This is a genomic window from Streptomyces sp. NPDC050418 (genome assembly GCF_044458745.1).
Classification (GTDB): domain Bacteria; phylum Actinomycetota; class Actinomycetes; order Streptomycetales; family Streptomycetaceae; genus Streptomyces.
Window position 1 is genome coordinate 1 of sequence record NZ_JBITIG010000007.1, and the last position, 55982, is coordinate 55982.

Sequence of the window (55982 nt, forward strand, 5' to 3'; positions counted from 1 at the left end):
CGGTGCTTTCCGGTTCCCGCTTTCGCGTTTCCCTTCCGGCGGTGTCGACTCTATCAGATCCTTTCGGGCCTGATTCCCGGTCAACTCGGGTTGTCTGCCCGGCCGTTGCGGGCCGTTTCGACGAAGTGAGACTTTAGCGGAATCCTCGCTCCCGACCTAATCGGGGGTGATTCCTCATTTCGTAAGAGCGCACGAAAGCGATACCGCGTTCGAAAGCGCGGAATGCTTGAAGTGGTTCTTGCGGAATGGCCGCCCGGGGCCGACAGAAGTCGGTGCTCACGTCGGGCAACTCGGAGAACACTACGGATCTCCGAGGGGCGTGTCAACCTGCGGCCAGCTCGCGGCTGCGGTCGCGGGCTGCTTCCAGCGCGGACAGCAGCGCGGCTCGTACGCCGTGGTTCTCCAGCTCGCGGATGGCGTTGATGGTGGTGCCGGCCGGGGACGTCACGTTCTCGCGGAGCTTCACCGGGTGCTCGCCGCTGTCGCGGAGCATCACGGCGGCGCCGATGGCGGCCTGGACGATGAGGTCGTGGGCCTTGTCGCGGGGCAGGCCGAGGAGGATGCCCGCGTCCGTCATGGCTTCGACGAGATAGAAGAAGTACGCCGGGCCCGAGCCCGAGAGAGCGGTGCAGGCGTCCTGCTGGGACTCCGGGACGTGGAGGGTCTTGCCGACCGCGCCGAAGATTTCCTCCGCGTGGGTGAGGTCGTCGGGTGCGGCGTGGGTGCCGGCGGAGATGACGGACATGCCCTCGTCCACCAGGACCGGGGTGTTCGGCATGACGCGGATGACCGGGGTGCCTTCGGCGAGGCGGTCCTCGATGAAGGACGTGGTGATGCCCGCGGCGGCGCTGATGACGAGGCGGTCCTTGGTGACGTGCGGCGTGAGCTCGTCGAGGAGCTTGCCCATGTCCTGGGGCTTGCAGGCCAGGATCAGGGTGTCCGCGCGCTTGGCCGCGTCGGCGTTGGTGACCGTGTCGACGCCGTACCGCGCGCGCAGTTCCTCCGCGCGCTCCGGGCGGCGGGTGGTGACCAGGAGGTTCTCCGGGGCCCAGCCCGCCCGGAGCATGCCGCTGAGGAGGGCCTCGCCGATCTTTCCGGTGCCGAGGACGGCGACTTTCTGGGTCATGCGGGGCCTCCTGGATGTGTCGTGCGTGACGTCATCCTCGCACCGGGGGCGGGCAGCGGGCCGGTGTGTCTCACTGCGCGAGCAGCCGGGCGGGGTCAGGCGGTGCGGCGGCGGAGGGTGGCGGCACCGAGGCCGAGGACCAGGAGGGCGCAGAGGGCGACGACCAGGGCGTCGCGGAGGAAGTTGGCGGTGACGTCGGTGTGTTTGAGGACTTCGTTCATTCCGTCGACCGCGTACGACATGGGCAGGACGTTGGAGATCTTCTCCAGGACCGGCTGCATGTTCTCGCGGGCCGTGAACAGGCCGCAGAGGAGGAGCTGGGGGAAGATCACCGCCGGCATGAACTGGACGGCCTGGAATTCGGAGGCCGCGAAGGCCGAGACGAAGAGGCCGAGGGCCGTGCCGAGCAGGGCGTCCAGAAGGGCGACGAGCAGGAGCAGCCAGGGGGAGCCGATGACGTCCAGGCCGAGGACCCACAGGGCGAGGCCCGTGGCGAGGACGGACTGGAGGATCGCGAGGGTGCCGAAGGCGAGGGCGTAGCCGAGGATCAGGTCGGCCTTGCCGAGGGGCATCGCGAGGAGGCGTTCCAGGGTGCCCGAGGTGCGTTCGCGCAGGGTCGCGATGGACGTCACCAGGAACATCGTGATCAGCGGGAAGATGCCGAGCAGCGAGGCGCCGATGGTGTCGAAGACGCGAGGGCTGGCGTCGAACACGTACCGCAGGAGCAGCAGCATCACGCACGGGACCAGGATCATCAGCGCGATGGAGCGCGGGTCGTGGCGGAGCTGGCGCAGGACCCGGGCGGCCGTGGCGAGGGTGCGGGAGGCGTTCATCGCTGGGTCTCCTTGGTGCTGCTCGCGCCGGCGTCGGGGGTGGTCGGGGCATCTCCGGTTCCCATGGCGTTCGCCGCGTCGACCAGACGGAGGAAGGCCGCTTCGACGGTGTCCGTGTCCATCCTGTGGCGCAGGGCGTCGGGGGTGTCGTCGGCGAGGATCTCGCCCTCGCGCATGAGGAGCAGACGGTGGCAGCGTTCGGCCTCGTCCATGACGTGGGACGAGACGAGGATCGTGGTGCCGCGGGCGGCGATGGTGTGGAAGAGGTTCCACAGGTCGCGGCGGAGGACGGGGTCGAGGCCGACGGTCGGTTCGTCCAGGACCAGGAGCTCCGGGGTGCCGAGCAGGGCGACCGCGAGCGAGACGCGGCTGAGCTGGCCGCCGGAGAGCGTGCCGGCCAGGGCGTCGTGGTGGCTTTCCAGGTCGACGTCGGCGATGGCGCGGGTGACGTGGTCGCGGCGCAGGTCCGCGGCGGCGCGGCCGGGGAGGAGGACCGCGGCGAAGTAGTCGAGGTTCTGGCGGACGGTGAGGTCCAGGTAGACCGACGGCGCCTGGGTCACGTATCCGATGCGGGAGCGCAGGGGTGCGGAGCCCGCCGGTGCGCCGAGGACGTCGAGGGTGCCGGTGACCTTGGCCTGGGTGCCGACGACGGCGCGCATCAGGGTCGACTTGCCGCAGCCGGACGGGCCGAGCAGGCCGGTGATCTGGCCTCGGGGGACCTCGAAGTGCAGGCCTTTGAGGACGGTGCGGGGGCCGCGGACCACGGTGAGGTCCGCGGCCTTGATCGCGGGGGTTCCGGGGGCGGCTCCGGATCCGTAATTCATCATGTGATGAATATGGGCCGTGGGAAGGCGCCACGTCAAGCACCGGAAGGGAGGAGGGGGTGGGCCGCCAGGTCAGGACCGGTCGGGGCCAGGTCAGGCTTCGGGCTTGGTGGCGACGGTCAGCTCCACCGTGTAGTGCTCCGTCACCTGCCCGTCCGGGAACTGGCGGAGGAGTTCCGCGCGCTCCTCGGCGAGCAGCGGGCCGGCGCGCTCGGGGCCGAGTGCGGCGAAGTACGAGCGGCTGCCCAGGTGGGCGAGGTGGGCGTCGACCGAGAGGTCGCGGGTCCAGTGGAGGCGCTGATGGGTGCGGGCGGCGGCCGGGGCGATGTCCTCGATGAGCTGCTCGGTGTCGACCGCGACGCCGAAGCCGTGGTGGCCGGGGACCCGGGCCGCGAGGCGCTTCTCCTGCGCGGCGGACCAGGGGCTGTCGGGCACGTTCCACCACAGCGCGAGCGCTCCGCCCGGGCGCAGCACGCGCAGCGCCTCCGGGATGGAGCGGGCCGGGTCGGTCCAGTGCCAGGACTGGGCGTACGTGACGAGGTCCGCGCACCCGTCCGCGAACGGCAGCGCCTCGCCGGCCGCCCGGACCAGCGGCACCTCCGGGAGCGCGGCGCGCAGCTGGGCGCCCATGCCCGGACCGGGCTCGACGGCGACGACCCGGGCGCCGCGCTCGTACAGGAGACGGGTGGCGATGCCGGTGCCCGCGCCGGTGTCGAGGACGCGGCTGCCGTGCAGGGGGCGGCCGGTCAGGTCCTCGATCGTGGCGAAGAGCGCGGGCGGGTAGCCCGGGCGCGCGGTGGCGTACTGAGCGGCGACGGCGTCGAAGGAGAGCGCGAAGTCGGTCATGGGTTCATCGTGGCCGACGGAAGCGCCCCGGGTCAGGGGCGGCGCTTCTTCTTGGGGCGGTTGGACGGGTTGCCCGTGCGGCGGGACGCGCGGCGTTCGTACTGGGTGCGGGCCGTCTCGTACTCCTCGCGGCGGATCTTCTCGCCCGGGGCCTCCATGAAGTTCCGCAGGAAGTACGCGAGCAGCACACCGATGAAGCCGATGGCCGTCAGACCGCGCGCGGCGGCGGCCGCCTCCGGGTCCACGCGCTTCTTGTACGACTCCCAGGTGCGGCGGAACGCGATGGCGCTGCACGCCGAGAGCGCGATGACGACCAGCAGGTTGACGAAGCTGCCGACCTTCGCGATGGAGAGCCCCTCGTACGCGAAGCGCAGCACGAAGGCGCCGGCGACGGCGAGCGTGATCGAGCCGATCCCGACCCCGATCCGGCGCCACAGATAGCCGTTGTCGTGCTCCAGCCATGTGGTGCCGAAGAAGGGGATGGACTCGGGCTGGGGGCCGCCCGGGGTCGCGCCGGGTGTCTCGTTCGTGCCGGTTTCGTCGCTCACGAGGTCGATTATCCCGGACGGATCGGCTCCGGGTGCGCCCTGCCGTGCGGCGCCGGTCCCGTCGCGGGCCCGCCCCCTGGGGCGTGAGGGACCACAGTTGTGGGGCGAGCTCGTAGGGTGTACGCGTCAACGTGGGTACGGGGAGGGCCGGTTGTGGCACTACGGGAGGACGATCCCGGGTCCATCGGGGCATATCGGCTGACGGACCGGCTCGGTTCGGGCGGTATGGGCACGGTTTTCCTCGGCCGTACGCCCTCCGGACGCGACGTCGCGATCAAGGTCGTGCACGAGCAGTACGCGGGCGATCCCGTCTTCCGTACGCGCTTCCGGCAGGAGGTGGCCGCGGCACGGCGGGTCAGCGGGGCGTTCACGGCGGCCGTCGTGGACGCCGATCCCGAGGCGCGGCGGCCTTGGATGGCCACGCAGTTCGTGCCCGGGCCGACCCTCGCCGACCGGCTGCGGGACGGCGGGCCGGTGCGCGGAGGCGAGCTGCGGCGGCTGGCGCTGGGGCTCGCGGAGGCGCTCGGCGACATCCACCGCGCCGGTGTCGTCCACCGCGATCTGAAGCCCGCGAACGTGCTGATGGCCGCGGACGGTCCGCGTGTCATCGACTTCGGGATCTCGCGCGCGGCCGAGAACCAGGCGCTCACCGCGACCGGGCATGTGATGGGCACGCCGCCGTTCATGTCGCCGGAGCAGCTGAGCGATCCGCGGTCGGCCGGGCCCCCGTCGGATGTGTTCTCGCTGGGCGCGCTGCTCGTGTACGCGGTGACGGGCAAGGGGCCGTTCGACGCGGACAGCCCGTATCTGACCGCGTACCGCGTGGTGAACGAGCTGCCGGAACTGGCCGGCGTGCCGCAGCCACTGCGTGACGTGGTGGCCGGCTGCCTCACGAAGGAGCCGGAGCGACGGCCGGAACTCTCGGTGGTGGCACGGGAGTTGAGCAGGCTTCCGGAGTCCTCCCCCGAGACCGTCGAGTGGCCGGTCGCCGGGGATCAGCAGACGCTGGCGATACGGGGCGGGGCCTCGCCGATCGCCTCGGGGCCCGGATCCTCCGGCCCAGGTGTCCCGGCCGCCGCGAGCGCACCCGATGCCGCCGTCAGGGGTGAGTCCCTGCCTCCGGTCAGCCGGGTCGGGCAGGCGGAGGGCGCGGAGGCGGAGGCTGCGGCTGGGAGCGGGTCACGACGGCGGCGGATCCGGGCGCTGGTCGCCGCCGGTGTGCTGGTGGTCGCGGCGGCCGTCGGGTTCGCCGTGTTCCTGCCGGACTCGGGTGCTGGGACGCGAGGCGGCGGCGGTCCGTCCTCCGGGGCGTCCACTCCCCCGCGTACCGCAGTGCCCGACGGCTGGAAGCCCTGGCAGGCCTCGCTGGTCGGCGCCACAGGGGACGGCGCCAAACCGCCCGCGGGCTGGCGGGAGTTCAACGACGCGCAGGGATGTCTGGCCGACGGGGTCGCCCTGTACTGCGGGGGCAACAGCATCTTGACCGTGCGGATCGACGTCGCGACCGGTGCGGTGGTGTGGCGTGCGCCCGTGCCGCCCGGGCTCGGGCAGGCCGTCGGGATGCACAACTCGGAGCCGTACGGAGTGCAGGGCGGGAAGGTCGTCGTCCTGGAGGCGCTGTCCGATGACCGTGCGCAGGTCAGCGCGCTCGACGCCGAGACCGGCAAGCGCCTGTGGAGCGGCCCGGCGAGCACCTCGTACTCGGATGTGGCGGTGGCCGACGGGCTGGTGGCCGCCGTGGATCCGGACGATCTGTCGATCACCGCACGCGATCTGAGGACCGGCCGCACGGTCTGGTCGACGCCCGTCCTGTCCGACCAGAACTGCCGTCCGATGGAACTCGCCGACGCGCTGTACGCGGCTTGCGACCTCGAGACCGAGGACGGCCAGGAGACCCAGCTGGTCCTGCGGCGTCTCGCGCCCGAGGACGGGAACGTGCACGAGCTGCCGACTGTCGCGGACGCCGAGGGGAGCGCGGCGGAGCTCGACGACGGGCGGATCGCCGTCCCGGTGGCGGGCGGGAAGCAGCCGGACAACGAGGGCGCGTTCGACTGGACGGTCCGCTACACCTCGGTCGTCCTCTTCGACCCGACGGGCGAGCGCGAGCGCGAGACGGTGAAGCTCGCCAAGCCCTTGGAGGGGACGGGCGCCGACTTCATCGCGCGGACCATGTACGTACGGCGGCCCGACGGCACCGTGACCGCCGTGGACCTCCGCAGCGGACGGCAGCTGTGGAGCGCGGCGACCTCACTGGAGCGGCCGGGCCGGCCGGCGGTACTCGACGGGATCCTCTATCTGACGTCCGCCAGCGGCCGGGTGCTCGCGCTCGACGCCCGTACGGGCAAGGAGCTCTGGCAGACCGCGCCGCGCAACGCGCCCGTCGGCGACTCGGCCTGGGGCGGGCCCTCGGTGCTGCGGGCCGAGGGCGCGCTCCTCGTCAGCTCGTCGGGCGGAACGGTCTTCTCGTTCGACCCGGCGAAGCCGCCGAAGAGCTGAGCCCCCCACGCGGGCCCGCTCAGCCCAGCTTGCTCACGTCGCGCACCGCGCCCTTGTCCGCGCTCGTGGCCATCGCCGCGTAGGCCTTGAGGGCCTGGGAGACCTTGCGGTTGCGGGACTTGGGGGCGTACGTGCCGTTCAGGGCCGCCTCGCGGGCCGCCAACTCCTCGGCGGGGACCAGGAGTTCGATCGTGCGGTTCGGGATGTCGATGCGGATACGGTCGCCGTCCTCGACCAGGGCGATCGTGCCGCCCGAGGCCGCCTCCGGGGAGGCGTGGCCGATGGAGAGGCCCGAGGTGCCGCCCGAGAAGCGGCCGTCGGTGATGAGGGCGCAGGACTTTCCGAGGCCGCGGCCCTTCAGGTACGAGGTGGGGTAGAGCATCTCCTGCATGCCGGGGCCGCCCTTGGGGCCCTCGTAGCGGATGACCACCACGTCGCCCTCCTTGACCTGCTTGAGGAGGATCTTCTCGACCGCCTCCTCCTGCGATTCGCAGACGACGGCCGGGCCCTCGAAGGTCCAGATGGACTCGTCGACGCCCGCGGTCTTCACGACGCAGCCGTCCACGGCGAGGTTGCCCTTGAGGACCGCGAGGCCGCCGTCCTTGGAGTAGGCGTGCTCGGCGGAGCGGATGCAGCCCTCGGCCGCGTCCTCGTCGAGGGAGTCCCAGCGCTCGGAGGTCGAGAAGGCCTCGGCCGAGCGGACGCAGCCGGGGGCCGCGTGCCACAGCTCGACGGCCTCGGGGGACGGGGAGCCGCCGCGCACGTCCCAGGTCTTGAGCCAGTCGGCGAGCGACGGGCTGTGGACGGAGTGGACGCCCTCGTTGAGCAGGCCCGCGCGGTGGAGTTCGCCGAGCAGGGCCGGGATGCCGCCCGCGCGGTGCACGTCCTCCATGTAGTACGTGCGGTTCTTGCCGACGTTCGGGGCGACCTTGGCGAGACACGGGACGCGGCGCGAGACGGCGTCGATCTCGTTGAGACCGAAGGGGACCTCCGCTTCCTGGGCAGCGGCCAGGAGGTGGAGGATCGTGTTGGTCGAGCCGCCCATCGCGATGTCCAGGGCCATCGCGTTCTCGAAGGCCGCGAAGGTCGCGATGTTGCGGGGCAGGACGGAGGCGTCGTCCTGCTCGTAGTAGCGGCGGGTCAGGTCGACGACCGTGCGGGCCGCGTCCTCGTACAGCGCCTTGCGGGCGGTGTGCGTGGCGAGGGTCGAGCCGTTGCCGGGCAGGCTCAGGCCGATGGCCTCGGTGAGGCAGTTCATCGAGTTGGCCGTGAACATGCCGGAACAGCTGCCGCAGGTCGGGCAGGCGTTCTCCTCGATACGGAGGATGTCCTCGTCCGAGACGTTCTCGTTCACGGCCTCCGACATCGCGTCGACCAGGTCGAGCGTGCGGACGGTGCCGTCGACGAGCGTGGCGCGGCCGGACTCCATCGGGCCGCCGGAAACGAAGACCGTGGGGATGTTCAGGCGCAGCGCCGCGTTGAGCATGCCCGGGGTGATCTTGTCGCAGTTGGAGATGCAGATCAGGGCGTCGGCGCAGTGGGCCTCGACCATGTACTCCACGCTGTCCGCGATCAGGTCACGGCTCGGCAGGGAGTAGAGCATGCCGCCGTGGCCCATCGCGATGCCGTCGTCGACGGCGATCGTGTTGAACTCGCGCGGGATGCCGCCCGCTTCCTTGATCGCTTCGCTGACGATGCGGCCCACCGGTGCGAGGTGGGTGTGGCCCGGGACGAACTCGGTGAAGGAGTTGGCGACGGCGATGATCGGCTTGCGGCCGATGTCCGCGCCCGGTACGCCCGACGCCCGCATGAGGGCTCGGGCGCCCGCCATGTTGCGGCCGTGGGTGACTGTGCGGGACCTCAGCTCGGGCATCGTCCGCTCCTTGCTCGACAGTGCTGGTCCGGTCGAGCGTACGCTTCCGGCTCAAGATCCGGACGGGGTGTCCGATATGCGGGACGGGGTCTCGCGGGGTGGACGGGCTACTCGGAGGGCTGCTCCGTGAGGTACCGCTGCAACGTGGGCGCCACCAGTTCGATGATCTCCTCCGGGTCCGCCGATGCCAGGGGCTCGACCTTGACCACGTAGCGGACCATCGCGATGCCGACCATGTGGGACGCGGCGAGTTCGGCGCGGAAGCGGGGGTTGGGGACGTCGAGGTCCGCCTCCACGCGTTCGATCAGGCGGCGCATCACGAACGCGCGCAGGATCTTCGCCGCCGCCTCGTGCGTCACCGCCGAGCGGATGATCGCCAGGAGCGGGGTGCGGGTCGCGGGGTTCTCCCAGACCGAGAAGAAGAAGCGGGCCAGGCGCTCGCCCGCGCCGTCCATCCCCTCGCCGACCGTGTCGACGACGCCCTGGGCCGGTTCGAAGGTGACCTCGATGGCCGCCGCGAAGACCTCGTCCTTCGTGCCGAAGTAGTGGTGGACCAGCGCCGAGTCCACCCCCGCGGCCTTGGCGATGCCACGGATCGAGGCCTTGTCGTAGCCGCGCTCGGAGAACTGTTCGCGGGCCGCGGCGAGGATGCGGTCCCTGGCGCCCGGGCCGGACTCCGCCTCCGTACGGGAGGGCCGGCCGCGCCCTCGGCGGGCCGGCCCCTGTGCGGCCGTCACTGCTTCGACGTGGCGTTCAGGGCCGAGGCCAGGTGCAGACGGGTGTAGGCCAGGGCCTCGGCGAGATCGGCCTCACGTTCGGCGCTGGACATCGCGCGCCGCGTGTTGACCTCGATGACGACATGGCCGTCGAAGCCGCTGAGCGCAAGCCGTTCGAGCAGCTCGGCGCAGGGCTGGCTGCCGCGGCCGGGGACGAGGTGCTCGTCCTTCGCCGAGCCGTTGCCGTCCGCGAGGTGGACGTGCGCGAGACGGTCGCCCATGCGGTCGATCATGTCCATGGTGTCCGTGCGGGCTGTCGCGGTGTGCGAGAGGTCGACCGTGAAGTGCCGGTAGTCGTCCTTGGTGACGTCCCATTCGGGGGCGTACGCGAGCATCTCGCGGTCGCGGTAGCGCCACGGGTACATGTTCTCGACCGCGAAGCGGACGTCCGTCTCGTCGGCCATCCGCCACAGCCCGGTGACGAAGTCACGCGCGTACTGCCGCTGCCAGCGGAAGGGCGGATGCACCACGACGGTGGACGCGCCGAGCTTCTCGGCGGCGGCCTGGGCGCGCTGCAGCTTGACCCACGGGTCGGTGGACCAGACGCGCTGGGTGATCAGGAGGCAGGGCGCGTGCACCGCGAGGATCGGCATGGAGTGGTAGTCGGAGAGGCGGCGCAGCGCCTCGATGTCCTGGCTGACCGGATCGGTCCACACCATGACCTCGACACCGTCGTAACCGAGGCGCGCGGCGATCTCGAACGCCGTCGCCGTCGACTCCGGGTAGACGGAGGCCGTCGACAGGGCGACCTTCGCATCGGGGATGCGCACCACTGGTTCTGCCACGTCTGCCACGGAGGACAGCGTACGGGCCGGTTCCGTGCCCGCGGCAGGTGACCAGGTGTGGTCTTGGCCGCTCCGTGCCCCGTGCCGTGACCCGCGCCGGGCGCCTAAGGCGCCGCCGTTCCCGCCGTTCCCGCCGGTCAACCCAGTTCCCCCTGCTCCGGTGTGGACATGTGGTCGAGGCGGCGCAGGATGACGCCCTCGCGCAGCGCCCACGGGCAGATCTCCAGGGTCTCCACGCCGAACAGGTCCATCGCGCCCTCGGCCACCAGGGCCCCGGCGAGCAGCTGTCCGGCGCGGCCGTCCGAGACGCCCGGCAGCTCGGCCCGCTCGGCCTCGGTCATCGCGGCGAGCTGCGGCACCCAGTCCTCCAGGGACTTCCGCTTCAGCTCCCGCTGCACGTACAGGCCCTCCGCGGAGCGCGCCGCGCCCGCGAGGCGGGCCAGCTGCTTGAAGGTCTTGGAGGTGGCGACCACGTGGTCGGGGTTGCCGAAGCGGCTGAACTCCCCGACCGTACGGGCGATCTGGGCCCTGGCGTGGCGGCGCAGCGCCTTGACGTCCTGCGGGTCGGGCGGGTCGCCGGGCAGCCAGCCCGCGGTGAGGCGGCCGGCGCCGAGCGGGAGACTGACGGCGGCGTCGGGGTCCTCGTCGATGCCGTACGCGATCTCGAGCGAGCCGCCGCCGATGTCGAGCACGAGCAGCTTGCCCGCGGACCAGCCGAACCAGCGGCGTACGGCGAGGAAGGTGAGCCGCGCCTCGTCCTCGCCGGAGAGGACCTGCAGGTCGACGCCGGTCTCGGCGCGGACGCGGGACAGGACCTCGTCGGCGTTGACCGCCTCGCGTACCGCGGACGTGGCGAACGGCAGCACGTCCTCGCAGCCCTTGTCCTCGGCGGCTTCGAGGGCGTCCTTGACCGTGGTGATCAGCAGGTCGACACCTTCGGGGCTGATCGCCCCGGTGCGGTCGAGGAGTTGGGCCAGCCGCAGATCCGCCTTGTGCGAGTGGGCGGGCAGCGGGCGCGCGCCGGGGTGGGCATCCACCACCAGCAGATGCACCGTGTTCGAACCCACATCGAGGACACCGAGTCTCATACGTAAGACGCTACTGCGCGTTCGGGGATCGACGGTCCACGTGAGGTGTTCCGCGCGCATACCCTGGGGGTGTGCCCAAGACGAAGAACGCGAAGCCGGAGAAGTCGGGTAAAACCGGTAAGCCGGGTAAGCCGGAGAAGACCGGCAAGGTGAAGAAGACGGGTAAGGCCGGTGACGCGGTGAAGGCTGCACAGAAGGACTCCCAGGCCGCCAAGGGCGGCAAGAAGGTCAAGGACGTGGCGGCGCCCGACGAGCAGGGGCTCGACTTCCCGCGCGCCTGGGTGGAGTTCGCGGACCCGGCCGACGACGAGCAGCTCTTCCGCTGCGACCTGACCTGGCTCACCTCCCGCTGGCACTGCGTCTTCGGCAGCGGCTGCCAGGGCATCCGGGCCGGCCGCGCCGACGACGGCTGCTGCACGCTCGGTGCGCACTTCTCGGACGAGGAGGACGAGCAGCGCGTCGCGGGCTTCGTGGCCAAGCTCACGCCCGACATCTGGCAGCACCATGCCGTCGGTACGGACTCGGGCTGGACGCAGGAGGACGAGGACGGCGAGCGGCAGACACGGCGCTGGGAGGGCTCGTGCATCTTCCAGAACCGGCCGGGCTTCTCCGGTGGCGCCGGCTGCTCGCTGCACATCCTGGCGCTGCGCGAAGGGCGTGAGCCGCTGGAGACCAAGCCGGACGTGTGCTGGCAGCTGCCGGTGCGGCGGACCTACGAGTGGATCGAGCGGCCCGACGACACGAAGGTGCTGCAGGTGTCGATCGGGGAGTACGACCGGCGCGGGTGGGGGCCCGGTGGGCATGATCTGCACTGGTGGTGCACCTCGGCGACGTCGGCGCATGGGGCGGGGAAGCCGGTCTATCTCTCGTACGAGCCCGAGCTCCGGGAGTTGATGGGGGCGGCGGCGTACGAGGTTCTGGTGGGGATGTGCGAGCAGCGGCTGGCTTCGTCGTTGCCGTTGGTGGCTCCGCATCCGGCGGATCCGTTGGGTTAGCGAGTGGCCGGCTTGAGCAGGGGGACGGCCGGATTGGGCAGGGGAGAGTCCGGCTTGGGCTAGGGACTGGCCGGCGGGTCCGAGGGTGCCGGGTCCGAGGAGGACGGTGGCGGGTCCGAGGACGGCGGCGGGTCGGTGCTCGGTGGCGGGTCCGAGGGGCCGGGGTCGGAAGGACCCGGGTCCGAAGGGCCGGGATCCGAAGGGCCGGGGTCGGACGGGCCAGGATCCGAAGGGCCGGGGTCGGAAGGACCGGGATCTGAGGGGCCAGGATCCGAGGGGCCCGGATCCGAAGGGTCGGGGCTGCCTGGGCCCGGGCCAGGGGCGCCCGCTCCGTAGCCGTCGATGATCACGACCGCGTTGCCCGGGTCGACCGCGATGCGGGCCGTCCAGGCGCCCACGGGCTGGCGGGCGTGGTCGACCCAGACCTGGATCGTGACGGATTCGCCGGGCTGCAGCGTGCCCGAGGTCTGGCTGAAGTAGAGCCAGGACGCGTCGGCGTACGCGGACCAGTTCACCGCGCGGCCGCCCGACGCGGTGAGGGTGATCAGGGTCGTGTCGCCGTTCGGCTGGGCGTCGACCGTGAGCCGGCCGGGCCCCACGCCGGGCTTGGTGGGCGCGGCGCCGGGGCTGATCACCTCGACGGAGACGTCGGGCGAGCGGCTGCCCGCGGTGAAGCGGGGGTCGGGCTCGGAGCGTGCGTTGCCCGCGTTCTCGTACGTGTCCTGCGCGTCCTCGCCGTCCAGACCGCCGGGCCCGCCCGCCTCGCTCGCCGAGACCGAGCGCCCGTCGCTCTCGCCGGTGAGCGGCGCGCCGCGGTAGGCGGCCCACAGCGCGAGCACCGGGGCAGCCACCACGGTGGCCACGACCGTGGTCGTGACGGCCCGCGCGCGCAGCCGGTCGCGGCGGGCCGCGCGGTCCTTCGGGTCCATCGGGAAGCCGCGCCGGTCGAAGCGGGGCGCGCCGCCGCGTGCCCGTCCGGCCGTCAGCATCGCCGCGTGCAGGGCCGCGCGGGGCGCTTCGAGGACGGGCAGCGCGGCAGGAGAAACGTTGGTGCCGGGCCAGGAGCGCGCGCCCGCGCGCTCGGCCGTACGACGGCAGCGCGGGCAGTCGTCGACATGCCGCACCAGCTCGCCGCGCAGGGCGGAGCCGAGGAGCAGCTGCTGGTCGCCCGTGAGGCGGGCCACGATCGGGCAGCTGCCGGTCTCGACGACGGCGAGCGCGGCGCGGGTGCGCTCCACCTCGCACGCGGCGGCGGAGAGCAGCTCCTTGGCGGCGGCGGGGTCCATGCCCAGGACGTCGGCGACCTCGGCGGCACCGAGGCGGTGGCGCACCGCGAGCTCCAGGGCCTCGCGCTGCTCCGGCGTCGTACCGGCGGCCTCCGGCCAGGCGAGCTGCGCGAGCCGGCGGGTGCGCTCGCGCGCCGCCTCGTCCGCGACGGGCACCTCGGCGGACCGCCCGCCCGCATGCGCGCCCTGCCGCTTGTGCTTGGCCTCGGCGAGCCGGCGCAGACAGGACCACCGCGCCAGCGCGTACAGCCAGGCCCGGCGGTCGCGGTGGCCGACCGGGCCGCGGGTGGAGCGGCGCTCGGCGAGCGCGAGGACGTCGCCGACGGCGGCGGTCGCCGCGTCGTGGTCGCAGAGCACGGACAGGCAGTACGTGAACAGCCCGTCCAGATACGGCTCATAGCGGCTCGGCGGATGGTGCAGCGCGGTGCGGGGCGCACGGCGCTGCGCCCGGTGTGCGCCGGTGGTCTGTGTGGGATGCTCCGGGCTGCTCGTCGTCACCCGTGCGACCGTAGGTGCCGGGATACGAGCCCGTCCGGGCCCTCCGGGAGCTTTAGCTCGTACGGGTGAACACATCCCTCAAAAGGGGACAGGAACCGTCTATTCCGGCCCAGCGCTCGGGCAGCTATGGCCCCAACTGCACGCGCTGTGCGGCCACTTCGATGACCTCGTCGAGCACTTCGCGGGAGCGCACGAGGTCCGCGATCATCCCGTCGATCCGTGCACGCTCCGCGGTGAGGTCGTCGACGAGCCGCGGGGTGGCGATCTCGCTCGGACCGCCGTCCGTGTCCCGCATGCAGGGCAGGAGCTGGGCGATCTTGCGGCTGTGCAGACCGGCCGCGTACAGGGCCTGGATGAGGACGACCCGGTCGACCGCGCGCTCCGGATAGTCCCGGTGCCCGCCCGGGGTGCGCTCCGAGACGAGCAGCCCCTGCTTCTCGTAATAGCGCAGCGACCGCTCGCTCACGCCGGTCCGTGCCGCCAGCCGACCGATCCGCATGTCCCACCCCGCCCATCGCTCAACGGACTTGAATCTGACACCAGTGTCAACTTCTACGGTACGGCCATGACGAACTCACTCCTCGCCCCGGCCCGTATCGGCACCTTCGACCTCCCCAACCGCCTGGTCATGGCCCCGCTCACGCGCAACCGCGCGAACGCCGACGGTGTCCCGTCGGACCTGATGGTGCGGCACTACGCGGACCGCGCCTCCGCGGGCCTGATCATCGCCGAGGGCACCACGCCCAACGCCGTCGGCCAGACCTACCCGAACATCCCCGGCATCCACACCGACGCCCAGGAGGCGGGCTGGCGCCGGGTGACCGACGCGGTGCGGGCCCGCGGCGGACGCATGGTCCTGCAGCTGCAGCACGGCGGGCGCAACGGGCATCCCGACACCAGCGGCCACGTCCCGCTCGCCCCGTCGGCCCTCGCGCTCCCCGAGGACGTGGAGACGCCGAGCGGCCCTCAACCCGCCCCCGTACCGCGGGAGATGACCGCCGAGGACATCCGCACCACCGTCGCCGACTTCGCCGCGGCCGCGCGCCGCGCGGTGGCCGCCGGCTTCGAGGGCGTCGAGGTGCACGGCGCCAACGGACAGCTGCTGCAGCAGTTCCTCGCCGAGAACACCAACCACCGCACGGACGCGTACGGCGGCGGCCCCGAGCAGCGCATCCGGTTCGCCGTCGAGGTCGTACGGGCCGTCGCGGCCGCCGTCGGACCCGGGCGGACCGGGCTGCGGATCTCGCCCGGGGTGAGCGTGAACGGCATGGACGAGGGCGACACGTACGCGATCTACCGCGCGCTCGTGCGCGAACTCGCGCACGACGGGCTCGCCTATCTGCACATCGTGTACGCGGACCGCGACCCGGAGCTGTTCGCGGAACTGCGCCGGATCTGGCCCGGGACCCTGATCGGCAACCCCGTCCTGACCCGCGAGGACGTCGCGGCGGACGGCGGTCTGCGCAAGGGGGAGCGGCTGCACGCCGCCGGTGCCGATCTGATCGCGCTCGGGCGCGGCTTCCTCGCCAACCCCGATCTGGTCGAGCGGCTGCGGGCAGGTGCCCCGCTGAACCTCGTACGCGACAAGTACCTGATGTACACGGGCGGCGCGACGGGCTACAACGACTACCCGACGCTGGCGCAGGCCGCGGTCAGCACCCGGGTGGCGGCCTGACGGCGTTGTCAGAGGCGCCCGCTACCGTTCCGTGCATGGCTGCCCGTACGAAATCGTCCAAGGACCGTCCCGCCTACCGCTGCACCGAATGCGGCTGGCAGACGGCCAAGTGGCTCGGCCGCTGCCCCGAGTGCCAGGCCTGGGGCACGGTCGAGGAGTACGGCGCGCCCGCCGTGCGCACCACGGCGCCGGGGCGCGTCACCAGCTCCGCGCTGCCCATCGGGCAGGTCGACGGGCGGACGGCCACCGCGCGCTCGACCGGGGTGGACGAACTGGACCGGGTGCTCGGCGGCGGGCTCGTGCCGGGCGCCGTGGTGCTGCTCGCGGGCGAGCCGGGCGTCGGCAAGTCCACGCTGCTCCTCGATGTCGCGGCGAAGGCGGCGAGCGACGATCACCGGACGCTGTATGTGACGGGCGAGGAGTCCGCGAGCCAGGTGCGGCTGCGGGCCGACCGGATCAAGGCGATCGACGACCATCTGTACCTCGCGGCCGAGACCGATCTCTCCGCGGTCCTCGGCCACCTGGACGCGGTGAAGCCCTCGCTGCTCGTCCTCGACTCCGTGCAGACGGTCGCCTCGCCCGAGATCGACGGCGCGCCGGGCGGCATGGCGCAGGTCAGGGAGGTGGCGGGCGCGCTGATCCGGGCGTCCAAGGAGCGCGGGATGTCCACGCTGCTCGTCGGCCACGTCACCAAGGACGGCGCGATCGCGGGCCCGCGTCTCCTGGAGCATCTCGTCGATGTCGTGCTGCACTTCGAGGGCGACCGGCACGCACGGCTGCGGCTCGTGCGCGGTGTGAAGAACCGGTACGGGGCCACGGACGAGGTCGGGTGTTTCGAGCTGCACGACGAGGGGATCACCGGGCTCGCCGACCCGAGCGGGCTCTTCCTCACGCGGCGCGACGAGCCCGTGCCCGGCACGTGTCTGACGGTCACGCTCGAAGGCCGCCGCCCGCTGGTCGCCGAGGTGCAGGCACTCACCGTGGACTCCCAGATCCCCTCGCCCCGGCGTACGACGAGCGGCCTGGAGACCTCCCGCGTCTCGATGATGCTGGCCGTGCTCGAACAGCGCGGCCGGATCAGCGCCCTCGGCAAGCGGGACATCTACTCGGCGACCGTCGGCGGCGTGAAGCTCTCCGAGCCCGCCGCGGACCTCGCGATCGCCCTCGCCCTGGCCAGCGCCGCCAGCGACACCCCGCTCCCGAAGAACCTCGTGGCGATCGGCGAGGTGGGCCTCGCGGGCGAGGTCCGGCGGGTCACCGGCGTCCAGCGGAGATTGGCCGAAGCACACCGCCTCGGCTTCACGCACGCCCTCGTCCCGGGCGATCCGGGGAAGGTCCCGGCGGGCATGCGCGTCACCGAAGTGGCCGATATGGGGGACGCGCTGCGGGTCCTTCCGAGGTCGCGTCGGCGAGAGGCCCCACGGGAGGACGACGAGCGCCGGTAGACTTTGCCCCGGTCTCGCCCGTCCGTACGAAACACGGGCCCCATGCGTACGCGACGGGGGCACGCCGGCGCAGGTGCGAGGCCGACAGGAACCAGGGCGTGGAGAAGACCCCCATCCCGGAATCCCCGATCCCGGAGGAGAGCAGTGGCGACCAGCGACCGGGCAGCGACACCCGGCAAGGACAAGGCCGCGGCTCAAAGCAGGACGAGCGGCTCGGGCACCGCCGCCGACGGCGTGATGCGCGCCTCGCTGAGCGCTGTCGCGCCCGGCACCGCGCTGCGTGACGGCCTGGAGCGGATCCTGCGCGGCAACACCGGCGGCCTGATCGTCCTCGGCTCGGACAAGACGGTCGAGTCGATGTGCACGGGCGGCTTCGTCCTCGACGTCGAGTTCACGGCCACACGGCTGCGCGAGCTCTGCAAGCTCGACGGCGGCATCGTGCTGTCCTCCGACCTCTCGAAGATCCTGCGGGCCGGCGTCCAGCTGGTGCCGGACCCCACGATCCCCACCGAGGAGACGGGCACCCGGCACCGCACGGCCGACCGCGTCTCCAAGCAGGTCGGCTTCACCGTCGTATCGGTCTCGCAGTCGATGCGGCTGATCGCGCTGTACGTGGACGGCCAGCGGCGCGTCATGGAGGACTCGGCTGCGATCCTGTCCCGCGCGAACCAGGCCCTGGCGACCCTTGAGCGCTACAAGCTCCGGCTCGACGAGGTGGCCGGCACGCTCTCCGCCCTGGAGATCGAGGACCTTGTCACGGTCAGGGACGTGTCCGCGGTGGCCCAGCGCCTGGAGATGGTGCGCCGGATCGCCACGGAGATCGCCGAGTACGTGGTGGAGCTGGGCACCGACGGCCGGCTGCTCGCCCTCCAGCTGGACGAGCTGATCGCGGGCGTCGAGCCCGAGCGCGAGCTCGTCGTACGGGACTATGTGCCGGAGCCGACCGCCAAGCGTTCGCGCACCGTGGACGAGGCGCTGTCCGAGCTGGACGCGCTCTCGCACACCGAGCTGCTCGAACTGCAGGTCGTGGCACGGGCGTTGGGCTACACCGGCTCTCCCGAGGCGCTCGACTCCGCGGTCTCGCCGCGCGGTTACCGCCTCCTCGCGAAGGTGCCGCGGCTGCCGGGCGCGATCATCGACCGGCTCGTGGAGCACTTCGGCGGACTGCAGAAGCTGCTCGCGGCCAGCGTCGACGACCTGCAGACGGTGGACGGCGTGGGCGAGGCCCGGGCGCGCTCGGTGCGTGAGGGGCTCTCGCGGCTCGCGGAGAGCTCGATTCTGGAGCGGTACGTCTAGCGGTACGTCCAGGCGTACGCCTGCCGGGAGATCCGGCGCGTCCTTGTCGAGGGGTCAGGCTTCCTCGATGACGAACGACACCTGAGGCACGTCCGCCCCCGCGCCCTTCACCTCGACCAGATACGTGTCAGGAGCGGCCGAACCGGGCGCCGGGGAGGCGCAGTCGGGGGCGCTCGGACGGCGGTCCCAGGTCAGCGTGTAGGTGATCGCGCTGTCGGCGGGCACGCGGTAGAGCAGGCTGCCTGCGGTGGCCGGGCAGTGCGAGGACTTCCAGTAGGCCTCGTCGTCCCCGGTCCTCGTGATCGAGACGACGAGTTCCTTCGGGCCGAGGTCGATCTTGCAGTCGGAGCCCGCGGAGTTCTTCGCCGTGATCTCCAACTTCGGCTTCTCGCCCACCTCGTAGCGGTTCTTCTCGCTCTTGACGGTCAGGTCGAGGTCGCCGGGACGGCAGGTGGGCAGCGACGAACCGGCCGGAAGCTGCTCGCCGGAACCCGAGCCCGCGGAGCCCGGGCCGCCACCCGCGCCGTTCGAACCCTCCGTACCGCCGGAGTCCTCACCGGAGCCGGAGCCGCCGCCGTCCTCGCCCGAGCCGCCCGAGTCCTCGCCGGAGGAGGAGCCGCCGTCGCCCGACTCGTCGCGCCCGCCCGGCTGTTCGCTGATCGCGGGGCCGGACTGGTCGGGGCCCGGGGTGATGGAGGGTGCGGGATTCTTGCCGTTGGCCTCGCCCCCGTTGCCGCCTCCACCGCCGCCCGACACCGCCCACACGATGAGCAGCGCCAGCAACCCGAGCACGGTCAGCAGAACCGCCCTCCGTCGCCAGTAGATGGAGGAGGGAAGCGGCCCGATCGGATTGCGCAGAGATCCCACGGCGCAAACTGTACGAGAGATCGCGCCCAACTCCCGCCCCACCCGCCGCCACGAGGCGCAACTTTTGCGGATCATCATTCCGGGAACGGGGGTTGAGGACGGGTTTCACGGGGTTCGGCCCTCTTCCCCGGACCTCCTCCCCGGCCCTCCTCGCGTCCGCGCGGTGCGGCCCCAGGCCCGGGGTGCTGGGGCGTGAGGCCGGGGCTTCAGTCGTCCGCCGGCGGCTGTACGGTCCGGGGCCGGCCGTCCGTGCAGCGGAACGTGACGGTTGTGTCGTCCTCGTCGGAGGTCGTGTCGTCCGAGGCGTCCTCGTCGGTGGGCTCCAGTTCCAGTGAGGCGGCGAGGGCCGGGCCCCTGACGTACTCCTCCACGTGGAAGCCGTCGTCGGGGCTCCAGGACACGAGGCGTACGAGGTCTCCCGGGCGGCACTCCACCGTGGCCGTGCCGCCTGGGAAGCGGAGGGTCCGGCGGTGGTGGTTCCGGTCTGTGGCGGAGGGGGTCGGGCGCGGCGAGGACGAGGGTGAGGGCGACGTGGCGGGCGGGCTCGTGGGGGTGGTGGGGGCCTCGCCCAGAGCGCGGCGTACGGCCGCGTCGTCCAGCGGGCGGCCCCCGGCCCTCGCCCCGTCGAGCCCGGCGAGCGACCACGCGCCGAGTCCGCCGGCGACCGTGGCGCCCACGGCCCACACGGCGGTGACGGCGGCGCTGCGCCATTTCACGGCAGGACCTCGGAGGGCGACGCCCGCAGAGCCCGTGCCGGTGCCGGCGCCAACGCCGGCGCCAATGCCGGTGCCAATGCCGGTGCCGATGCCAGAAGTATCCGCAGCGCCGACGGGGGAAGGGCCGGTCCGGCGAGGGCCACAGCGCGAATCAGTCGCATGAGGCCAGCCTGCCGCGGCGTTCCCTAACGTCCGGTTAAAGCCGGGACAAGAGCCGGTCCGGCACGTCGCCGTGCCCCAACTCCCTCATTACCGTGGGCACATGCCCCATCTCCTGGTCGTCGAGGACGATCACCAGCTGCGTGCGGCCCTGGTGCGGGCCCTGCGCGACCGGGGGCACGCGGTGGCCACGGCGGCGGGCGGGATGGCCGGCCTCGACGCGGCGCTGACCGAACCGCCCGATCTCGTCGTGCTCGACCTGGGCCTGCCGGACGTGGACGGCGCGCAGGTGCTGCGGATGCTGCGCGCGGTCAGCGACGTACCGGTGATCGTGGCGACGGCGCGCGACGAGGAGCCGGAGATCGTGGCGCTGCTCGGGGCGGGCGCGGACGACTACCTCGTCAAGCCCTTCGGTGCGGCCCAGCTCGACGCCCGGATCAAGGCGGTGCTGCGCCGCGCGGGCGCCGCCGAACCGGAGGAACCGCTGCACGTCGGCGGGCTGAGCGTAGACCAGGCCACGCGCGAGGCCGTGCTCGACGGCCGGCCTCTGGATCTGACGCCGCGCGAGTTCGATCTCCTCGCCCATCTGGCCGCGAGACCGGGGCAGGTGGTGTCGCGGCGCGAACTGCTCGCCGAGGTGTGGCAGCAGCCGCTCGGGGGTGCGGACAAGACCGTGGACGTTCATCTGTCCTGGCTGAGGCGGAAGCTGGGGGAGACGGCGCAGGCGCCGCGCTATCTGCACACGGTCCGTACGGTGGGCATCAAGCTGACCGCTCCGGCGCCCCCGCCTCCCGAGGCTCCCTGACATGCGCCGCCGCCTGCTCCTGCTCACCGCGGCCACCACCGCCCTGGTCCTCGTCGCCCTCCTCGTCCCGCTCGCGCTCCTCGCCCGCAGTCACGCCGCCGACCGCGCCACCGCAGAGGCCACCGCGCGCGCCCAGTCGCTGGCGTCGGGCGTGGGGGTCGCGCTCGGGTCGCCGTCCGGGCGGGACACCGCCGCCTCGCTCGTGGCCGGGGTCAACGGCCCGTCCCAGCCTGGCACTTCGGTGATCCTCGGCGACGGCGAGATCGTCGGCCCGCGCGGCGCCGGCATCGACGACGCGGTCCGCCTGGCCCGCACCGGCCGCGCCTTCACGTACGCACCGCCGTCCGGCGGCCGTACGGTCCTGGTGCCGGTGCAGGGCGTCGAGGGCGGTACGGCCGTCGTACGGGTGACGCTGAGCGAGAGCCGCCTGTACGAGGGCATGCTGGCGTCGTGGTTCGTGTTCGGCGGGATCGGGGCGGGGCTGCTCCTGGTCGCCCTGCTGATCGCCGACCGGCTCGGCACCCGTCTCGTGGGGGCCACCCGCCGGCTCGCCGGGGTCGCCGAGCAGCTGGCCACGGGCGATCTCTCCGCGCGCGCCGAGCCCGAGGGCCCGGCGGAACTACGCCTTGTCGCAGCCGAGCTGAACCGTCTCGCCGGCCGCATCGGCGACCTCCTCGCCGTCGAGCGCGAGAACGCCGCCGATCTCGCGCATCGCCTGCGCACCCCTCTCGCCGCCCTGCGCCTGGACGCCGAAGGGCTGCGCGACCCGGGTGAGGCCGAGCGGATCGCGGCGGGTGTCACCGCCCTGGAGCTGGGCGTGGACGAGGTGATCCGCAAGGCGCGCCGTCCGCTCACGGACACCTCGCACGCGTGCGGTGACCTCGCGGCCGTGGCGCGCGAACGCACCGCGTTCTGGCTTCCGTTGGCCGAGGACCAGGGGCGCGCGGTGCGGGTCGACGTGCCAGGCTCGGCGGTGGAGGTCCCGGCCGCCGGTGACGAACTGGCCGCCGTGCTGGACGCGTTGATCGGCAACGTCCTCGATCACACCCCGCACCGCACCCCGTTCCGTGTCGCGGTCACCGCGACCGGGGCCGAGGCGCGACTCACCGTGAGCGACAACGGCCCCGGCATCCCCGCCTCGTACGTCACCGAGCGCGGTGCCAGCGGGGCGGGCTCCACCGGGCTCGGCCTGGACATCGCCGGCCGGACGGCGCGGGAGGCCGGGGGCGCCTTCGCGGCGGTCCGGGGAGCGCCGGACGGCACCGTGGTGACGCTCACGTTCCCCAGGGTGACCGGCGGGACGCGGGTGGCCGAAGGGACACGGGTGGCCGACCGGACGCGGGTGGCCGACCGGACGCGGGTGGCCGACCGGACGGCCGGGCAGACACGGGCGCCCCGGGAAACACCGCACTCACCACCCGCGCCCACCGGTTGACCCCGAGCCCGGGACGGAGCGCCGCGAACCCGGCCGCGTACTTCGTGAAGTCCGCCGCCCGTACCCCGAGCCAGTGCAGCATCCGGTCCGCTTCGGTCAGCTGCCCGCGCGTCTTCGTCTCGACCAGGACGAGACCGGAGTCCGCCACCACCGCCCGCCCTCCCGCGGCCGCGGCTTCCCGCACCACGAGCCCGGCATCGCAGGTCACCCGCTGTCCGTCCGCCACGAACGTGACCCGCTGGTAGTCCGTCACGAGGGAGGGGGTGAGCCCTGTGGGAGCCTCGATGCCGTACGCCTCCCGGAGCACCGTCGCGAGAAACGCCGACCGGCCGCCGTCCAGCGCCCGTTCCGCGTCCTGCAGCCTTCTGCGGTGTTTGACGGTCTCGCCGCGCCGCCCCTTCAGCTTGATCTCGAACTGCCGCTCTCCGGAGTCCACGTAGAGCCGCTCCCGCACCCGGAACCGCAGCCGTCGCCCCTGCCGGTGGTCGTGGAACGTGCGCAGCCCGCCGGTGTCGAAGTACACCGAGTGGTACGCGAACCGGCGCCTGCCGCCGATGGACAGCGCGCGGAAGCCCCCGTCGCGGCGGCGCGGATCGGTGAGCCGGGCCGCGAACTCCTCGAACACGCCCGCCGGCACCAGATAGCTCCGGTCGAAGCGCGCGAGAAGTTCCGCCCGTGCGATGACCTCCTCCAGCGGGACGGCATGCGCGGCGAGTGCGGCCCGGTCGACCGCCCGGAGGCCGGGGTTCATGCGCGCCTGCCGGCGGTCAGGGCGTGTCCGGCGGGGCGCATCGGCCCGGAGCGCTCGACGGGTCCGGTGCCCGCCGGCGGCTGCCGGTAGCGCACCTCCACGACCATCAAGTCCCGCACGTAGTCCACCTCCTGGACCGTCCAGCCGAGCACGTCGCCGAGCCGCCGGGTCAGATCGGCGCGCAGCGCGGCCGGTTCGCGGTGCACGACGTCCAGGGTGACGATGCTGCGGCGGTCGCGGGCGTACAGGCGCGGGTGGTCGGCGGCGTACACCACGAGGAGGAGCACCGCGGCCAGCGCGGCGGCGGTGCCGAGGCCGAGCCCGGGCAGTCCGCAGATCAGACCGAGCACGAGCGTCGTGAAGTAGTACGCGACCTCCTGGTGCTGCACGGTGTCCGACCGCAGCCGGATGATCGACAGCACCCCGAACAGACCGAACCCGACGGCGAACCCGCCACCGGCCCCACCTCCCGTCCCGCCGCGCGCGAGGGCCGCGACCACCGCGAACAGGGCGGCGTTCAGGGCGAGATACGCGGGCACCAGCTCGCGCCTGCGGTGGCGCGGGTAGAACACGGCGAAGGTCAGGAGGGTCACGGCGGCGAGGTCGAGCCCGAGATGGGCCGCGAGGGCAGGGAGGCTCTGGGCGGTCTGCATGCCCCGACCGTAGGAACGGGCCGGTTAAGGCCGTCCCTCCCTCCGGTTAACGCGTCAGGCATCCGGCCGGACGGCCCGACCGGCACGCCCACCCGGCAACGCGCCCCCGGGCACGCCCGGCCGTGCACCCGGCAACACGCCTCACCGCACCGTCCGTGCACCCGCACCACGTCCCGTCCGTGGGAGGATCCGAAGCGTCATGACTGCGACTGCGCTCTCCCCCCAGACACCCCCCGCCGAGTCCCCCGCCGACTCCGACGCCCGCCACGACGTCCTGCACCGCCAGGTCATCGCCTGGTTCGACGGTCACGCCCGTGATCTGCCCTGGCGGAGTCCCGACGCCGGTGCCTGGGCCGTGATGGTCAGTGAGTTCATGCTGCAGCAGACCCCGGTCAGCCGTGTGCTCCCGGTGTACGAGCAGTGGCTCGCCCGCTGGCCGCGCCCCGCCGACCTGGCCAAGGAGGCGCCCGGCGAAGCCGTGCGCGCCTGGGGCCGGCTCGGCTACCCGCGGCGTGCGCTGCGGCTGCACGGGGCCGCCGTCGCCATAACGGAGCGGCACGGCGGCGACGTACCGTCGAAGCACTCCCAACTGCTCGCGCTGCCCGGCATCGGCGAGTACACCGCCGCGGCCGTCGCCTCCTTCGCGTACGGCCAGCGGCATGCCGTGCTCGACACCAACGTGCGCCGGGTCCTCGCCCGGGCCGTGACGGGCGTGCGCTACCCGCCGAACGCCACCACCGCCGCCGAACGCCGGCTCGCCCGCGAGCTGCTGCCCGAGGAGGAGCGGACCGCCGCGCGCTGGGCCGCCGCCTCGATGGAGCTGGGCGCGCTGGTGTGCACGGCGAAGGGCGAGGAGTGCGGCAAGTGCCCCATCGCCGCGCAGTGCGCGTGGCTCGGCGCCGGAAAGCCCGAGCACGAGGGCCCGCCGCGCCGCGGCCAGACGTACGCGGGCACCGACCGCCAGGTCCGCGGCAAGCTGCTCGCCGTCCTGCGCGCGGCCGTCGCCCCCGTACCGCAGGCGGCGCTCGACCGGGTGTGGGACGAACCGGTGCAGCGGGCCCGTGCGCTGGACAGTCTCGTGGCGGATGGTCTGGTGGAGCCGATGGAGGGTGGGCTCTACCGGTTGCCGTTGACGTAGGGCGCGGCCCTCACGGACAGCGCTGCGGCCGGGCACCTGGTGGGTGTCCGGCCGCAGCCGTGTGTCATGTGGAACAACCGGGCACAGCCGGGAACAGCTGAGGATCGGGCAGGGATCAGCGGCCGAGGAACGCGTTGTACACGGTCACCTTCGACGTGTTGCCCTGCTTGTCCACGACGGTCGAGCGCAGCGTCACGCCCTTGTCCTTCGCCGGGGCGAACAGTGCCGCCTTGCCGAGGACGACGGGGACCGGGACCCAGTGCTTCCCGCCGTCGTACGAGGCCTCGATCCTCAGCGACTTGAGGTTGTCCCCCGCGGCCGAGCCCTGGATCTCGTACGGCATGAGCAGCGGGCGGTGGGCCTTGACCGTCGACTCCAGGTCCACGTCCGGGTGGAAGCGGACCACGGAGGCGGCCACATCGCCCTTGTCGCCGGTCTTGGAGCGGAAGGTCCACTCGGCGTCGACGCGGGTGGCCGCGGAGAACAGTTTCGGGTCGCGGGCCTGGGAGGTGCTGAGGGTGTACTCGCTGTCCTCCTGCGCCAGTGGGACGGAGAACGAGCTGAGGTCGTCATCGCCCTCCGCGATCACCTCGCCGTCGCGGGTCAGCTTCGTGGTCGCGGTGGGCGGGTCCACGTCGGCGAAGCCCATCTCGTGGCCGTCGCCGTCCGAGAACATGGCCAGGAAGGCGTAGAGCGTGTCGCCGGAGCGCCGCATACCGGCGCCCTGCTCCTCGTCGAACGCAGGCCCGTGCACTCCGGTGTTGAAGTCCACCCGTTGGGTCCGGCCGGCCTCGTACTTCTGGAAGAAGCTGACGTAGCCGACCTCGGTGGGCAGCCAGCCGTTCGGCCACGGGTCGCCGACCTGGTCGCCGTGCAGGGTCCATGTGGCGTCGTTCTCGGTGGACAGGTAGAGGGTGTGGCGCCGCGGCAGCTCATCGGTGAACCCGCCCTCGGTGAAGCCCTGCATCGAGCTGCCCGCGACCTTCACGGAGCCGCCCGCCGACAGCCAGCCCGTCTTGGCGGGGGCCAGCGTGCCCAGGCCCACGTCGAGCTTGGCCAGGTCGCTCTTCTGCGGGTGCTTGGTGAATCCGTCGGCGAGGCGGCTGACCTTGTTTCCGTAGATCAGCGAATACTGGGTGTCGTCGCCCTGGGTGAAGTCGGCGTCCCAGATCTGGCTCAGCGTGCCGTCCGTGACCTCCGGACCGAGGTGCGCGGAGCGGAAGTTGTCGTACGAGTCCAGCTGCCAGGCGAACCGGTTCTCCCGGTAGCCCTTCTTCACGCTGTACGCCATGAAGGCCTGGCTGCCCTTGGCCTCACTGTCGGGCACCGTGATGTCCACGGGCTTCGTGGTCCGCGCGTCCAGCGTGAGCGAGGCGCCCTTGTCGGTCACCACGAGCTTCGGCTGGGCGATCCAGTCGAGGCCCTTGGACAGGTCGGAACGGTCCTCGATGAGCATGGACTGGACGGTGTACTCACCGGCCGGCAGCCGGATCGTCGTCGAGTCGCTGGCCTCGTCGAGCTCGTACTCGGCGACCTCGTACTCCTGGCTCAGCTCGGTCACGTACGTCTGGAAGTGCTTCGCCGCCTGGCCGTCGCGGCCCAGGTGCTTCAACTCCACGGGGTAGGAGGCGATTTCACGGTTGACCGTGAACGCGCTGCGCACGCTCTGCGAGCCGTCGCTCGCCACGACCGCCCCGCTGTACGCCCCGTTCGGCGCCTCGACCTTGGTGTCGGCGGTGACGGTGGCCTCGGCGGTGCCGCCCGCGGGGACGGTGATCTGCGCCGGAGCGACCTCGAACATGCCCTCGGGAGCTGCGGCGCCCTCGGGACCCTTGCCGCTCACCGTCAGGTCGAGCGTGACGTCGCTCGTGCCCTCGTTCTTGTACGTGAGGGTCTTGGTGACCGGCTCGTCGTCCTCGTGCGGATAGGCGGCCGTGCCGAAGTCCAGGGAGACGGGGGTCGCGTGGACGGTCTGCGCGAGCGCCTTGTCGGACTGGATCCGGCCCGAGCCCTGCTCGAACGCGGCGTAGCCGACGTCCTTGGTGGACGCGGTGAGGATGCCCTTGAGCTCGGCGGCCTTCCACGTCGGGTGCTGCTGCTTGAGCAGGGCGGCGGCGCCCGCGACGTGCGGGGTGGCCATCGACGTACCCGAAATGGTCATGTAGCCCGGCGGGTTCTCGCCCACCTCGGCGGCGATCGAGTTGCCCGGGGCCGAGGCCGCCGTGATGTCCACGCCGGGCGCGGAGACGTCGGGCTTGATGCCCGCGTCGCCGACGAGCGGGCCGCGGCTGGAGAAGTCGGCGAGCTTGTCGCTCTTGTCGACGGCCGCGACGGTGAGCGCGCCTTCGGCGGCGCCCGGGGAGCCGACGGTCTTCTCGTCGGGGCCTTCGTTGCCCGCCGCGATGGCGAAGAGGACGCCCTGCTCGGTGTAGGTGTTGACGACCTCTTCGAGCGGGTCGACGCCGGGGCTGTCGGGGCCGCCGAGGCTCATGTTGACGATGTCGGCGCCCTGACCGGCCGCCCACTCGATCGCCACCATGATGTCCGACTCGGAGCCGCTGCCCTGGTCGTTGAGGACCTTGCCGTCGATGATCTGCACACCAGGGGCGACACCCTTGTACTGAACGCCCTTGCCCGCGATCGTCGAGGCGACGTGCGTTCCGTGGCCCTGGTGGTCCTTGGTGTCGGCCGATGTGGAGAAGTTCTTCTCGACCAGCTGCTGACCGGCGAGCTCCGGATGGGTCTCGTCCACACCCGTGTCGAGGACGGCGACCTTCACGCCCTTGCCGTCGTACCCGGCCGCCCACGCCTTGTCGGCGCCTATCTGCGGGACGGAGACGTCGAGCTGGGCCTTGACCTGGCCGTCGAGCCAGATCTTGGAGATCCCGGCGGCGGCCGTCCTGCTGACAGCGTTGTCGCCGTCGCCCGTGACGGCCTCCCACAGCGCGGGCAGGTCCGCGGCGGGCGTCGTGACGGCCTCGGCGTTCAGGGACTTGAGGGTCCGGCGCACCTTCGTGCCGCCCGCCTCGTCCACCTGCGTACGCGCGGTGTCCGCCGTGGCCTTGTAGCCGACGATCAGCTTCAGACCGCTCTTGTACGCCTTGCGGGAGGCGGCCGAGCCGAGCGTCGTCGCGTCGAAGAGGCGCCGGTCCAGCCTGCCGTCGGAGATCAGACGCTGGGCGTCGAGCGGCACCACGTACTGGTGGCCGCCGACGGTACGGACCGACACCGGGATGTCCTCGCGGCCCTTGGCCGGGGTGATCCCGGAGACGCGGCCGTCGCTGAGCTCGACGAGATCTCCGGTGATCAGCTGGACCCGGTGGACGGGCTTCGCGCTCGCGGAGGTCGGGGGCGCCCCGGGCCCGGCGGTGGCCGAGGGGGCGGCTCCTGCGGTCATCGCGAGGACCGCGGTGGCGGCCATGGCGACGAGGGCGGGCTTTCTTGCCTGGCTTCGCACATGCATCCTTTTTCGAAGGGGCGTGCTGCTTGCCGGGGAAGTATCGGAGCCGCCGGAACGGGCCTTCAAGGGAACTTCGTGGCCGCAACCGGGCATGGCCGCAATGTGCCAGAGCGATGCGGAGCGAAAACGGACAGAAACGGCACCCCTTTAACCGCTGCGTACTTCCGTTACACAACCGAGGGACAGCCGTGCTGCCACCGCAGGCTCGTCCGTGAATCCCCGTTACACCGCCTCCGTAGCTTCGTGGATGGAGCGCGGCAAGGTCCGGTTCCACGGCGGGACTTCTGGCTTGGGTGAACGGAGGCGGTTGGAATGGCGCACGGCGAGGTGCTCGAATTCGAGGAGTACGTCCGCACCCGGCAGGACGCCCTGCTGCGCAGCGCACGCCGTCTCGTGCCCGACCCGGTCGACGCCCAGGACCTGCTGCAGACCGCTCTGGTCCGTACGTACCACCGCTGGGACGGCATCGCCGACAAGCGGCTCGCCGACGCCTATCTGCGCCGCGTCATGATCAACACGCGTACGGAGTGGTGGCGCGCCCGCCGCCTGGAGGAAGTGCCGACCGAGCAGCTGCCCGAGACCGGCATGGACGACTCCACCGAGCAGCACGCCGACCGCGCCCTCCTGATGGACGTCCTCAAGGTGCTCGCCCCGAAGCAGCGCAGCGTGGTCGTGCTGCGACACTGGGAGCAGATGTCCACCGAGGAGACGGCCGAGGCGCTCGGCATGTCCGCAGGGACCGTCAAGAGCACGCTGCACCGCGCGCTCGCCCGGCTCCGCCAGGAGCTGGAGAGCCGGGACCTCGACGGGCGGTTCCTGGAGCGTGAGGAGCAGGAGCGTTGCGCGGCCTAGCCAGTCGTACGGCGGCGGTGACCGCCGCCTTCGCCCTGTGCGGCGCGGCCCTGTCGGCCTGCGGCACCGGGGGCACCGGGACCCGTGACGAGGGGGCGGCCCGGGTGGCCGAGTCGCCGCCGAAGCCGAGCGCGTCGCCGGTGCCGGCCGAGGAGCGGATGAAGGCCGTGGACGCGGTCGCCCTGGTCAAGGACGATCCGACGGTCAGCCCGCGGGTACGGGCCGATCTCGAGCCCTGCTTCAAGGACACGTATCCCGTCGACGTCACCTACGGCAACCTGACCGGGGGATCGTCCGACGACGTCGTGGTGAACGTGATGACCTGCGGCGATGCGATCGGCGTGGGCTCGTACGTGTATCGCCCGGACGGCAAGAAGTACCAGAATGTCTTCAAGGCCGAGGAACCCCCGGTGTACGGGGAGATCGACCGGGGCGACCTTGTCATCACCCAGCAGCTGTACGACAAGGGCGATCCGGTGGCCTTCCCTTCCAGCGAGGAAGTCGTGACGTACCGCTGGCAGGGGAACCGGTTCGTCGAGACGGACCGGTTGCACAACGACTACAGCAGCGCGGTGAACGGTCCGGACGCCGAGGCCGCGCCCGAGGAGAACTGAGACAGGCGATGGCCGAACAGAGCAAGACGCGGGTCCTGTTCGTCGAGGACGACGACGTCATCCGCGAGGCCACACAGCTCGCCCTCGAGCGCGACGGCTTCCATGTCACCGCCATGCCCGACGGCCTCTCGGGCCTGGAGGCGTTCCGCGCCGACCAGCCCGACATCGCGCTGCTCGACGTGATGGTGCCGGGCCTGGACGGCGTCTCGCTGTGCCGCCGGATCCGCGACGAGTCCACCGTGCCGGTGATCATGCTGTCCGCGCGTGCCGACTCCATCGACGTGGTCCTCGGCCTGGAGGCGGGCGCCGACGACTACGTCACGAAGCCCTTCGACGGCGCCGTCCTGGTCGCCCGGATCCGTGCGGTCCTGCGCCGCTTCGGGCACGCGGGCGGGCCCGGCGCCGGCGGCTCGCCCGGCGAAGAGGCCCTCGGGGCAAGCAACGGAGTGCTCAGCTTCGGCGACCTGGAGATCGACACCGAGGGCATGGAGGTCCGCAAGGCCGGCGAGCACGTCGCCCTGACCCCGACCGAGATGCGCCTCCTCCTGGAGTTCTCGCACGCCCCGGGCACCGTCCTGTCCCGCGACAAGCTCCTGGAGCGCGTCTGGGACTACGGCTGGGGCGGCGACACCCGCGTCGTCGACGTGCACGTGCAGCGGCTGCGCACGAAGATCGGCCAGGACCGGATCGAGACGGTCCGCGGCTTCGGATACAAGCTCAAGGGATGAACCGTACGGGGGCTCGGGGGGCGGTACGCAGGCCTGCTCCGGGGACGAGCCGGATTCCTGCTGCCGACTCGCCGTGTGCCGACCGCTTCGGCGCGCTGACCTCGCGGCTGCGCCGTGGTCTGCACACGGGCCTGCGCTGGAAGCTCAGCGTCGCCATCGCCCTGGTCGGGGCGCTTGTCGCAATCACGCTCAGCCTTGTCGTGCACAACGCGGCGAAGGTCTCGATGCTGGACAGCGCACGCGATGTGCAGGACGAGCGGATCGTCTTCGCCCAGCGGATCTACGAGACGACCAAGCGCACCCAGTTCAACGCGCAGCTCGACGACCCGGAGCTGCCCGCCGAGCTGAAGGAGAAGGCCGCCGAGGGCCGGCGCGCCACGTATGTCCAGGAGAGCGAGAGCGGACCTCCGGACATCTGGGCGGCGACCCCGGTGGGCGACGGGCACGTCCTCTCCCTGCGCAGCAAGTTCACCGACCGCAGCGCAAGCATCATGAGCGACCTCGACCAGGCGCTCGTGATCGGCTCGATCGCGGTGGTCGTCGGCGGCAGCGCGCTCGGCGTGATGATCGGCGGCCAGTTCTCGCGCCGGCTGCGCAAGGCGGCGACCGCGGCGAACAAGGTGGCGCAGGGGCAGACGGAGGTACGGGTCCGCGAGGCCATCGGCGGTGTCGTACGCGACGAGACCGACGATCTGGCGAGCGCGGTGGACGCGATGGCCGACGCGCTCAAGCAGCGGTACGAGGCAGAGCGCCGGGTCACCGCCGACATCGCGCACGAGCTGCGCACCCCGGTCACGGGCCTGCTGACCGCGGCCGAGCTGCTGCCGCCGGGCCGTCCCAGCGAGCTGGTCAAGGACCGCGCGCAGGCGCTGCGCACCCTGGTCGAGGACGTCCTGGAGGTGGCGCGGCTCGACGGCGCCTCGGAACGGGCCGAGCTGCAGGACCTGGTGCTCGGCGAGTTCGTACGGCGCCGGGTGGCGGCCGCGTATCCCGAGGTCAGCGTGCAGGTGCTGCACGAATCGGAGGTCACGAGCGACCCCCGGCGCCTGGAGCGGATCATCGGCAATCTGCTCGCCAACGCGTCCAAGCACGGCAAGGGGCCCATCGAGGTCTTCGTCGAGGGCCGGGTGATCCGGGTCCGCGACCACGGCTCCGGTTTCCCGCCGGAGCTGCTCGCGGACGGCCCGAGCCGGTTCCGTACGGGCAGCAGCGACCGGGCCGGGCACGGGCACGGCCTGGGTCTGACCATCGCGGCGGGCCAGGCACGGGTGCTCGGCGCGCGGCTCACGTTCCGCAATGTCGGGGCCGAGGGCGGGCCGGCCGAGGGGGCGGTGGCGGTGCTGTGGCTGCCGGAACACGCACCGACGAACACGGGCAGCTTCCCGATCCTTCAGCTGCCGCCGCAGAAATAGCCCCTCGTCCGGGCGGGAACCGGGCTTTCCCGGTGACCCAGGTCTCAACGCGTTCCCCCCGCTGGTGACATGACGCACAGGCGTTTTGTCCGGTACTACCCGGAATAGTGGAACGCCGGGACTTCCGGTTCGGGACCTTCGACCCACGAGCGTCGCGCTATATGTCCTATTTGCCCCTGACCAAGGGATGGCGCCCCGAATCTCGCCCCGCCCGCTGCCGCGAAGTGCGCTTAAACGCCCCTGACAGAAAGTTTGCGGCGAAAACCGGCGAACCGGCATGACCGGCACAAGAGGCCGTCAAGAGTCGGGCAGCCCTCACCCGGTTTACGAGCTTGCGTAGTAGATGGGGGGTTTGGGCGGGAGCGTCCCGTCGGGTTACCAAGGGATGGCCACCCCGGCCGTGCGGTCCGCACCTGGACCTCCTCGACCGGGTCCGTTCATGTCAGGCCAAGCTCCGTCCCCGTCGTGAGCACAGCCCCCTGGAGGAAAAGCGAATGTCGAAGCGCGCGAAGACCCACATACCCGGCCCCCTGTTCACCCGTACCCGTGTCGCCGCCGCCGCGGTCACGGCGGGCATGGCAGCGACCACGCTGCTCGGAGCAGGGGCCGCAAGCGCAGCACCCCAGGCGGGCACCGTCCAGCAGGCCGCGGCCAAGAAGGCCGCCGGCTGGACGGACCCGGTCAAGAAGTACACGCTGTCCGCCAGCTACGCGCAGGCCGGCGGCATGTGGGCCCACAAGCACTCCGGCCAGGACTTCGCCGTGCCGATCGGCACCCCGGTCGACGCCGTGCACGCCGGTACGGTCGTCAAGGCCGGCCCGAACGGCGCCGGTGACGGCCCCGCGTACGGCAACGCCGTCGTGATCAAGCACGCCAACGGCAAGTACTCGCAGTACGCCCACCTGTCCAAGGTCCAGGTGAAGCCCGGCCAGCAGGTCAAGACCGGCCAGCAGATCGCCCTGTCCGGCAACACCGGCAACTCCAGCGGTCCGCACCTGCACTTCGAGATCCGTACGACCCCGAACTACGGTTCCGCGATCAACCCGGTCGCCTACCTGCGCTCGCTCGGCGTCACGGTCTGACGCACCGGGCCCGGCAGCCCGCCTGACAACTGAACTACTTCTCGCCCTGCCCCGCGTGGGCCTGGGTGACGAGATCGACGGCGACCTCGAGGACGGCAGCACGCTTCTCCTCGGGGTCGCCTTCGGCGTCCTGGAGGTGGAAGTTGCCGGCGTGCATCGTGATCAGCGCGCTGATGCAGCGCACCTGGTCGGCGAGGGGCGCGTCGGGCTCCTTGAGGATCGCCATCAGCTCGAAGATCCGGTCCTTGAACATCTCGCCGATGCTCAGCTCCCGTACCGTCGCCTGGTTCTCCTGCATGAAGCGGAAGATCGGGCCCGCGTCCATCACGATCCCGCTGTAGCGCCGCAGGACCTCCTTCTTGGTCTCCAGGCCGTGCGGCTGCGCCTCGCCCCACTCCACCAGCTCCCTGATGGGCCGCGTGCGGTCCTCGAAGACGCTGATCAGGATGTCTTCCTTGGTCTTGAAGTGGTAGTAGAGCGCCGCCTTGGTGACGTCCAGACGTTCGGCGATCTCGCGCAGCGAGGTCTTCTCGTACCCCTGCTCGGCGAAGAGTTCCAGCGCGACGTCCTGGATGCGTCCTCGCGTGTCACCCCGACGGGGCTGCCGCGTGCTGCTGCTCATGGCTCTCTCCTGCCTACCCCAAGGGCTGTGGCCCTAGGTCCAAGGGTGGATCCAAACTTACTTGACGCCCGGCTAGTTGCCCGGCTACCTTCACATCGTAGCGAACTAGCCGGGCGGCAAGTAAGTGCCGGAGTCAGGGAAGTGATGGGGATGGCTGCGCAGAGTACGGGGATGGCCCCGCAGGACATGGCAGAGAAGGAACCGAAGCAGCGGAGCGTCCGCGTCGTGCTCATGGCACTGATGCTCGCCATGCTGCTCGCGATGCTGGACAACATGATCATCGGCACCGCGATGCCGACGATCGTCGGTGAGCTGGGCGGCCTGGAGCACCTCTCGTGGGTGGTCACCGCCTACACGCTCGCCACCGCCGCGAGCACCCCGATCTGGGGCAAGCTCGGCGACATGTACGGGCGCAAGGGCACGTTCCTGACGTCCATCGTGATCTTCCTGATCGGCTCCGGACTCTCCGGTGTGGCCCAGACGATGGGCCAGCTGATCGGCTTCCGCGCCATCCAGGGCCTGGGCGCCGGCGGTCTGATCGTCGGTGTCATGGCGATCATCGGCGATCTGATCCCGCCGCGCGAGCGCGGCAAGTACCAGGGCATGATGGCCGGCGTCATGGCGCTCGCCATGATCGGCGGCCCGCTGGTCGGCGGCGTCATCACCGACCACCTGAGCTGGCGCTGGACCTTCTACATCAACATCCCGCTCGGCGCCCTGGCCCTCGTCGCCATCACCGCCGTGCTGCACCTGCCGAAGAAGCGCTCCGAGGCCCGGATCGACTATCTCGGCGCCGTGCTCCTGACCGTCGGCATCACCTCGATCGTCCTCGTCACGACCTGGGGCGGTACGGAGTACGCGTGGGGCTCGGGCCAGATCATCGGCCTCGCCGCCCTCGGCGTCGCCTCCCTCGTGGCCTTCGTCTACTCGCAGACCAAGGCCGCCGAGCCGATCCTGCCGCTGCACATCTTCCGCAGCCGCAACTTCTCGCTGATGGCCGTCATCGGCTTCCTGGTCGGCTTCGTGATGTTCGGCGCGACCCTGTTCCTGCCGCTCTACCAGCAGTCCGTCCAGGGCGTCACGGCCACCAACTCCGGTCTGCTGCTCCTGCCGATGCTGCTCTCGATGATGGTCGTCTCGCTGGTCGTCGGCCGGGTCACCACCAACACCGGCAAGTACAAGATCTTCCCGATCATCGGCGGCGCCCTGATGGTCGTCGGCATGTACCTGCTCTCGACGATGGGCACCGGGACCTCGCAGCTCACCTCCGGTGTCTACATGGCGGTGCTCGGCGCGGGCATGGGCTTCCTGATGCAGATCACGATGCTCGTCGCCCAGAACAGCGTCGAGATGAAGGACATCGGCGTCGCCTCGTCCTCGGCCACCCTGTTCCGCACGCTCGGCTCGTCCTTCGGCGTGGCCATCATGGGCGCGCTGTTCAACAGCCGGGTCCTGGACAAGATGGCCTCCAGCGGCGCCGCGGAACTCCAGAACGCCCAGCTCACCCCGGAGCAGGTGAAGGCCCTCCCGGCCGCCATGAAGGACGCGTACGAGGTGGCGGTCTCCTCCGGCACCCACATCGCCTTCCTGCTCGGTGCCGGCATCACGGTGATCGCGCTGGTCGCCGCCTTCTTCGTCAAGGAGATCCCGCTCAAGGGAGCGGGCCCGAAGCCGGCCGAGGCATCCGAGGAGGGTGGGGACGCTCCTCTGGACACGCGGGACAAGGCGGCCGTAGCGGAGACCGTCTGACCCCTGGCCCAGCCCGGCCGACGAAGCCCCCGGTGACCTCTGGTCACCGGGGGCTTCGTGCTGCAGGACAAAGGGGCGGGCCCCGGAACCGAGGTTCCGGGGCCCGCCCCTTCTTGCCGTTCAGCTGACCTGAGCTACCGGGCGCTTACGCGTCCTTCGTCAGGTTCGGACCCGAGCCGCCCGTGGCCGACTCGATCGGCGGGACGTCCGGCAGGGCCGACTTCTCCTCGCCGCGGAAGGTGAAGGTGGCGTTGTCGCCCTCGCCCTCCGTGTCCACGACCACGATGTGACCGGGGCGCAGCTCGCCGAAGAGGATCTTCTCCGAGAGGGTGTCCTCGACCTCGCGCTGGATCGTGCGGCGCAGCGGCCGCGCGCCCAGGACCGGGTCGTAGCCCTTCTTGGAGAGGAGCTCCTTGGCGGACTGGGAGAGCTCGATGCCCATGTCCCGGTCCTTCAGGCGCTCGTCCACCTTGTCGATCATCAGGTCGACGATCTTGAGGATGTCGTCCTGCGTGAGCTGCGGGAAGACGACGACGTCGTCGACACGGTTGAGGAACTCGGGCCGGAAGTGCTGCTTGAGCTCGTCCGAGACCTTGTTCTTCATGCGCTCGTAGTTGGTCTTCGTGTCGCCCTGGGCCGCGAAGCCCAGGTTGAAGCCCTTGGAGATGTCACGGGTTCCAAGGTTGGTCGTCATGATGATGACCGTGTTCTTGAAGTCCACGACGCGGCCCTGGGAGTCGGTCAGACGACCGTCCTCCAGGATCTGCAGGAGCGAGTTGAAGATGTCCGGGTGGGCCTTCTCGACCTCGTCGAAGAGGACCACGGAGAACGGCTTGCGGCGGACCTTCTCGGTCAGCTGGCCGCCCTCTTCGTACCCGACGTAGCCGGGAGGCGAACCGAAGAGACGCGAGACGGTGTGCTTCTCGCTGAACTCCGACATGTCGAGGGAGATCATCGCGTCCTCGTCGCCGAAGAGGAACTCGGCGAGCGCCTTCGACAGCTCCGTCTTACCGACACCGGACGGACCGGCGAAGATGAACGAACCACCGGGACGCTTCGGGTCCTTGAGGCCCGCACGCGTACGACGGATCGCCTTCGACAGCGCCTTGACGGCGTCGGTCTGGCCGATGACGCGCTTGTGGAGCTCGTCCTCCATGCGCAGCAGACGCGAGGACTCCTCCTCGGTCAGCTTGAAGACCGGGATGCCGGTGGCGGTCGCGAGGACCTCGGCGATCAGCTCGCCGTCGACCTCGGCGACGACGTCCATGTCGCCGGCCTTCCACTCCTTCTCGCGCTTGGCCTTCGCGGCGAGCAGCTGCTTCTCCTTGTCACGGAGAGACGCTGCCTTCTCGAAGTCCTGGGAGTCGATGGCCGACTCCTTGTCGCGGCGCACGCCCGCGATCTTCTCGTCGAACTCGCGGAGGTCCGGCGGCGCGGTCATCCGGCGGATGCGCATCCGGGAGCCGGCCTCGTCGATCAGGTCGATCGCCTTGTCCGGCAGGAAGCGGTCCGAGATATACCGGTCGGCCAGCGTGGCCGCCTGCACGAGCGCCTCGTCCGTGATGGAGACACGGTGGTGGGCCTCGTAGCGGTCGCGCAGACCCTTGAGGATCTCGATGGTGTGCGGCAGCGACGGCTCCGCGACCTGGATGGGCTGGAAGCGGCGCTCGAGCGCGGCGTCCTTCTCCAGGTACTTGCGGTACTCGTCGAGCGTGGTCGCACCGATGGTCTGGAGCTCACCGCGGGCCAGCATCGGCTTGAGGATGCTGGCGGCGTCGATCGCGCCCTCGGCGGCACCCGCACCCACGAGGGTGTGGAGCTCGTCGATGAACAGGATGATGTCGCCGCGGGTGCGGATCTCCTTGAGGACCTTCTTCAGGCGCTCCTCGAAGTCACCGCGGTAGCGGGAGCCGGCGACCAGGGCGCCGAGGTCGAGGGTGTAGAGGTGCTTGTCCTTGAGGGTCTCGGGCACCTCGCCCTTGACGATGGCCTGGGCGAGGCCCTCGACGACGGCGGTCTTGCCGACGCCGGGCTCACCGATCAGGACCGGGTTGTTCTTGGTACGGCGCGACAGGACCTGCATGACGCGCTCGATCTCCTTCTCGCGCCCGATGACCGGGTCGAGCTTGGATTCGCGCGCGGCCTGCGTGAGGTTGCGGCCGAACTGGTCCAGGACGAGCGAGGTCGAGGGCGTGCCCTCGGCCGGGCCGCCGGCGGTGGCGGTCTCCTTGCCCTGGTAACCGGAGAGCAGCTGGATGACCTGCTGCCGCACCCGGTTGAGGTCTGCACCCAGCTTGACCAGGACCTGGGCGGCGACGCCCTCGCCCTCGCGGATCAGGCCGAGCAGGATGTGCTCCGTGCCGATGTAGTTGTGGCCCAGCTGAAGGGCCTCGCGGAGCGAGAGCTCCAGGACCTTCTTGGCACGGGGGGTGAAGGGGATGTGACCGGACGGGGCCTGCTGGCCCTGACCGATGATCTCCTCGACCTGCTGGCGGACCGCCTCAAGCGAAATGCCGAGGCTCTCCAGGGCCTTTGCGGCGACACCCTCGCCCTCGTGGATCAAGCCCAGGAGGATGTGCTCGGTGCCGATGTAGTTGTGGTTGAGCATCCGGGCTTCTTCCTGAGCCAGGACGACAACCCGCCGCGCGCGGTCGGTGAACCTCTCGAACATCGTTAATCGCTCCTCAGAGCGGTCAGGCAGTAAGGGGTCGGTCCCCTCCCTGTCCTTCCGCAGCTTAGTCCCGCAAGCGGGGACCGCTCATTCCAACTGCCGACACCCGGTCCAGAACCTCGGGCGCTTTTCTGCCCCGAGAGCCGACAACTGCTCCAACTCGATGGTGCGAGACGATGTTCCCGCAGGCCAGGCAGTTACCCCTTCCTCCAGTACGCCGATGGCGAACGTGAGACGCCCTTGCCCTGCGTGTCGCCCCTCCCCACTAGGGATGTCTTACCCGCAGGCACTGACACTCCATGCGGCGCACCCCGGTTCCCTCCGCTACGGGCGAACACCCTTGCGCCCCCGCCAGGGCCTTGACGACCGCGGCCCGGGAACCGTCCGTACACGACACAGAACGCTGCGTAACCCTGGATGGTTCCCGGGAGTTGCTCCTGGCATGGTCCCCTCCGCCACAGACGCACTCCGCGTCCCGCTCCCCCGCCGCCCCCTCACGGGCGACCGCGTGCAGCGGTGGTACGAGGAGGAGCTGGGCTGGGCGGTCGCGCCCGGTGCGCCGGTGCGGCTGCGCACGGGACTGCGGTTCGACGTACTGGAGATGCCGGCCGCCGCGGGTCACGCGGTGTGCGCGCGGATCGGCGCGCGGGGGACGGGCCCGGTGGCGCTGCACGGGGCCACGATGCGGTTCCTGGTCGCGGCGGGAAGCGCCGACGAGCTGCCGGGGCTGCTCGACTGGCTCGAATGGGGTTCGCTCGCCCTCGACCTGCGGGCCGTGGGCACGGGCGGACTGACCGCCGCCCCGCTACCGCCCGCGATGCCGCTGTCCGCGGTCCCGGACCCGCGGGGAGCCGCCGTCTGGCTGCGGCCCCCCGAGCCGGGGTGTGAGGTGGAGCCGGTCCTGCCGGCCCTCACCGCTCTCGGGGGCTCGCATGCGGCGTCGCCGGTTCCCGATCTCGTCCGCCTGGTGAGCGCGGCGGCCACGGAGTGCCACCGGGCCCGGCTGCTGAGCGCGGCTCAGCCGTTGGCCTTCTGGTAGGCCTCACGGATCTCCTGGGGAACGCGGCCGCGCGGCTTGACCTCGTAGCCGTTCTCCTTGGCCCACGCGCGGATCGCGGCGGTGTCCTCGCTGCCGACCGCGGCGGCGCGCGCCTTGCCGCGCGCACCCGAGGCCCGGCCACCGGTGCGGCGGCCGCCCTGGACGAACGGGGCGAGAGCGTCACGGAGCTTGTCCGCGTTGGCGGTGGTGAGGTCGATCTCGTACGTCTTGCCGTCCAGCGCGAACGTCACGGTCTCGTCGGCCTCGCCGCCGTCGAGGTCGTCGACAAGAAGGACCTGAACCTTCTGTGCCACCGGATTTCCTTTCATCGATAACTGCATTTGGAGTACTTGGAGTACGTCGGAAAGCAAACCGCTTTTGCCGGGAAAACACAAACCCCCGGGAGAACGCGAGAGCTCAAGAAGCCTTGAAACGTGCGCGTTTCGGACATAGCCACCGCATAGCGCCCCCATAGTCGCGGCTTCAAGTCCGGCCCCGGGAACACTGCTCACGAACAACACCCGAAAAACATCGGGCCGTTGATCACAGATGCAGAAGCATCCGGCTGTTGCCCAGGGTGTTCGGTTTCACTCGTTCGAGACCGAGGAACTCGGCGACGCCTTCGTCCGCCGACTGCAACAGCTCGCTGTACACATCACCGTCGACCGGAGTCTCGCCGATCTCCACGAAACCGTGCTTCGCGAAGAACTCGACTTCGAAGGTGAGACAGAAAACCCGGCGCACTCCGAGCCAGCGCGCGGTCTGCAGCAACTTCGCGAGGAGTTGGTGCCCCACTCCCGCGCCCCTGGCCTCGCCGTTCACCGCGAGTGTGCGCACTTCGGCGAGGTCTTCCCACATCACATGCAGGGCGCCGCACCCCACGACCTTCGCGTTGTCATCACGTTCCGCGACCCAGAACTCCTGGATGTCCTCATAAAGCGTCACCGTCGCTTTGTCGAGGAGGATGCCGTCGTGAACGTAGGAGTCGAGGAGCTCGCGGACTGCGGGAACATCGGCAGTGCGGGCGCGGCGGATGGTGACGGCTTTCAAGGCGGACATGTCCGGACGCTATCGCCCTTGACCGCCTTCTTCGGACGGGGGGTTGTCCGGGCCCTGCACGATGCGCACCGCATCGCTGAGCGCTTCCCGCTGCTCGGGCGACATCATCCCGAAGAACGCGACGAGTGCGGCCGCGGGGTTGTCGCTGCGCGACCAGTCCTCGTTCATCAGGGCGGCGGCGTACGCGGCACGCGTGGAGACGGCCTCATATCGATAGGCGCGGCCCTCGGCTTCCCGGCGGACCCAGCCCTTCTGATGGAGATTGTCCAGAACGGTCATCACCGTGGTGTACGCGATGGACCGCTCCTGCTGAAGGTCTTCGAGGACCTCTCGTACGGTCACCGGGCGGTTCCACTTCCACACCCGCGTCATGACCGCGTCTTCGAGTTCTCCCAGGGGGCGAGGCACAGCAGAACAATAGTGGGAAATGTCCGCTATGGCCTGTCTTTGGTGCGTCTTGGAGCGCCAAAAAGGCCTGAGCCTCGGAGCTCAGGCCTTCGGGGTCTCGGGAGTCTGCGCGGACGCCATGCCGGCCTGGCGGGCGGCCTCGGCGCGGGCGAGCGCCGCGTCCACGGCCGCGTCCTCCTTGGCCTTCTTGTCGCCGCCCTGGGTCTTCACGATCGTCACGATGAGCGCGATGAAGAAGGCGGCCATCACGACCGGGGGCACGAGCGCGGAGACGTAGTCCATGCCTCCAGAGTAGTCAGCCCGCGGCGCGCTTCTGCGGCGGGTCGGCCGGGGCGGGTGCCGGGTGGCGCTTGGGCGGGAAGACCTCGGCCGGGGTCGGCACGGGGCGCGCGGGCGCGGGGCGCTGCGGCTGCGGACGGTCGGGCCGCGGCTCGTCGGCCGCGCGGCCGCCGGGCAGGGCGAGCAGCCGGGTGCGCGAGAGCGGGACGCCGCGGCCGGAGAGCTTGGCCCGTACGGCGGCTTCGGCGAGGGTGCGGCAGCGGTCGAGGAGGGCCGCGGCGACCGGGTTGCCGCGCAGCGCGCGCAGGGCCGCGAGGTCGTCCGGGTCCGGCCGGTAGCCGGCGGCCAGGGCGTCCGCGAGGAGTTCGAGGTAGCCGGAGGCGGAGCCGGGGAGCGCCTGGCGGTAGCGGCCCAGGTCGGCAAGGAGGAACGCGCGCAGCCGTTCGCTCTCGCGTACCGCTTCGTCGAGGCTGTCCGCGAGGCGCAGACAGTCCTGCAGCAGGGCCTCGTCGGGGGCGCCGGCGTGGTCGGTCTTCAGGGCGATGGCGAGGGCGCCTCGGAGCACACGCAGCTCGTCTGCGCTGAACGCCATGCCGCCGCGGGATCCGTATGGCGTGGGCATGGGCTGACGATACGCACTAATCGGACAAAAAAGGTTTAAGGGTTCATTGGTGGGCGCGGCGCCGGGCCCGTACGCGGCGGATCAGGAAGCCCGAGCCGCCCGCCGCGAGGAGTACCGCCGCGACCGCGACCGCCGGGCCCGTCTTCCCCGTCCGCTCCGCCTCGGTGCCGGCCGCGGCGGGGACGGGCACGGCGCTCGGGCTCGCGGTGGTCGTCGGCAGCGGGGTCGGGGCCGCTTGCGTCGGCTCGACCAGGGGGCCACCGGTGGCGCGTACCTCGATGGGGGCCGTGTTGTCGGCGGGCTTGACGTCGTTCGCCGGGCGCTCGGGGCTGTGCACCACCTGGAGCAGGCCCTTCGCGTCCCGTACGCGGCGGTCGATCCGGAATTCGAGGCTGGTCTGCCAGCTGTCACCGGGATCCAGTGCGCGGTCGGGGTTGCAGATCACCTCGCCCGGTGCGTTGACGACGCACTCCCACTCCCACTCCAGCTCGTTGTCCGGGTCCGGCGGCGGAGTGGGCTCGATGACGCTCAGGCCCTCGGGTACGGCGATACGCAGCGCGGTACGGGTCATGCGCCCCGGGCCCGCGTTGTGCACGCGGAACTCGGCGGTCGCCGTGGAGCCCGTCGTGCCCACGACGGGGTCCGCGCTCACCTGGAGGTCCGAGGTCTGGGTGGTACGGACGGTGACCTTTCCCAAGTTGAAGCGGTCGGTGAATGTCTGCGCGGGTGCCTCGATGCGGCGCACCTTCAGCTCCGGGCCCGAGCCCGTCCGCCATTGCTGGAGTCCGGGGTCGCCGTTCATCCCGTTCACTTCTTCGCCCACGAGGCCAGGGAGGTAGGGCTTGTAGGTGAACTCGCTGGTCATGACGTGCTCGGGGACGTCCACGGTGACCGGGTCGGCGAATTCGTAGGCCGTACCGGGCTCGAGTTCCTGGTCGAACCAGCAGTTCATCGCGTGGCCGGAGGTACGGCAGTTGCGGTACTGCGCGGGAAAGCTGAAGTGGGTGGCGCCGGCGAATGTCACGCCGAATCCGCGGGCCGTGGACCTGCCCGCGTTGAAGAGCCGGGGCTTGAAGCGGTGCGGGGCGCCGGGCTTCAGGCCGTCGTGGAGCGGCTCGATCCGCGGCCGCAGGTCGGGGCCCTCGATCGACAGCTCGGACGTGTAGGTCACGTCCTTCGCGCCCGGCGCGCTGAAGGTGTAGCGGATCTCGCCGTGGCTGCCGCGCTTCACGCCGTGCACGGCCTCGATGTAGACGGCGTCCACGACATTGCGCTTGCCGGCCGTGAGCGTGCCCAGGTCGCAGGTGAGCGTGAGGGTGTCGCCGAAGGCGTGGTCGCCGCAGGCGCGGCGGGTGCGCAGCTGGACGATGCCGTCCAGGTCGCTCGCGTCGACCTCCAGGGTCACCCCGGCCTGACTCGCGCGGCCCTCGGCGGGCTGCGGGTCGAGCCAGATCCGGGTGCCGCCGGTGGGGCTCACACCGCGCTTGAGGAGATACGCGTTCTCCGGGACCGTCAACTCGGCCGCGGGCGCTGTCTCCTGGGGCGGGCCCGCGAAGGCGGGCGCCGGGGCGAGCAGGGACGTCCCGGCCAGCAGGGCGAGAACGGCACCCGCCCGCCGTACGAGAGGCATGCCCGGTCCAGGACGCCGGCCGCGTATGAGACGCATGACGCGTATGGGACTCGTGTGACTCACTCGCCGCTCCCCCAGCGCACCCCGGCGCACCGTCAGCCGCGCGCCACGTTCCGCTCGTAGACGAGCCGCAGGCCGATCAGGGTCAGCCAGGGCTCGTGCTCGTCGATCACCGTGGAGTCGGCGAGCACCAGCGGGGCGAGGCCGCCGGTGGCGATCACCGTGACGTCGTCGGGGTCCTCGGCCAGCTCCTTGGCCATCCGGTTGACCAGGCCGTCGACCTGGCCCGCGAAACCGTACAGGATGCCCGACTGCATGGCCTCGACGGTGTTCTTGCCGATGACATTGCGCGGGCGGTTGAGCTCGATCTTGCGGAGCTGGGCGGCCTTCACGCCGAGCGCCTCGACCGAGATCTCGATGCCGGGCGAGATCACACCGCCCACGTACTCGCCCCGGGCGCTGACCGCGTCGAACGTGGTCGCCGTGCCGAAGTCGACGACGATCGCCGGGCCGCCGTACAGCTCGTTGGCCGCGACCGCGTTGATGATGCGGTCGGCGCCGACCTCCTTCGGGTTGTCGAAGAGGATCGGGACGCCGGTCTTCACGCCCGGCTCGACGAGGACGGCCGGTACGTCGCCGTAATGGCGGCGGGTGACCTCGCGCAGCTCGTGCAGGACCGACGGGACCGTGGAGCAGATCGCGATGCCGTCGATGCCGTCGCCGAGCTCCTCGCCGAGCAGCGGGTGCATGCCCATCAGGCCGTTGAGCAGGACCGCGAGTTCATCGGCGGTGCGGCGGGCGTCCGTGGAGATGCGCCAGTGCTCGACGATCTCGTCGCCGTCGAACAGGCCGAGGACCGTGTGCGTGTTGCCTACGTCGATCGTCAGGAGCATTCCTTACACCGCCTCGCGCAGGTCGAGGCCGATGTCGAGGATCGGCGAGGAGTGGGTGAGGCCGCCGACGGCGAGGAAGTCGACGCCGGTCTCCGCGTACGCGCGGGCGTTGTCGAGCGCGAGGCGGCCGGAGGACTCCAGGAGCGCGCGGCCCTTGGTGAGGGCGACGGCCTCGATGGTCTCGGACGGCGTGAAGTTGTCCAGGAGGATCAGGTCGGCGCCCGCGTCGAGGACCTCGCGCAGCTGGTGCAGCGTGTCGACCTCGACCTCGACGGGCAGCTCGGGGAACTGGGTGCGGACGGCCTTGAAGGCCTGCGCGACGCCGCCGGCCGCGACCACGTGGTTGTCCTTGACCAGCGCCGCGTCCGACAGGGACATGCGGTGGTTGGCGCCGCCGCCGCAGCGCACCGCGTACTTCTCCAGGGCGCGCAGGCCGGGGGTGGTCTTGCGGGTGTCGCGGACCTGCGCCTTCGTACCCTCCAAGGCATCCGCCCACTTGCGTGTGGCGGTCGCGATGCCGGAGAGGCGGCACAGCAGGTTGAGCGCGCTGCGCTCGCCCGTGAGCAGGTCGCGGGTGCGCGTGGTGACGCTCAGGAGCTTCTGGCCGGGCTCGACGCGCGCGCCGTCCTCGACGTGCCGCTCGACCTCGAAGGCCTCCTCGCACACGATCGACAGGACGGCCTCGGCGACCCGAAGACCCGCCACGACACCGGCCTCGCGGGCCGTGAAGTCACCGGTGGCGACGGCGTCCTCGGGGATGGTGGCGACGGACGTGACGTCCACGCCGCCGTCGAGGTCCTCCGAGAGAGCCATGTGCGCGATGTCCTCGACGAGGACGGGGTCGAGGCCCGCCTCGGCGAGCAGCTCGGCGAGCGCGGGGTCGAGCCCGCACTCCAGGGCCGCCTCGTCACCGCAGGCGCAGCCGTCGCCGCAGCCGCCGTTCGCGTCGGAGTCGGCAAGGGGAAGGTCGGTGCTGCTCACTGCTGCTCCTGGGTCGTCGGCGCGGGCTCGGTCGTCGGGGGGAAGAGGGCGGACTCGGTGGTGTGCACGGCGAGGGTGCGGTCCGGATTGAGGCGTACGACGATGTGGCGGCGCCAGGTGGCGTCGTCGCGGTCGGCGTGGTCCTCGCGCCAGTGGCAGCCGCGGGTCTCCGCGCGGCGCAGGGCGGCGGTGACCAGGATGCGGGCCACGCACAGGAGGTTGGTGGACTCCCAGGTGTCCACGCCCGGTTCGGCCGTCTTGCCGTGCTCGGCGAGCGCGCCGCGGGCCGCGGCGTGGATCGCCTCGATCTCCTGTGCCGCCTTCGCCAGCGATTCGGCGCTGCGCAGGACGCCGGCGCCCTCGGTCATGATCCGCTGGATCGCGAGCCGGGCCTCGGCGGGCAGCAGTGGGTGCGGGGGGACCTCGGGGTGCGGTACGGGGGCGGGGGCGGCGGCCGCGGGCAGGCCGGAGGTGATGTCCTCGGCGATGCGCTCGGCGTAGACAAGGCCTTCGAGCAGGGAGTTGGAGGCCAGGCGGTTCGCGCCGTGCACACCGGTGCAGGCGACCTCACCGCACGCGTAGAGCCCGGGGACGGTCGTACGGCCGTGGCGGTCGGTGCGGATGCCGCCCGACGCGTAGTGCGCGGCCGGGGCGACCGGGATGGGCTCGGTGACCGGGTCGATGCCGTGGGCGCGGCAGGCGGCGAGGATCGTGGGGAAGCGGTGTTCCCACATCTCGGCGCCGAAGTGCCGCGCGTCCAGGTACATGTGCGAGGTGCCCTGCTCCAGCATGCGGCGCGTGATGCCCTTGGCGACGATGTCGCGCGGGGCGAGCTCGGCCAGTTCGTGCTGTCCGACCATGAAGCGCACCCCGTCGGCGTCGACGAGATGGGCGCCCTCACCGCGTACCGCCTCGGAGACGAGCGGCTGCTGGCCCTCCGCGTCCGTGCCCAGGAAGAGCACGGTGGGGTGGAACTGCACGAACTCGATGTCGCTGATCTCCGCACCGGCGCGGAGCGCGAGGGCCACGCCGTCGCCGGTGGAGACCGACGGGTTGGTGGTCGCGGAGAAGACCTGGCCCATGCCGCCGGTCGCGAGCACGACGGCCCGCGCGTGCACCGCGCCGACGCCGTCGTGCTGGCCCTCGCCCATGACGTGCAGCGAGACCCCGGCCGTACGGCCTTCGGCGTCCGTGAGCAGATCGAGGACGAGCGCGTTCTCGACCGTGCGGATCCCGGCCTCGCGTACCGCCTCGTTGAGCGCGCGGGAGATCTCGGCTCCGGTCGCGTCGCCCCCGGCGTGCGCGATACGGCGGCGGTGGTGGCCGCCCTCGCGGGTCAGCTCGATCGTGCCGCCCGCGTCGGTGTCGAAGCGGGCGCCGGTGGCGATCAATCGCCGTACGGCGTCCGGGCCTTCGGTGACCAGGAGCCGTACCGCGTCCTCGTCGCACAGGCCCGCGCCCGCGACCAGGGTGTCGTCGAGGTGCTGCTCGGGGGTGTCGCCCTCACCGAGCGCGGCGGCGATCCCGCCCTGCGCCCAGCGCGTGGAGCCGTCGTCGAGGCGGGCCTTGGTGACGACGACGGTGGACAGGCCCGCGGACGCGCAGCGCAGCGCGGCGGTCAGTCCCGCGACGCCGGAGCCGACCACGACGACATCGGCGTCGATGGACCAGCCGGGGGCGGGGGCATGCAGACGTATGCCGGTTGCCGTGGTCATACGGGGGCTCCGAAGGTGAGCGGAATGTTGTCGATCAGGCGGGTGGTGCCGACCTTCGCGGCGACCGCGAGGACCGCCTCGCCGGTGAAGGTGTCGTCGATCTCGGTGAAGTCGGCCGGGTCGACCAGCGCCAAGTAGTCGAGGAGCAGCGGGGGCCGGGCCCGGCCCGCGTCGTCGAGGACGGAACGCGCGGCGGCGCGGACCGCCGTGGGGCCGCCGGTGTGCGCCTGCGCCACCGCGTGCGCGTCGGCGGCCGCGCGGGCCTCGCCGAGCGCGCCGAGCGCCTGCGCGCGGGCCTTCGTGGCGGGGGCGGCCTGGGCGCGGGCGTGCAGCGCGGTCTGTGCGGCGAGGCGCTCGCGGCCCGCGAAGAGCGCGGTGGAGAGCGAGAGCGCGGTGCGGCGCTCGGCCTCGGAGAGGTAGCGGTTGCGGGAGGACAGGGCGAGCCCGTCCGCCTCGCGTACGGTCGGCACGCCGACGACCTCGACCGGGAAGTTCAGATCGCGCACCATGCGCTGGATCAGGGCCAGTTGCTGCGCGTCCTTCTGCCCGTACAACGCGATGTCGGGCGCGGTGAGATGCAGCAGCTTCGCGACAACCGTCAGCATCCCGTCGAAGTGACCGGGCCGGGTGGCGCCTTCGAGCCGGCTGCCCATGGGCCCCGCCGAAAGCCGGACCTGAGGCTCACCGCCCGGATAGACCTCATCGGCATACGGAGCGAACACGGCATCCGCACCGGCCTCTTCCGCAATCGCCAGATCCGCGTCAAGCGTGCGCGGATACCGGTCGAGATCCTCGTTCGCCCCGAACTGCAGCGGGTTGACGAAGACGGTGACGAGCACCTGCCCCTCGCTCCCGGCCAGCTCGCGCGCGCGGCGGATCAGGGTGGCGTGGCCCTCGTGCAGGGCGCCCATGGTCATCACGACGGCACGCTGCCCGTCGTACGGAAGCTTGCGCAGCTCTTCGGCGGTGCGCAGCAGGACGGTCATCGCTCTCCCCCGGCCGGTCCGCCGGCGGCGCCCGCCCCGTTGGCCAGGACGCCGAGCAGATCCTCGGCGAGCTCGGGCTTGAGCAGACCGTGCGCGAGCGCCCGGTCCGCCGTGGCCCGCGCCATCGCGAGATATCCGGCCACCGTCTGGGGCGCGTGCTTGCGCAGCTCCGCGACATGCGCGGCGACCGTGCCCGCGTCACCGCGCGCGACCGGCCCCGTCAGCGCCGCGTCACCCGACCGCAGCGCATTGTCGAGTGCGGCGCCGAGCAGCGGTCCGAGCATCCGGTCCGGGGCCGCGACGCCGGCCTGGCGCAGCAGCTCCATCGCCTCGGCGACCAGCGTGACCAGGTGATTCGCACCGAGCGCGAGTGCCGCGTGATACAGCGGACGCGCCGCTTCCTCGATCCACTCGGGCTCGCCGCCCATCTCGATGACGAGCGCCTCGGCCGCGAGCCGCAGCTCCTCGGGCGCCGTGACACCGAACGAACAGCCCGCCAGGCGCTGCACATCCACGGCGGTCCCCGTGAACGTCATCGCGGGATGCAGCGCGAGCGGCAGCGCGCCGGCCCGCAGCGCGGGAGCCAGGACCTCCACCCCGTACCGCCCGGACGTGTGCACGATCAGCTGCCCCGGCCGGACCGCCCCCGTCTCCGCCAGCCCTTCGACGAGCTTCGGCAGCGCGTCGTCAGGGACGGTGAGCAGCACGAGGTCGGCGCGCGCGAGGACCTCGGCGGGCGTGACCAGCGGTACGTCCGGCAGCATCTCCTGCGCACGCCGCACCGACGCCTCGCTGACACCGGAGACGGCGACCGGCCGGTGCCCGGCGAGCTGCAGGGACGCGGCGAGCGCCGGACCGACCCGGCCCGCGCCGACGACGCCGACGGTCAGGCGGGCGGGGCGCTCGCTGGGGTCCGCGGGGGCGGGCCCAGGGGGGTGGCTTGTGTTCACGGGGACGACGGCCTTCCGTTCCAGTCCGCTCGGGGTACCGGACGCTATTTCTCGTCATGTTAACGCGAGGGGGTCCTACGGGCTCCGCCTGTCCACAGCCCGCGGCTCCGCCTCAGCGCCCTGCGGACAGGCGATTCACGAAGTCCAGCGCCGCGGCCCGCACCTCCTCCTCGGACCACTCGAGCCCCGGCCCCGACACCGTCACCTCGGTGACGGACGTGCCCGGTATCTCCCCGGCGAACCAACGGCGGAACAGGGCCACCCCCGTCTGCTCGGCCTGCAGAACCGAGGCCTCATCGAGCACCGAGGCCTCGTAGGGCAGCCAGACCTGGAACTGATGGGTGTGCGGGGTCTCGGGATGAACGCGGAAGAACGGCAGGGAGGCGGCACCGAAGCCCTCCCGCAGAGCCTTCGCAACACGTCGGGCGTGAGCCACATAGGAGGGAAGACGCGGCAGCTCCTGATCGAGCCCGATCAACGCCGAGAGAACGGTGGGGTGCTGCTGGAAGATCTGCCCGCCATACCGGTGCCGCCACGCCTTCGCCTCGGAGACGAAGCTGCCCGGCCCCGCCAGCGCCGCACCCCCGAATCCCTCCAGGGACTTGTAGAACGAGACATAAACACTGTCGGCGAGCGCGGCGATCTCGCTCAGCGGACGGCCGAAATGCGGAGTGCACTCCCACAGGCGGGCCCCGTCGAAATGAACCACCGCGTCCTTCTCCCGCGCGGCCGCCACCACATCCACAAGCTCCTGCCACGACGGCAGAACGAAACCGGCTTCCCGAAGCGGCAGTTCGAGCATCAACGCCCCGAACGGCTCGTCGAAGTCCTGGATCTCCTCGGCCGTCGGAAGCCGCCGCTCAGTGGTCGGATGCACCGTTCGCAGCCCACTGACCACGGAAAACGCATCACGCTCATGCTGTTCGGGATGCGAAAGGGGATGCAGGGCCACGGTCCGGTTACCGGTGCGATCCGCCCAGACCCGTACGGCAATCTGCTGAGCCATCGTCCCGGTGGGAAAGAAGGCCGCGTCCTCCGCCCCCAGCTGAACCGCCACCCGGCGCTCCAGCTCCTCGACAATCGAGTCCCCGTAGACATCGGAATTCTGCGCCAGGTCATACACCTCGGGCGCCCGGCGCATCAGCCGATCCAGACTGTCCGCGAGCGTACGGTCCACAGCCGGACGCGCCAGGATGCGCTTGGCAGAACGCAGCGCGGCAAGCCGCCGATGGCGAGCGGCATCAGGCGCGGGCTCGGATGCGATGGACTGTTCGTGATCCTCCATCCACAGATCGTCTCGCACAACCATCCGGTCACGCACACCCTGTGGATAACCCTCAGCGCAACACACCCTCGATGAAGTCGCTCCCGAGCCGCGCCACCTTCGACAGATCAAGCTGATGCAGCACATACCGCCCACGCCGCCGAGCCGTGATAAGCCCCGCTTTCCGCAGCACCGCGAGATGCCGTGAAATCTCCGGCGCACTCATCCCATGCACATCCACCAGCTCACTCGTCGTGTAAGCCCCACGCGCAAGATTCCGGCACAGCCGCATCCGCACGGGATGCGACAACGCCTCCATCCGCCGCGTCAGCTCATCCACAGAGGCCGCCGACGACAACGCCTCCCCGGCCACGGGATAGTGGATCACCGGCGTCCACCCGTACCGATGCAGCACCAGCAGATGCGGCCGCCCCATCACGGTGGGCACCAACCGCAGCGCCCCGTCCGCAGGAAGCCGCACCCGCCCGACCACCAGCTTGTCGATGTCGATGGACCCCCCGTCCTCCGACAACGTCAGCGCCTTCGACGCCGACGACAACGCCTCCCCGAGCCCCTTGCGCCGCAGCAGATCCGTCTTGTGCCGCGCGTCCGCCGCGAGCTGATGCTGCACCCGCGCCCACACGTCCCCGAAGAACGCCTCCTCGCAGTCGAGCAGCAGCCGCCGCAGCCACGCCCGCACCGCAGGCGGATCGTCGAGCAGCCGGTTCGTGAACTGCACCTGCCGCACCCCGCGCGACGCCGCGAGATCGAGCACCCGCCGCCGCGCCTTCGGATCGTCGAGCACCGGGATCGCGGCCTTCTCGCCGTACGCGAGCGTGCAGGTGAACTCCAGGGCGGCCTCGACGAACTGCTCGTCGTCCAGCTTGTCCAGCTGGTCGAGTTCCTCGCCGAGCGTGCCGGCGGGCAGCGCCGCGGGGTCGGGCAGCCCCGCGAACGCCAGGAAGATGTCCGAGAACGTCGAGCGCCACAGGAAGTCCGCCTCGCACAGCATCTCCGCCAGGCACTGGTCGAGCCCCGCCATCACGGAGGTGGCCCAGCCCTGCAGCCCCGGGTGGTGCCCGGGCTCGGCCAGCGCGTGCAGGCTCATGCTCAGTTCGGCCAGCGGCGAGGGAACGATGGCGATCCGCTCGTGCAGCCTCTCCTGGGGCAGGGCGCTGATGTCGACGGTGAAGCTCATGCGCTCCAGTGTGCAGCCCATAACGGACAGCCCGGCCCTCGATTGACGAGAGGCGTCAATCGAGGGCCCGCGCACCGAGCCCGCCCGCCCGCCCGGAGCACCTGAGCGAACCGCTCTACATAGCCTCCGTACATAGGTTGCATCCCTAACTAGATAGCCGTACGGTCTAACTGAACCGACCGACACGACCAGGGGGCACCCATGACCATCTCCCCGGAGTTCGGCACCGCGGGTGCCGCTGTGACCGCCGCCGTCCTCGCATACCTCGCCGTCGCCGACCCGCTGATCGGCCGCCGGATGTACGCGGCCCTGCAGCGCCGCCGCCCCACCGACCCGCGCGCACTCACCCGCTACTACACGGTCGTGACCGCCGCCTGGTGGCTGCTCGCCGCCGTCGCCGCGGCCGGTTTCCTCCTGGCCGAGGACGTGAGCGCCGCGGACGTGGGCCTCACCGCCCCCGAAACCCCTTGGTACGCGGCCCTGTTGTGCGCCCTGCTGATCACCGGCGCCGTCGTCACCGGCCGTACGATGCGCCGGCTGCACGCCGAGGACCGGAACGTGCCCGGGATGAGCACCATCGAGGCGATGCTCCCGCGCACCGCGGCCGAGCGCCGGTACGCGACGGCCGCCGCGGTCACCGACGGGATCTGCGCGGAGTTCGTGTACCGCGGGCTGTTCATCGCCTTCGGCGTGGGCGTGCTCGGCCTGCACCTCTACCTCGCCGCGGCCCTCGCCCTCGTGGTCTACGCACTCGCGGGGCTCTACCAGGGCCGCCGCGGCGTCATCGCCTTCGCGCTCTTCGGCGCGATCGGCACGCTGTTCTACCTGACCACCGGCTCGCTCCTGGTGCCCGTGGTGTTCCATGTGGCGATGACCGTACGGGACCTGGCCTTCATCCCCGTACCTCCGCGCACCCAGCAGACGGACGCGGCCGCGGCGCTGTGAGCGGCGCGGCCACCCCGGCACGAAAGGCAGCCACGTGAGCGCGACCCCGGCGGACCGAAGAGCGAGCTGGTTCAAGGGAGTTCTGGATCTGCTCGTGCTCGCGAGCCTGACGGGCGGTGAGAGCTACGGGTACGAGATCGCCAAGTCCCTCGACGCGGCGGGCTTCGGGCGGATCAAGGGCGGCACGCTCTATCCCGTACTCAACCGCCTGGAGGAGGCCGCCCTGGTGGCGGCCGAGTTCCGCGCCGCCGAGAAGGGACCGGGCCGGCGCTACTACACGCTGACCGACGCGGGCCGTAAGACGCTGCAGGAGCAGGGGGCGCAGTGGCTGGCCTTCGACGCGTCGGTACGGAAGTTGCTGAACGAGGGGGGCGTCGCATGAGCGGCACGGACGCGGGCGCGGGCGCGGGCGGCGACGCGGGCCGGACGGCCTACCTGGCCGAACTGGCCGCCGCACTGCGCGAGACGGGCCTGCCCGACGAACGGATCGAGGCCACCCTCGCCGACCTCGGCACGCATCTGGAGCAGACCGGCGCGGACCCGGAGGAGGAGTTCGGACCGGCCGGGGAGTTCGCGGCCGCGCTCGCGCCGGACGACGGCGGGGCCGAGGCCGAGAGCCCCGTGGAGACCTGGCGCTGGGTGGCCGACACCTACGCCGACGAGCCGCTGCTCAACCGCTTCGGCGCGGACGGCTGGGAGGTCGAACGGATCGACGGGCTCGGCCGGTTCGTGAGCCGGCGCGACACCGAGCGGCCGCAGCGCTGGGAGTACCGGCGCGAGCTCGTCTCGGTGCTCGGGCGCGAGGGCCTGGACGAGCGGCTCGCGCCCGACGGCTGGGAGGCGTGCGGGAACTGGCTGGTGTACGCGTGGTTCAAGCGTCCGGTGGCGGCGAGCGAAGGACCCGAGGCGGAGCTGCCCGCTCCCCCGCCGCGCCCGGCGGCCGGGCGGCACACGTTCCTCACCCGCCGCTTCCTGACGACCCTCGCCGTCTCGGCCGTGGTGCTGGTCGCGGCGGGAGTCATCGCCGCCGTGGTGGAGGGGGACGCGGCATCGGGCCTCGGCTTCGCGGGCGGCCTGCTCGCCGGCGCCCTCCTGCCGCTCGCCGCCATCGCGGTGACGGCCGTCCTGGCCCGCCGCTCGGACCGCGCCCGCGAGCGATCGGACGCGGACGCGCTGTAGGGCGTACGGGATGCAGACGCGCGGGACCACGTACGGGATGCCGACGCGCAGGACCACGTACGGGCCGACGGACCACGCCCCACCCGCGGGACCTACGCCCCGCCGCCTCCGGCCCGCACCAACCCCGTCTCGTAGGCCAGCACGACCACCTGCACCCGGTCCCGCAGCCCCAGCTTCGTCAGGATCCGCCCCACGTGCGTCTTCACCGTGGCCTCCGACAGGACGAGGCGTGCGGCGATCTCGCCGTTCGACAGGCCCTGGGCGACCAGGATCATGACCTCGCGCTCGCGGCCCGTGAGGAGCTCCAGCTCCTTCTGGGGCGGCTGCGCACCCGTCGCCGGGAGCATCGGCGCGAAACGGTCGAGCAGCCGGCGGGTGGTCGAAGGCGCCACCACCGCGTCGCCGCTGTGCACCGACCGGATGGCGGCAAGGAGCTCGGCGGGCGGCACGTCCTTGAGCATGAAGCCGGACGCGCCCGCCTTCAGACCCGAGAACGCGTACTCGTCGAGGTCGAACGTCGTCAGGATCAGCACCTTCGGCGGGTTCTCCCGCTCGCAGATGCGGCGGGTCGCCTCCACCCCGTCGAGCCTCGGCATCCGGACGTCCATCAGGACCACGTCCACCGCCGTGGCCCGCAGCACGTCCAGCGCCTCGGCGCCGTCACCGGCCTCGGCCACGACCTCCATGTCCGGCTGCGCGGCAAGCACCATCCGGAACCCGGTGCGCAGCAGCACCTGGTCGTCGACGAGCATCACGCGGATCGGCTGCGCTTGCATGGGGGTCCTTCCCGGGGACGGGGACGTACGAGCGAGTGACAGGTGTCAGTGGGCCGGTTTGAGCGGCAGCAGGGCGCTGATGCGGAATCCTCCGCCGGGCCGGGGCCCGGCGTCCAGCGTGCCGCCGACCATGCCGACGCGCTCGCGCATCCCGATGAGGCCGTGGCCGCGTCCGTCGGCGCCGCCGTCCTCGTACAGCTCGTGCGGCGCGCCCTTGCCGTCGTCCTCGACGAGCAGCCCGAGGCCGTCGTCGAAGTAGACGATGCGCACGCTCGCGCCCGCGTTCGCGCCGCCGTGCTTGCGTGTGTTGGTGAGGGCTTCCTGCACGATGCGGTACGCGGTGAGCTCGACGCCGCTGGGCAGCGGGCGGGGCGTGCCCTCGATCTTGAAGTCGACGGTGAGACCGGACGCGCGGCACTGCGTGACGAGGTCGTCGATCTGCTCGACATCCGGCTGCGGCACGTACTCGCCGCCCTCCGCGGGCTCCCCGGTCCGCAGCACGCCGAGCAGCCGGCGCATCTCGGCGAGCGCCTGGCGGCCCGTCCCCGAGATCGTCTCCAGGGCCTTCTTCGCCTGGTCGGGCGCCTGGTCCATGACATACGCGGCGCCATCGGCCTGCACGACCATCACCGACACGTTGTGTGCGACGACGTCGTGCAGCTCGCGCGCGATCCGGGCCCGCTCGGCGGCGACGGCCACCTTGGCCTGTGCCTCGCGCTCCTGCTCGAGGCGGGTCGCCCGCTCCTCCAGCTGCGCGAAGTAGGCGCGGCGGGTGCGCAGCGAGTCGCCGAGCACCCAGGCGAGCAGGAAGGGGACGACGAGGATGCCGGTCAGGAAGATGTTCCCGATGGGGCCGGTGCCGTCCTCCGGCCAGCGCATCTGCGACAGCGGAGCGGCGGCGAGACCGCCGCCCAGCGCGAAGCGGCGGGCCCAGGTCACATCGCGGGCGGCGACCGTGTAGATGATCACCAGCATCGCGAAGTTCGCGACCATCACGTCGTTGTCCGTGATCAGCTGGACGAGTCCGCCCGCCGCGGCGAGCAGCAGCATCTTCTCGGGAGCCCGGCGGCGCAGGGCGACGACGACGCACTGCACGAGGGCGAGCACGACCGTCAGCGCATCGGGCTCACGGGCCTGCTGCGCGTTCTCCGTGACGAGTCCGAGGCAGGTCACACCGAAGAGCACGACAGCCCAGAAGCTGTCGACACCGGTGGGGTGTCTGCGGAGGAAGTCATAGAGGCGCTGCACGTAACCCAGCGTAGATACGGGTGGCACGTGCTGGGGTCAACCGCTGGGGCGATACGTGGTGAGGCCGCGTACTCCCCAAGGTGGAGGCCGTACGCGACGGGAAGGCTCGCCTACCCTGATGCGGTAGCCGCACGACGAAGCAACCGAGGTGACGGACGTGGCCGGGACCGCCGAGAGCGCGCAGCGCGCCGAGATCGAGGAACTCCTCGCCGAGCTCGCCGCGCTCGACGAACCCAAGGTGCGCGCCGTCAACGAGAAGCACGGCGACGACCACGGCGTGAACCTGACGAAGCTGCGGGCCGTCGCCAAGCGTCTGAAGACGCAGCAGGAGCTCGCGGTCGGGCTGTGGGCCACGGACGACACCGCGGCGAAGCTGCTCGCGCTCCTGATCTGCCGCCCGAAGGCCTTCGGGCGCGACGAGCTGGACACGATGCTGCGCGGGGCCCGTACCCCGAAGGTGCAGGACTGGCTCGTCAATTACGTGGTCAAGAAGAGCAAGCACGCCGAGGACCTGCGGCTCATGTGGTTCTCGGACCCCGATCCGGTGGTCGCGAGCGCCGGCTGGGCGCTGACCGCGGACCGCGTGGTCAAGCAGCCCGAGGGCCTCGACCTGGACGGGCTGCTCGACGAGATCGAGGCGCGGATGAAGGAGGCGCCCGAGCGGCTGCAGTGGGCGATGAACAGCACGCTCGCGCACATCGGCATC

The 55982-nt window shown here is 71.5% G+C and carries 51 protein-coding genes and 1 pseudogene (1 of these 52 running past the window's edge); 19 read left to right on the forward strand and 33 right to left on the reverse strand.

The features are described 5' to 3' along the window. Positions 1-322: 322 nt before the first annotated feature. The 5 genes from proC to ACIBI4_RS17735 form a co-directional block, all read right to left on the reverse strand. Positions 323-1126, reverse strand: coding sequence for a pyrroline-5-carboxylate reductase (proC, locus tag ACIBI4_RS17715; protein WP_399204835.1), 804 nt, complete (start codon positions 1124-1126; stop codon positions 323-325). A gap of 95 nt (positions 1127-1221) precedes the next feature. Next, positions 1222-1959 (reverse strand): ABC transporter permease, encoded by a 738-nt coding sequence (locus tag ACIBI4_RS17720; protein WP_399204836.1) that lies wholly within the window; start codon positions 1957-1959, stop codon positions 1222-1224. Further along, positions 1956-2786, reverse strand: a complete 831-nt coding sequence (locus tag ACIBI4_RS17725) for an ABC transporter ATP-binding protein (RefSeq protein ID WP_399204837.1) — start codon at positions 2784-2786, stop codon at positions 1956-1958. The genes ACIBI4_RS17720 and ACIBI4_RS17725 overlap by 4 nt, the downstream gene beginning before the upstream one ends. Positions 2787-2876: 90 nt before the next feature. Then, a complete protein-coding gene (locus ACIBI4_RS17730) occupies positions 2877-3629 on the reverse strand; it encodes a class I SAM-dependent methyltransferase (RefSeq protein WP_399204838.1) in 753 nt (250 codons plus the stop codon). A 32-nt stretch (positions 3630-3661) separates the two neighbouring features. Further along, on the reverse strand, positions 3662-4177 hold the full coding sequence (locus ACIBI4_RS17735; RefSeq protein WP_399204839.1) for an EamA/RhaT family transporter: 516 nt from the start codon (positions 4175-4177) through the stop codon (positions 3662-3664). A gap of 153 nt (positions 4178-4330) precedes the next feature. Here ACIBI4_RS17735 and ACIBI4_RS17740 point away from each other — a divergent pair, with 153 nt between their 5' ends. Further along, positions 4331-6673 (forward strand): PQQ-binding-like beta-propeller repeat protein, encoded by a 2343-nt coding sequence (locus tag ACIBI4_RS17740; RefSeq protein ID WP_399204840.1) that lies wholly within the window; start codon positions 4331-4333, stop codon positions 6671-6673. A 19-nt stretch (positions 6674-6692) separates the two neighbouring features. On the opposite strand, the gene ilvD is transcribed toward ACIBI4_RS17740, so the two are convergent. The 4 genes from ilvD to ACIBI4_RS17760 all read right to left on the reverse strand — a co-directional run bounded on the left by ilvD (position 6693) and on the right by ACIBI4_RS17760 (position 11195). After that, positions 6693-8546 carry a dihydroxy-acid dehydratase gene (gene ilvD, locus ACIBI4_RS17745; protein ID WP_399204841.1) on the reverse strand — a complete coding sequence of 618 codons (1854 nt, stop codon included), beginning with the start codon at positions 8544-8546 and terminating at the stop codon, positions 6693-6695. Between the two features lie 107 nt (positions 8547-8653). Then, entirely contained in the window at positions 8654-9283 is a 630-nt protein-coding gene (locus ACIBI4_RS17750) for a TetR family transcriptional regulator (protein WP_399204842.1), read from the reverse strand. Next, positions 9280-10107, reverse strand: coding sequence for a sugar phosphate isomerase/epimerase family protein (locus ACIBI4_RS17755; protein ID WP_399205281.1), 828 nt, complete (start codon positions 10105-10107; stop codon positions 9280-9282). Before ACIBI4_RS17755 ends, ACIBI4_RS17750 begins: the two co-directional genes overlap by 4 nt. A 137-nt stretch (positions 10108-10244) precedes the next feature. Beyond that, positions 10245-11195, reverse strand: coding sequence for a Ppx/GppA family phosphatase (locus tag ACIBI4_RS17760; RefSeq protein ID WP_399204843.1), 951 nt, complete (start codon positions 11193-11195; stop codon positions 10245-10247). Positions 11196-11266: 71 nt separating this feature from the next. Here ACIBI4_RS17760 and ACIBI4_RS17765 point away from each other — a divergent pair, with 71 nt between their 5' ends. Then, on the forward strand, positions 11267-12190 hold the full coding sequence (locus ACIBI4_RS17765; RefSeq protein WP_399204844.1) for a hypothetical protein: 924 nt from the start codon (positions 11267-11269) through the stop codon (positions 12188-12190). Positions 12191-12249: 59 nt separating this feature from the next. On the opposite strand, the gene ACIBI4_RS17770 is transcribed toward ACIBI4_RS17765, so the two are convergent. After that, the gene (locus ACIBI4_RS17770) at positions 12250-13974 is read right to left on the reverse strand and encodes a hypothetical protein (RefSeq protein WP_399204845.1); all 1725 of its coding nucleotides are present in this window, start codon (positions 13972-13974) and stop codon (positions 12250-12252) included. A 124-nt stretch (positions 13975-14098) separates the two neighbouring features. Further along, positions 14099-14473, reverse strand: coding sequence for a MerR family transcriptional regulator (locus ACIBI4_RS17775; protein WP_399204846.1), 375 nt, complete (start codon positions 14471-14473; stop codon positions 14099-14101). 66 nt (positions 14474-14539) lie between these two features. On the opposite strand from ACIBI4_RS17775, the gene ACIBI4_RS17780 reads away from it, so the two are divergent. The 3 genes from ACIBI4_RS17780 to disA all read left to right on the forward strand — a co-directional run bounded on the left by ACIBI4_RS17780 (position 14540) and on the right by disA (position 18390). Continuing rightward, positions 14540-15649, forward strand: coding sequence for an alkene reductase (locus ACIBI4_RS17780; RefSeq protein ID WP_399204847.1), 1110 nt, complete (start codon positions 14540-14542; stop codon positions 15647-15649). Positions 15650-15684: 35 nt separating this feature from the next. Further along, positions 15685-17094 (forward strand): DNA repair protein RadA, encoded by a 1410-nt coding sequence (radA, locus tag ACIBI4_RS17785; RefSeq protein ID WP_399204848.1) that lies wholly within the window; start codon positions 15685-15687, stop codon positions 17092-17094. A 144-nt stretch (positions 17095-17238) separates the two neighbouring features. Beyond that, a complete protein-coding gene (gene disA / locus ACIBI4_RS17790) occupies positions 17239-18390 on the forward strand; it encodes a DNA integrity scanning diadenylate cyclase DisA (RefSeq protein ID WP_399204849.1) in 1152 nt (383 codons plus the stop codon). A gap of 54 nt (positions 18391-18444) precedes the next feature. Here the strand turns inward: disA and ACIBI4_RS17795 are convergent, their stop codons facing one another. Together ACIBI4_RS17795 and ACIBI4_RS17800 are read right to left on the reverse strand one after the other, a co-directional pair. Next, complete coding sequence (locus ACIBI4_RS17795) at positions 18445-19257, reverse strand: hypothetical protein (protein ID WP_399204850.1); 813 nt, start codon at positions 19255-19257, stop codon at positions 18445-18447. A 206-nt stretch (positions 19258-19463) separates the two neighbouring features. Next, a complete protein-coding gene (locus ACIBI4_RS17800; protein ID WP_399204851.1) occupies positions 19464-19973 on the reverse strand; it encodes a hypothetical protein in 510 nt (169 codons plus the stop codon). A gap of 262 nt (positions 19974-20235) precedes the next feature. Here ACIBI4_RS17800 and ACIBI4_RS17805 point away from each other — a divergent pair, with 262 nt between their 5' ends. Continuing rightward, positions 20236-20937, forward strand: coding sequence for a response regulator transcription factor (locus ACIBI4_RS17805; protein WP_399204852.1), 702 nt, complete (start codon positions 20236-20238; stop codon positions 20935-20937). A 439-nt stretch (positions 20938-21376) separates the two neighbouring features. After that, positions 21377-22165, forward strand: a pseudogene (locus ACIBI4_RS17810) (sensor histidine kinase); the annotation flags it as partial. A gap of 46 nt (positions 22166-22211) precedes the next feature. Here the strand turns inward: ACIBI4_RS17810 and ACIBI4_RS17815 are convergent. Continuing rightward, positions 22212-23123: a VTC domain-containing protein gene (locus ACIBI4_RS17815; protein ID WP_399204853.1), complete on the reverse strand. Its 912-nt coding sequence runs from the start codon at positions 23121-23123 to the stop codon at positions 22212-22214. Then, the gene (locus ACIBI4_RS17820; protein WP_399204854.1) at positions 23120-23776 is read right to left on the reverse strand and encodes a DUF4956 domain-containing protein; all 657 of its coding nucleotides are present in this window, start codon (positions 23774-23776) and stop codon (positions 23120-23122) included. Before ACIBI4_RS17820 ends, ACIBI4_RS17815 begins: the two co-directional genes overlap by 4 nt. Positions 23777-23975: 199 nt before the next feature. On the opposite strand from ACIBI4_RS17820, the gene ACIBI4_RS17825 reads away from it, so the two are divergent. Then, entirely contained in the window at positions 23976-24914 is a 939-nt protein-coding gene (locus ACIBI4_RS17825) for an A/G-specific adenine glycosylase (RefSeq protein WP_399204855.1), read from the forward strand. 115 nt (positions 24915-25029) lie between these two features. On the opposite strand, the gene ACIBI4_RS17830 is transcribed toward ACIBI4_RS17825, so the two are convergent. Then, positions 25030-28377, reverse strand: coding sequence for a S8 family peptidase (locus ACIBI4_RS17830; RefSeq protein WP_399204856.1), 3348 nt, complete (start codon positions 28375-28377; stop codon positions 25030-25032). Between the two features lie 309 nt (positions 28378-28686). Here ACIBI4_RS17830 and ACIBI4_RS17835 point away from each other — a divergent pair, with 309 nt between their 5' ends. From ACIBI4_RS17835 to ACIBI4_RS17855, 5 genes are all read left to right on the forward strand, one after another. Beyond that, positions 28687-29226, forward strand: a complete 540-nt coding sequence (locus tag ACIBI4_RS17835) for a SigE family RNA polymerase sigma factor (RefSeq protein WP_399204857.1) — start codon at positions 28687-28689, stop codon at positions 29224-29226. After that, the gene (locus ACIBI4_RS17840) at positions 29214-29840 is read left to right on the forward strand and encodes a hypothetical protein (protein ID WP_399204858.1); all 627 of its coding nucleotides are present in this window, start codon (positions 29214-29216) and stop codon (positions 29838-29840) included. The genes ACIBI4_RS17835 and ACIBI4_RS17840 overlap by 13 nt, the downstream gene beginning before the upstream one ends. Positions 29841-29848: 8 nt before the next feature. Continuing rightward, entirely contained in the window at positions 29849-30568 is a 720-nt protein-coding gene (cseB, locus tag ACIBI4_RS17845; RefSeq protein WP_399204859.1) for a two-component system response regulator CseB, read from the forward strand. Next, positions 30565-31980: a two-component system sensor histidine kinase CseC gene (cseC, locus tag ACIBI4_RS17850; protein ID WP_399204860.1), complete on the forward strand. Its 1416-nt coding sequence runs from the start codon at positions 30565-30567 to the stop codon at positions 31978-31980. The genes cseB and cseC overlap by 4 nt, the downstream gene beginning before the upstream one ends. Before the next feature lie 494 nt (positions 31981-32474). Then, entirely contained in the window at positions 32475-33062 is a 588-nt protein-coding gene (locus tag ACIBI4_RS17855; protein ID WP_399204861.1) for a M23 family metallopeptidase, read from the forward strand. A 34-nt stretch (positions 33063-33096) separates the two neighbouring features. Here ACIBI4_RS17855 and ACIBI4_RS17860 read toward each other — a convergent pair whose 3' ends face one another. Continuing rightward, positions 33097-33684 (reverse strand): TetR/AcrR family transcriptional regulator, encoded by a 588-nt coding sequence (locus ACIBI4_RS17860; protein ID WP_399204862.1) that lies wholly within the window; start codon positions 33682-33684, stop codon positions 33097-33099. A 150-nt stretch (positions 33685-33834) separates the two neighbouring features. Between ACIBI4_RS17860 and ACIBI4_RS17865 the strand changes: the two genes are divergently transcribed. Next, positions 33835-35433: an MDR family MFS transporter gene (locus tag ACIBI4_RS17865; RefSeq protein WP_399204863.1), complete on the forward strand. Its 1599-nt coding sequence runs from the start codon at positions 33835-33837 to the stop codon at positions 35431-35433. A 145-nt stretch (positions 35434-35578) separates the two neighbouring features. Here the strand turns inward: ACIBI4_RS17865 and ACIBI4_RS17870 are convergent, their stop codons facing one another. After that, entirely contained in the window at positions 35579-38104 is a 2526-nt protein-coding gene (locus ACIBI4_RS17870) for an ATP-dependent Clp protease ATP-binding subunit (protein ID WP_399204864.1), read from the reverse strand. A gap of 442 nt (positions 38105-38546) precedes the next feature. Between ACIBI4_RS17870 and ACIBI4_RS17875 the strand changes: the two genes are divergently transcribed. Beyond that, positions 38547-39143 carry an SCO3374 family protein gene (locus ACIBI4_RS17875; protein ID WP_399204865.1) on the forward strand — a complete coding sequence of 199 codons (597 nt, stop codon included), beginning with the start codon at positions 38547-38549 and terminating at the stop codon, positions 39141-39143. On the opposite strand, the gene ACIBI4_RS17880 is transcribed toward ACIBI4_RS17875, so the two are convergent. From ACIBI4_RS17880 to ACIBI4_RS17940, 13 genes are all read right to left on the reverse strand, one after another. After that, positions 39122-39457 carry an Lsr2 family protein gene (locus tag ACIBI4_RS17880; RefSeq protein ID WP_399204866.1) on the reverse strand — a complete coding sequence of 112 codons (336 nt, stop codon included), beginning with the start codon at positions 39455-39457 and terminating at the stop codon, positions 39122-39124. The genes ACIBI4_RS17875 and ACIBI4_RS17880 overlap by 22 nt on opposite strands. 229 nt (positions 39458-39686) lie before the next feature. Continuing rightward, positions 39687-40202, reverse strand: a complete 516-nt coding sequence (locus tag ACIBI4_RS17885; RefSeq protein WP_399204867.1) for an amino-acid N-acetyltransferase — start codon at positions 40200-40202, stop codon at positions 39687-39689. Between the two features lie 9 nt (positions 40203-40211). Continuing rightward, on the reverse strand, positions 40212-40598 hold the full coding sequence (locus ACIBI4_RS17890; protein ID WP_399205282.1) for a BlaI/MecI/CopY family transcriptional regulator: 387 nt from the start codon (positions 40596-40598) through the stop codon (positions 40212-40214). A gap of 93 nt (positions 40599-40691) precedes the next feature. Then, the gene (locus tag ACIBI4_RS17895; RefSeq protein ID WP_399204868.1) at positions 40692-40892 is read right to left on the reverse strand and encodes a hypothetical protein; all 201 of its coding nucleotides are present in this window, start codon (positions 40890-40892) and stop codon (positions 40692-40694) included. Between the two features lie 13 nt (positions 40893-40905). After that, complete coding sequence (locus tag ACIBI4_RS17900) at positions 40906-41511, reverse strand: hypothetical protein (protein WP_399204869.1); 606 nt, start codon at positions 41509-41511, stop codon at positions 40906-40908. 43 nt (positions 41512-41554) lie between these two features. Next, a complete protein-coding gene (locus ACIBI4_RS17905; protein WP_399204870.1) occupies positions 41555-43141 on the reverse strand; it encodes a hypothetical protein in 1587 nt (528 codons plus the stop codon). 95 nt (positions 43142-43236) lie between these two features. Then, complete coding sequence (locus ACIBI4_RS17910) at positions 43237-44034, reverse strand: type III pantothenate kinase (protein ID WP_399204871.1); 798 nt, start codon at positions 44032-44034, stop codon at positions 43237-43239. 3 nt (positions 44035-44037) lie between these two features. Beyond that, on the reverse strand, positions 44038-45015 hold the full coding sequence (nadC, locus tag ACIBI4_RS17915) for a carboxylating nicotinate-nucleotide diphosphorylase (protein ID WP_399204872.1): 978 nt from the start codon (positions 45013-45015) through the stop codon (positions 44038-44040). Next, positions 45012-46730: an L-aspartate oxidase gene (locus ACIBI4_RS17920; protein WP_399204873.1), complete on the reverse strand. Its 1719-nt coding sequence runs from the start codon at positions 46728-46730 to the stop codon at positions 45012-45014. The genes nadC and ACIBI4_RS17920 overlap by 4 nt, the downstream gene beginning before the upstream one ends. After that, a complete protein-coding gene (gene panC / locus ACIBI4_RS17925; protein ID WP_399204874.1) occupies positions 46727-47716 on the reverse strand; it encodes a pantoate--beta-alanine ligase in 990 nt (329 codons plus the stop codon). Before panC ends, ACIBI4_RS17920 begins: the two co-directional genes overlap by 4 nt. Continuing rightward, positions 47713-48666, reverse strand: a complete 954-nt coding sequence (locus ACIBI4_RS17930; protein WP_399204875.1) for a Rossmann-like and DUF2520 domain-containing protein — start codon at positions 48664-48666, stop codon at positions 47713-47715. The genes panC and ACIBI4_RS17930 overlap by 4 nt, the downstream gene beginning before the upstream one ends. Before the next feature lie 112 nt (positions 48667-48778). Beyond that, positions 48779-49951 (reverse strand): threonine aldolase family protein, encoded by a 1173-nt coding sequence (locus ACIBI4_RS17935; RefSeq protein WP_399204876.1) that lies wholly within the window; start codon positions 49949-49951, stop codon positions 48779-48781. A gap of 52 nt (positions 49952-50003) precedes the next feature. After that, positions 50004-51128, reverse strand: coding sequence for a DUF5937 family protein (locus ACIBI4_RS17940; RefSeq protein WP_399204877.1), 1125 nt, complete (start codon positions 51126-51128; stop codon positions 50004-50006). Between the two features lie 201 nt (positions 51129-51329). On the opposite strand from ACIBI4_RS17940, the gene ACIBI4_RS17945 reads away from it, so the two are divergent. From ACIBI4_RS17945 to ACIBI4_RS17955, 3 genes are read left to right on the forward strand one after another with little or no spacing between them, the layout of a single operon-like run. After that, a complete protein-coding gene (locus ACIBI4_RS17945; RefSeq protein ID WP_399204878.1) occupies positions 51330-52073 on the forward strand; it encodes a type II CAAX prenyl endopeptidase Rce1 family protein in 744 nt (247 codons plus the stop codon). Between the two features lie 34 nt (positions 52074-52107). Continuing rightward, positions 52108-52455, forward strand: a complete 348-nt coding sequence (locus ACIBI4_RS17950) for a PadR family transcriptional regulator (RefSeq protein ID WP_399204879.1) — start codon at positions 52108-52110, stop codon at positions 52453-52455. Then, positions 52452-53252: a hypothetical protein gene (locus ACIBI4_RS17955; protein WP_399204880.1), complete on the forward strand. Its 801-nt coding sequence runs from the start codon at positions 52452-52454 to the stop codon at positions 53250-53252. Before ACIBI4_RS17950 ends, ACIBI4_RS17955 begins: the two co-directional genes overlap by 4 nt. A gap of 92 nt (positions 53253-53344) precedes the next feature. Here ACIBI4_RS17955 and ACIBI4_RS17960 read toward each other — a convergent pair whose 3' ends face one another. Further along, the gene (locus tag ACIBI4_RS17960; RefSeq protein ID WP_399204881.1) at positions 53345-54028 is read right to left on the reverse strand and encodes a response regulator; all 684 of its coding nucleotides are present in this window, start codon (positions 54026-54028) and stop codon (positions 53345-53347) included. Positions 54029-54073: 45 nt separating this feature from the next. Next, a complete protein-coding gene (locus ACIBI4_RS17965) occupies positions 54074-55276 on the reverse strand; it encodes a sensor histidine kinase (RefSeq protein WP_399204882.1) in 1203 nt (400 codons plus the stop codon). Between the two features lie 157 nt (positions 55277-55433). On the opposite strand from ACIBI4_RS17965, the gene ACIBI4_RS17970 reads away from it, so the two are divergent. Further along, positions 55434-55982: the 5' portion of a DNA alkylation repair protein gene (locus ACIBI4_RS17970; RefSeq protein ID WP_399204883.1), read on the forward strand. It continues 144 nt past the right edge of the window; 549 of the gene's 693 nt are visible here — the first part of the coding sequence; it begins with the start codon at positions 55434-55436; its stop codon lies beyond the right edge, outside the window.

Excerpts from the sequence above, each read along its gene's own strand:
- ACIBI4_RS17920 (WP_399204873.1), bottom strand. The coding sequence starts at position 46,730 with ATGACCACGGCAACCGGCATACGTCTGCATGCCCCCGCCCCCGGCTGG.
- ACIBI4_RS17775 (WP_399204846.1), bottom strand. The coding sequence starts at position 14,473 with ATGCGGATCGGTCGGCTGGCGGCACGGACCGGCGTGAGCGAGCGGTCG.
- ACIBI4_RS17805 (WP_399204852.1), top strand. The coding sequence starts at position 20,236 with ATGCCCCATCTCCTGGTCGTCGAGGACGATCACCAGCTGCGTGCGGCC.
- ACIBI4_RS17945 (WP_399204878.1), top strand. The coding sequence starts at position 51,330 with ATGACCATCTCCCCGGAGTTCGGCACCGCGGGTGCCGCTGTGACCGCC.
- ACIBI4_RS17960 (WP_399204881.1), bottom strand. The coding sequence starts at position 54,028 with ATGCAAGCGCAGCCGATCCGCGTGATGCTCGTCGACGACCAGGTGCTG.
- ACIBI4_RS17830 (WP_399204856.1), bottom strand. The coding sequence starts at position 28,377 with ATGCATGTGCGAAGCCAGGCAAGAAAGCCCGCCCTCGTCGCCATGGCC.
- cseB (WP_399204859.1), top strand. The coding sequence starts at position 29,849 with ATGGCCGAACAGAGCAAGACGCGGGTCCTGTTCGTCGAGGACGACGAC.
- ACIBI4_RS17760 (WP_399204843.1), bottom strand. The coding sequence starts at position 11,195 with ATGAGACTCGGTGTCCTCGATGTGGGTTCGAACACGGTGCATCTGCTG.
- ACIBI4_RS17855 (WP_399204861.1), top strand. The coding sequence starts at position 32,475 with ATGTCGAAGCGCGCGAAGACCCACATACCCGGCCCCCTGTTCACCCGT.
- ACIBI4_RS17875 (WP_399204865.1), top strand. The coding sequence starts at position 38,547 with ATGGTCCCCTCCGCCACAGACGCACTCCGCGTCCCGCTCCCCCGCCGC.
- cseC (WP_399204860.1), top strand. The coding sequence starts at position 30,565 with ATGAACCGTACGGGGGCTCGGGGGGCGGTACGCAGGCCTGCTCCGGGG.
- proC (WP_399204835.1), bottom strand. The coding sequence starts at position 1,126 with ATGACCCAGAAAGTCGCCGTCCTCGGCACCGGAAAGATCGGCGAGGCC.
- ACIBI4_RS17910 (WP_399204871.1), bottom strand. The coding sequence starts at position 44,034 with ATGCTCCTGACGATCGACGTAGGCAACACGCACACGGTCCTCGGCCTG.
- ACIBI4_RS17940 (WP_399204877.1), bottom strand. The coding sequence starts at position 51,128 with ATGAGCTTCACCGTCGACATCAGCGCCCTGCCCCAGGAGAGGCTGCAC.
- ACIBI4_RS17835 (WP_399204857.1), top strand. The coding sequence starts at position 28,687 with ATGGCGCACGGCGAGGTGCTCGAATTCGAGGAGTACGTCCGCACCCGG.
- ACIBI4_RS17935 (WP_399204876.1), bottom strand. The coding sequence starts at position 49,951 with ATGGAGGATCACGAACAGTCCATCGCATCCGAGCCCGCGCCTGATGCC.
- ACIBI4_RS17885 (WP_399204867.1), bottom strand. The coding sequence starts at position 40,202 with ATGTCCGCCTTGAAAGCCGTCACCATCCGCCGCGCCCGCACTGCCGAT.
- ACIBI4_RS17870 (WP_399204864.1), bottom strand. The coding sequence starts at position 38,104 with ATGTTCGAGAGGTTCACCGACCGCGCGCGGCGGGTTGTCGTCCTGGCT.
- ACIBI4_RS17720 (WP_399204836.1), bottom strand. The coding sequence starts at position 1,959 with ATGAACGCCTCCCGCACCCTCGCCACGGCCGCCCGGGTCCTGCGCCAG.
- radA (WP_399204848.1), top strand. The coding sequence starts at position 15,685 with ATGGCTGCCCGTACGAAATCGTCCAAGGACCGTCCCGCCTACCGCTGC.
- ACIBI4_RS17905 (WP_399204870.1), bottom strand. The coding sequence starts at position 43,141 with ATGCCTCTCGTACGGCGGGCGGGTGCCGTTCTCGCCCTGCTGGCCGGG.
- panC (WP_399204874.1), bottom strand. The coding sequence starts at position 47,716 with ATGACCGTCCTGCTGCGCACCGCCGAAGAGCTGCGCAAGCTTCCGTAC.
- ACIBI4_RS17730 (WP_399204838.1), bottom strand. The coding sequence starts at position 3,629 with ATGACCGACTTCGCGCTCTCCTTCGACGCCGTCGCCGCTCAGTACGCC.
- ACIBI4_RS17895 (WP_399204868.1), bottom strand. The coding sequence starts at position 40,892 with ATGGACTACGTCTCCGCGCTCGTGCCCCCGGTCGTGATGGCCGCCTTC.
- ilvD (WP_399204841.1), bottom strand. The coding sequence starts at position 8,546 with ATGCCCGAGCTGAGGTCCCGCACAGTCACCCACGGCCGCAACATGGCG.
- ACIBI4_RS17820 (WP_399204854.1), bottom strand. The coding sequence starts at position 23,776 with ATGCAGACCGCCCAGAGCCTCCCTGCCCTCGCGGCCCATCTCGGGCTC.
- ACIBI4_RS17860 (WP_399204862.1), bottom strand. The coding sequence starts at position 33,684 with ATGAGCAGCAGCACGCGGCAGCCCCGTCGGGGTGACACGCGAGGACGC.
- ACIBI4_RS17865 (WP_399204863.1), top strand. The coding sequence starts at position 33,835 with ATGGCTGCGCAGAGTACGGGGATGGCCCCGCAGGACATGGCAGAGAAG.
- ACIBI4_RS17825 (WP_399204855.1), top strand. The coding sequence starts at position 23,976 with ATGACTGCGACTGCGCTCTCCCCCCAGACACCCCCCGCCGAGTCCCCC.
- ACIBI4_RS17725 (WP_399204837.1), bottom strand. The coding sequence starts at position 2,786 with ATGATGAATTACGGATCCGGAGCCGCCCCCGGAACCCCCGCGATCAAG.
- ACIBI4_RS17780 (WP_399204847.1), top strand. The coding sequence starts at position 14,540 with ATGACGAACTCACTCCTCGCCCCGGCCCGTATCGGCACCTTCGACCTC.
- ACIBI4_RS17815 (WP_399204853.1), bottom strand. The coding sequence starts at position 23,123 with ATGAACCCCGGCCTCCGGGCGGTCGACCGGGCCGCACTCGCCGCGCAT.
- ACIBI4_RS17955 (WP_399204880.1), top strand. The coding sequence starts at position 52,452 with ATGAGCGGCACGGACGCGGGCGCGGGCGCGGGCGGCGACGCGGGCCGG.
- ACIBI4_RS17900 (WP_399204869.1), bottom strand. The coding sequence starts at position 41,511 with ATGCCCACGCCATACGGATCCCGCGGCGGCATGGCGTTCAGCGCAGAC.